Source organism: Collinsella sp. TF11-5AC (assembly GCF_003436775.1).
In the GTDB taxonomy this organism is placed as follows: Bacteria; Actinomycetota; Coriobacteriia; order Coriobacteriales; family Coriobacteriaceae; genus Collinsella.
Genome location: NZ_QSQO01000003.1, coordinates 393 through 58,063 on the forward strand (window position 1 = coordinate 393; position 57,671 = coordinate 58,063).

53 protein-coding genes and 1 riboswitch (1 of these 54 only partly in view) are annotated in these 57,671 nt (G+C 60.1%); of the genes, 11 read left to right on the plus strand and 42 right to left on the minus strand.

The window, feature by feature from the left end:
• Positions 1-409 precede the first annotated feature (409 nt).
• Both DXD16_RS02175 and DXD16_RS02180 read right to left on the minus strand, forming a co-directional pair.
• The gene (locus DXD16_RS02175) at positions 410-1,150 is read right to left on the minus strand and encodes an ATP-binding cassette domain-containing protein (protein WP_117769450.1); all 741 of its coding nucleotides are present in this window, start codon (positions 1,148-1,150) and stop codon (positions 410-412) included.
• 5 nt (positions 1,151-1,155) lie between these two features.
• Positions 1,156-3,378, minus strand: coding sequence for a hypothetical protein (locus tag DXD16_RS02180; protein WP_117734371.1), 2,223 nt, complete (start codon positions 3,376-3,378; stop codon positions 1,156-1,158).
• Between the two features lie 551 nt (positions 3,379-3,929).
• Here DXD16_RS02180 and DXD16_RS02190 point away from each other — a divergent pair.
• The 6 genes from DXD16_RS02190 to DXD16_RS02215 all read left to right on the plus strand — a co-directional run bounded on the left by DXD16_RS02190 (position 3,930) and on the right by DXD16_RS02215 (position 8,539).
• Entirely contained in the window at positions 3,930-4,442 is a 513-nt protein-coding gene (locus tag DXD16_RS02190) for a DUF2975 domain-containing protein (protein WP_006235293.1), read from the plus strand.
• Positions 4,443-4,451: 9 nt separating this feature from the next.
• Positions 4,452-4,703: a helix-turn-helix transcriptional regulator gene (locus tag DXD16_RS02195; protein ID WP_006235292.1), complete on the plus strand. Its 252-nt coding sequence runs from the start codon at positions 4,452-4,454 to the stop codon at positions 4,701-4,703.
• 18 nt (positions 4,704-4,721) lie between these two features.
• Positions 4,722-5,429: a site-specific integrase gene (locus DXD16_RS02200; protein WP_255413229.1), complete on the plus strand. Its 708-nt coding sequence runs from the start codon at positions 4,722-4,724 to the stop codon at positions 5,427-5,429.
• 396 nt (positions 5,430-5,825) lie between these two features.
• On the plus strand, positions 5,826-6,113 hold the full coding sequence (locus DXD16_RS02205) for an ACT domain-containing protein (protein ID WP_006235289.1): 288 nt from the start codon (positions 5,826-5,828) through the stop codon (positions 6,111-6,113).
• A gap of 77 nt (positions 6,114-6,190) precedes the next feature.
• The gene (locus DXD16_RS02210) at positions 6,191-7,609 is read left to right on the plus strand and encodes a citrate synthase (protein ID WP_117564192.1); all 1,419 of its coding nucleotides are present in this window, start codon (positions 6,191-6,193) and stop codon (positions 7,607-7,609) included.
• A gap of 87 nt (positions 7,610-7,696) precedes the next feature.
• Complete coding sequence (locus tag DXD16_RS02215) at positions 7,697-8,539, plus strand: Cof-type HAD-IIB family hydrolase (protein WP_117654992.1); 843 nt, start codon at positions 7,697-7,699, stop codon at positions 8,537-8,539.
• 118 nt (positions 8,540-8,657) lie between these two features.
• On the opposite strand, the gene DXD16_RS02220 is transcribed toward DXD16_RS02215, so the two are convergent.
• The 4 genes from DXD16_RS02220 to DXD16_RS02240 form a co-directional block, all read right to left on the minus strand.
• Positions 8,658-9,452, minus strand: a complete 795-nt coding sequence (locus tag DXD16_RS02220; protein WP_006235286.1) for a Cof-type HAD-IIB family hydrolase — start codon at positions 9,450-9,452, stop codon at positions 8,658-8,660.
• Positions 9,453-9,650: 198 nt separating this feature from the next.
• The gene (locus DXD16_RS02225; protein WP_117654993.1) at positions 9,651-11,471 is read right to left on the minus strand and encodes an adenine deaminase; all 1,821 of its coding nucleotides are present in this window, start codon (positions 11,469-11,471) and stop codon (positions 9,651-9,653) included.
• A 354-nt stretch (positions 11,472-11,825) separates the two neighbouring features.
• Positions 11,826-13,037, minus strand: coding sequence for a tyrosine--tRNA ligase (gene tyrS / locus DXD16_RS02235; RefSeq protein ID WP_117654995.1), 1,212 nt, complete (start codon positions 13,035-13,037; stop codon positions 11,826-11,828).
• 97 nt (positions 13,038-13,134) lie between these two features.
• Entirely contained in the window at positions 13,135-15,111 is a 1,977-nt protein-coding gene (locus DXD16_RS02240; protein WP_158551506.1) for a U32 family peptidase, read from the minus strand.
• Between the two features lie 162 nt (positions 15,112-15,273).
• Here DXD16_RS02240 and DXD16_RS02245 point away from each other — a divergent pair, with 162 nt between their 5' ends.
• A complete protein-coding gene (locus DXD16_RS02245; RefSeq protein ID WP_117654997.1) occupies positions 15,274-17,490 on the plus strand; it encodes a transglycosylase domain-containing protein in 2,217 nt (738 codons plus the stop codon).
• A gap of 184 nt (positions 17,491-17,674) precedes the next feature.
• Here DXD16_RS02245 and DXD16_RS02250 read toward each other — a convergent pair whose 3' ends face one another.
• The 23 genes from DXD16_RS02250 to yqeB all read right to left on the minus strand — a co-directional run bounded on the left by DXD16_RS02250 (position 17,675) and on the right by yqeB (position 32,319).
• A complete protein-coding gene (locus DXD16_RS02250) occupies positions 17,675-18,112 on the minus strand; it encodes an arginine repressor (protein WP_006235280.1) in 438 nt (145 codons plus the stop codon).
• Between the two features lie 132 nt (positions 18,113-18,244).
• On the minus strand, positions 18,245-19,243 hold the full coding sequence (locus DXD16_RS02255; protein WP_147326440.1) for a glycosyltransferase: 999 nt from the start codon (positions 19,241-19,243) through the stop codon (positions 18,245-18,247).
• Between the two features lie 203 nt (positions 19,244-19,446).
• Entirely contained in the window at positions 19,447-20,271 is an 825-nt protein-coding gene (gene truA, locus DXD16_RS02260; protein ID WP_117654999.1) for a tRNA pseudouridine(38-40) synthase TruA, read from the minus strand.
• Between the two features lie 91 nt (positions 20,272-20,362).
• The gene (gene rplQ, locus DXD16_RS02265; RefSeq protein WP_089573564.1) at positions 20,363-20,845 is read right to left on the minus strand and encodes a 50S ribosomal protein L17; all 483 of its coding nucleotides are present in this window, start codon (positions 20,843-20,845) and stop codon (positions 20,363-20,365) included.
• Positions 20,846-20,875: 30 nt separating this feature from the next.
• Positions 20,876-21,817, minus strand: coding sequence for a DNA-directed RNA polymerase subunit alpha (locus tag DXD16_RS02270; protein WP_006235276.1), 942 nt, complete (start codon positions 21,815-21,817; stop codon positions 20,876-20,878).
• 32 nt (positions 21,818-21,849) lie between these two features.
• Entirely contained in the window at positions 21,850-22,446 is a 597-nt protein-coding gene (gene rpsD, locus DXD16_RS02275) for a 30S ribosomal protein S4 (protein ID WP_006235275.1), read from the minus strand.
• A 19-nt stretch (positions 22,447-22,465) separates the two neighbouring features.
• Entirely contained in the window at positions 22,466-22,870 is a 405-nt protein-coding gene (gene rpsK / locus DXD16_RS02280) for a 30S ribosomal protein S11 (protein ID WP_006235274.1), read from the minus strand.
• A 14-nt stretch (positions 22,871-22,884) separates the two neighbouring features.
• Entirely contained in the window at positions 22,885-23,259 is a 375-nt protein-coding gene (gene rpsM, locus DXD16_RS02285) for a 30S ribosomal protein S13 (protein WP_022094275.1), read from the minus strand.
• Positions 23,260-23,273: 14 nt separating this feature from the next.
• The gene (rpmJ, locus tag DXD16_RS02290) at positions 23,274-23,387 is read right to left on the minus strand and encodes a 50S ribosomal protein L36 (RefSeq protein WP_006363204.1); all 114 of its coding nucleotides are present in this window, start codon (positions 23,385-23,387) and stop codon (positions 23,274-23,276) included.
• A gap of 150 nt (positions 23,388-23,537) precedes the next feature.
• Positions 23,538-23,756, minus strand: coding sequence for a translation initiation factor IF-1 (gene infA, locus DXD16_RS02295; RefSeq protein ID WP_035137443.1), 219 nt, complete (start codon positions 23,754-23,756; stop codon positions 23,538-23,540).
• A 148-nt stretch (positions 23,757-23,904) separates the two neighbouring features.
• Positions 23,905-24,693, minus strand: a complete 789-nt coding sequence (gene map, locus DXD16_RS02300) for a type I methionyl aminopeptidase (protein WP_006235270.1) — start codon at positions 24,691-24,693, stop codon at positions 23,905-23,907.
• Positions 24,690-25,316, minus strand: coding sequence for an adenylate kinase (locus DXD16_RS02305; protein ID WP_055252238.1), 627 nt, complete (start codon positions 25,314-25,316; stop codon positions 24,690-24,692). The genes map and DXD16_RS02305 overlap by 4 nt, the downstream gene beginning before the upstream one ends.
• 18 nt (positions 25,317-25,334) lie before the next feature.
• Positions 25,335-26,621, minus strand: coding sequence for a preprotein translocase subunit SecY (gene secY, locus DXD16_RS02310; protein WP_117655000.1), 1,287 nt, complete (start codon positions 26,619-26,621; stop codon positions 25,335-25,337).
• Positions 26,615-27,064: a 50S ribosomal protein L15 gene (gene rplO, locus DXD16_RS02315; protein WP_006235267.1), complete on the minus strand. Its 450-nt coding sequence runs from the start codon at positions 27,062-27,064 to the stop codon at positions 26,615-26,617. Before rplO ends, secY begins: the two co-directional genes overlap by 7 nt.
• Before the next feature lie 3 nt (positions 27,065-27,067).
• Positions 27,068-27,250: a 50S ribosomal protein L30 gene (gene rpmD, locus DXD16_RS02320; protein ID WP_006235266.1), complete on the minus strand. Its 183-nt coding sequence runs from the start codon at positions 27,248-27,250 to the stop codon at positions 27,068-27,070.
• Positions 27,251-27,252: 2 nt separating this feature from the next.
• A complete protein-coding gene (gene rpsE / locus DXD16_RS02325; RefSeq protein WP_055252236.1) occupies positions 27,253-27,777 on the minus strand; it encodes a 30S ribosomal protein S5 in 525 nt (174 codons plus the stop codon).
• A gap of 14 nt (positions 27,778-27,791) precedes the next feature.
• Positions 27,792-28,160: a 50S ribosomal protein L18 gene (rplR, locus tag DXD16_RS02330; RefSeq protein WP_006235264.1), complete on the minus strand. Its 369-nt coding sequence runs from the start codon at positions 28,158-28,160 to the stop codon at positions 27,792-27,794.
• A gap of 75 nt (positions 28,161-28,235) precedes the next feature.
• The gene (rplF, locus tag DXD16_RS02335; protein WP_117564182.1) at positions 28,236-28,772 is read right to left on the minus strand and encodes a 50S ribosomal protein L6; all 537 of its coding nucleotides are present in this window, start codon (positions 28,770-28,772) and stop codon (positions 28,236-28,238) included.
• A gap of 33 nt (positions 28,773-28,805) precedes the next feature.
• Positions 28,806-29,204 carry a 30S ribosomal protein S8 gene (gene rpsH / locus DXD16_RS02340; RefSeq protein ID WP_006235262.1) on the minus strand — a complete coding sequence of 133 codons (399 nt, stop codon included), beginning with the start codon at positions 29,202-29,204 and terminating at the stop codon, positions 28,806-28,808.
• 119 nt (positions 29,205-29,323) lie between these two features.
• Positions 29,324-29,509, minus strand: a complete 186-nt coding sequence (locus DXD16_RS02345) for a type Z 30S ribosomal protein S14 (protein ID WP_022094280.1) — start codon at positions 29,507-29,509, stop codon at positions 29,324-29,326.
• Positions 29,510-29,588: 79 nt separating this feature from the next.
• Entirely contained in the window at positions 29,589-30,146 is a 558-nt protein-coding gene (gene rplE, locus DXD16_RS02350) for a 50S ribosomal protein L5 (protein WP_006235260.1), read from the minus strand.
• A gap of 325 nt (positions 30,147-30,471) precedes the next feature.
• A complete protein-coding gene (locus DXD16_RS02355) occupies positions 30,472-31,515 on the minus strand; it encodes an XdhC family protein (RefSeq protein ID WP_117655001.1) in 1,044 nt (347 codons plus the stop codon).
• Positions 31,516-31,524: 9 nt separating this feature from the next.
• Positions 31,525-32,319, minus strand: coding sequence for a selenium-dependent molybdenum cofactor biosynthesis protein YqeB (gene yqeB / locus DXD16_RS02360; protein ID WP_117655002.1), 795 nt, complete (start codon positions 32,317-32,319; stop codon positions 31,525-31,527).
• A gap of 102 nt (positions 32,320-32,421) precedes the next feature.
• On the opposite strand from yqeB, the gene yqeC reads away from it, so the two are divergent.
• Complete coding sequence (gene yqeC / locus DXD16_RS02365) at positions 32,422-33,159, plus strand: selenium cofactor biosynthesis protein YqeC (RefSeq protein WP_117655003.1); 738 nt, start codon at positions 32,422-32,424, stop codon at positions 33,157-33,159.
• A 79-nt stretch (positions 33,160-33,238) separates the two neighbouring features.
• On the opposite strand, the gene hydA is transcribed toward yqeC, so the two are convergent.
• From hydA to dpaL, 5 genes are all read right to left on the minus strand, one after another.
• Positions 33,239-34,606: a dihydropyrimidinase gene (hydA, locus tag DXD16_RS02370; RefSeq protein ID WP_117655004.1), complete on the minus strand. Its 1,368-nt coding sequence runs from the start codon at positions 34,604-34,606 to the stop codon at positions 33,239-33,241.
• 9 nt (positions 34,607-34,615) lie between these two features.
• Entirely contained in the window at positions 34,616-35,230 is a 615-nt protein-coding gene (locus DXD16_RS02375; RefSeq protein ID WP_117655005.1) for a nucleotidyltransferase family protein, read from the minus strand.
• A 150-nt stretch (positions 35,231-35,380) separates the two neighbouring features.
• Positions 35,381-36,583, minus strand: coding sequence for a knotted carbamoyltransferase YgeW (ygeW, locus tag DXD16_RS02380; protein ID WP_055252229.1), 1,203 nt, complete (start codon positions 36,581-36,583; stop codon positions 35,381-35,383).
• Between the two features lie 201 nt (positions 36,584-36,784).
• Positions 36,785-38,170, minus strand: a complete 1,386-nt coding sequence (locus DXD16_RS02385; RefSeq protein WP_117655006.1) for a YgeY family selenium metabolism-linked hydrolase — start codon at positions 38,168-38,170, stop codon at positions 36,785-36,787.
• Between the two features lie 237 nt (positions 38,171-38,407).
• Positions 38,408-39,622, minus strand: a complete 1,215-nt coding sequence (gene dpaL, locus DXD16_RS02390) for a diaminopropionate ammonia-lyase (RefSeq protein ID WP_055252227.1) — start codon at positions 39,620-39,622, stop codon at positions 38,408-38,410.
• Between the two features lie 277 nt (positions 39,623-39,899).
• Here dpaL and DXD16_RS02395 point away from each other — a divergent pair, with 277 nt between their 5' ends.
• Positions 39,900-40,553 carry a transcriptional regulator gene (locus DXD16_RS02395; RefSeq protein WP_117583047.1) on the plus strand — a complete coding sequence of 218 codons (654 nt, stop codon included), beginning with the start codon at positions 39,900-39,902 and terminating at the stop codon, positions 40,551-40,553.
• A gap of 123 nt (positions 40,554-40,676) precedes the next feature.
• The gene (locus DXD16_RS02400; protein WP_117655007.1) at positions 40,677-41,663 is read left to right on the plus strand and encodes a hypothetical protein; all 987 of its coding nucleotides are present in this window, start codon (positions 40,677-40,679) and stop codon (positions 41,661-41,663) included.
• A gap of 37 nt (positions 41,664-41,700) precedes the next feature.
• Here DXD16_RS02400 and DXD16_RS02405 read toward each other — a convergent pair whose 3' ends face one another.
• Complete coding sequence (locus DXD16_RS02405) at positions 41,701-43,023, minus strand: ATP-binding protein (RefSeq protein WP_117655008.1); 1,323 nt, start codon at positions 43,021-43,023, stop codon at positions 41,701-41,703.
• Between the two features lie 268 nt (positions 43,024-43,291).
• Positions 43,292-43,382: riboswitch (SAM riboswitch) on the plus strand.
• Positions 43,383-43,390: 8 nt separating this feature from the next.
• On the opposite strand from DXD16_RS02405, the gene DXD16_RS02410 reads away from it, so the two are divergent.
• Positions 43,391-43,813, plus strand: a complete 423-nt coding sequence (locus tag DXD16_RS02410) for a hypothetical protein (protein WP_117655009.1) — start codon at positions 43,391-43,393, stop codon at positions 43,811-43,813.
• A gap of 66 nt (positions 43,814-43,879) precedes the next feature.
• Here the strand turns inward: DXD16_RS02410 and DXD16_RS02415 are convergent, their stop codons facing one another.
• From DXD16_RS02415 to DXD16_RS02445, 7 genes are all read right to left on the minus strand, one after another.
• On the minus strand, positions 43,880-46,003 hold the full coding sequence (locus DXD16_RS02415) for a DUF262 domain-containing protein (RefSeq protein ID WP_117655010.1): 2,124 nt from the start codon (positions 46,001-46,003) through the stop codon (positions 43,880-43,882).
• Positions 46,004-46,550: 547 nt separating this feature from the next.
• Positions 46,551-47,255 carry a hypothetical protein gene (locus DXD16_RS02420; protein ID WP_117655011.1) on the minus strand — a complete coding sequence of 235 codons (705 nt, stop codon included), beginning with the start codon at positions 47,253-47,255 and terminating at the stop codon, positions 46,551-46,553.
• The gene (locus DXD16_RS02425) at positions 47,252-48,631 is read right to left on the minus strand and encodes an ISL3 family transposase (protein ID WP_117655012.1); all 1,380 of its coding nucleotides are present in this window, start codon (positions 48,629-48,631) and stop codon (positions 47,252-47,254) included. The genes DXD16_RS02420 and DXD16_RS02425 overlap by 4 nt, the downstream gene beginning before the upstream one ends.
• Positions 48,632-52,057 carry a DEAD/DEAH box helicase family protein gene (locus DXD16_RS02430; protein WP_117655013.1) on the minus strand — a complete coding sequence of 1,142 codons (3,426 nt, stop codon included), beginning with the start codon at positions 52,055-52,057 and terminating at the stop codon, positions 48,632-48,634.
• 2 nt (positions 52,058-52,059) lie between these two features.
• Positions 52,060-53,370 carry a restriction endonuclease subunit S gene (locus DXD16_RS02435; RefSeq protein WP_117655014.1) on the minus strand — a complete coding sequence of 437 codons (1,311 nt, stop codon included), beginning with the start codon at positions 53,368-53,370 and terminating at the stop codon, positions 52,060-52,062.
• Positions 53,367-55,442: a class I SAM-dependent DNA methyltransferase gene (locus DXD16_RS02440; RefSeq protein ID WP_117655015.1), complete on the minus strand. Its 2,076-nt coding sequence runs from the start codon at positions 55,440-55,442 to the stop codon at positions 53,367-53,369. Before DXD16_RS02440 ends, DXD16_RS02435 begins: the two co-directional genes overlap by 4 nt.
• 218 nt (positions 55,443-55,660) lie before the next feature.
• Positions 55,661-57,671 carry the 3' portion of a hypothetical protein gene (locus DXD16_RS02445; protein ID WP_117655016.1) on the minus strand. 476 nt of this gene lie beyond the right edge of the window, so the window shows 2,011 of its 2,487 coding nt (coding positions 477-2,487); the start codon falls outside the window, past its right edge — the gene reads right to left on this strand; the stop codon is at positions 55,661-55,663.

Consider the following 57,671-nt stretch of genomic DNA (forward strand, 5'->3'; position numbering starts at 1 on the left):
CGGCAAGGGCGGCGTTCGCGTATCTTGCAAGCTCCGCGTCATTTTGCTGCTCTGGAGATAGGTCTGTGCCGCTGGCCCGGGGCGCGCGCGTATTGAATGCGTCGACAAAGCCCTGCATGCCCTGTTTCATAAAGAAGGGCCCGTAGATGGGTGAATTGAACGCAATGGGGACGGAGAAGGCTGCAGCGAGAACGAGCGTACAAATCCATGCGGCCTTGTCTCTTAGGATCAGTTTGAGAAGAAGTCGACAGTACATTTGGAAGCACCTACGTTCCTCAAAGAATCGTTAGATTAAAAGTAACAGACCGGATGAAGATACGTGCGACGGGGGCGAGGCGAATGGCTGAGCGGTATCGATATGCAGGTTCAACGGTATCACATTGGCCACATAGATTTTTAACTTGCATTTCTACCCGCCCTTTTCGTAGAGTCGCCGATACGTGCTTAGCGCACCCTCGGCGCGTCCGGCAGGCTTTGCGAAATGGGATCCAGGAGACTTCGGCGCAGCATCATCTTGCGGAATGCTTCTAATGAGCCTCCCATCCTTCAAAAACAGAATCTCATCGCACAGCCTATCGACCGAATCCAAGATGTGGGATGACATGATGATGCACGTACCAGAATCGGCCAGCTTCCTGAGAATCTCGGAATGCAAGTCCACCCTGCTGGGGTCGAGCGCGTTCATGGGCTCATCTAATAGAAGGTACCGCGCGCCCGTCGCATACGCAATCGCCAGGGTAAGCTGCTGCTTCATGCCCTGGCTCAGAGTGCGGATCCTCATCTTCGCGAACTCGCCTATCTGCGTTTGTTCCACTATCTCTTCGATATCGCGAGCATGCGGCCACATATCGCAAACCATCTTGAGGTGATCTTCCGCACGCAATCCGGGATACAGCAGCGTCCCCTCACCAGGTGCATAGAAGATCATAGAACGGACCTCTCTCGCACCCGTACCCTGCACCTCATCCAGAACGATGCTCCCGTCCACGCGAGGACCCGGCAAACCTGCCATCGCACGCAGCAACGTCGTCTTTCCATGCCCGTTCGGAGCGACGAGACCGTAGACCGTACCCGGGGCAAACTCAGCGTTCACCGAATCTACGAGCACCTTCTTTCCATAAGAGATCGTCAGCGTTTGAAGGTCAATCATCGAGATCATCCCCTTTCGATCTTTGGAACACTCAGGCGCACCATCAACGGAGATACGGCGCCCAAGACCACCAGCAGAGCGCCCGATGCGCCGACGACCTCTCCAAAAGGCATCGCGTTCGTCCCTCGCCCAAGGAACCCAATCGTCCCCACCTGGGAAGCGGGATCAAACGAGGCGAATGGAGCCAGCAGCGCGACGCCCATGCCCACGCTTTCAACATGAGCGCTCAACGAACCCAACACCAAGAGAACCGCGCAAACCATTCCGGTGACAACGGGGTTGCGGCTAATCGCTGCTGTCAACGCAGCGACGACGGAAATCACGCCGTATGCCATGACCAGCAACGGAATACTGCACAACACCGCCTCCCCCACCATGGACGTTGTCGAAGCTCCCGCCCGAATGAGAGCGACGGGATACTCCGATCCACCCGCACCGTTCTTAATCACGGACACAACGACAGCGGGAACCATCGACACCAAAAGCAGCACCAAGCCAAGCAGGAGAGCCAGCGCAACAGCCGTCAGAAAACGCACATGCGCTGTTGCGGGAATCTGGAGAACCAGAAGGGAACGACACTGCAGGTGGGTGCACGCGAGCGATGTGACAACCACGGGCAACAGCAAAAATAAGGAGGGAAGCGCTGCCTGGAGATACGAAAGGAGGATTAATGGGGGCATCTTCGTACTTAACTCGTAAACCTTGGGGTCCGGCAAGCTCGCGATCGACTCAAGCAGAAGGGCGCGCGCCTCCGCACGAGAAGGAGTCTCCGGCTCGATTCCGATCGATTGCAGGAGAGTCGCATCTGCCGCGCCCAGCTCACCTCGAGCGCGCTCGTACGTCGCAAGGCTTCGAAACCCCTCCGCAGGCATAGGCGCGTACACGAAACCCGAAAGAGCATCCCGCATGTCTTCCAGGGCCGCTTTGCCCTCGACGTCCATATTCGCAGCGTTCTGCTCTAGATACCGATCTATTGAACGGAGCTCCCCATCCCTATACCGAACAGCGGAAACGTTATCAGCGTCAGGAAACATCTCGACCAGAGCCGGGGCCAGCATCGTCGTCGACATTGCAATCGCGCATACGGCGAGGGTAGGAGAACGCAGGAGCAGTTTCCCCATCGTTCTTACGTATGCAACGGCGGAGGCACAAGCGCTCGAACGAGTTGCCGTTCTCGATGCAGTGAAGGAACCTCTCTCAAGACAAATCGGGGATATCGGGCACGCGCAGCCGCTCTTTCCAGCAACGCAAAGCAGGCTAATTGCCAGCACCTCGATCCCGATTGCGCATACGAGGGCAATCGCGCCACGCTCGAAGCAAAGTCCAGGCAGATTCACTATCTGCGTTGTCGGGTACGGGCTATAGGCGCCGACGGTCAACTCAGTGTTCGCATACGTAAGGGGATTCAACAGGGCGAACTCACGTAAAGCGATGGATCTTCCGTAATACCCGGGAACCATCGTCACCCCCATCAGGGCACATACGAACACGATTCCAAGCGTAGGGTTATTGGCAATCTTCACGGCAAGGTGAACGACAAGCGAGATGAACGCTGCCACCAAGAATTGCAAGATGGCCGTCTGCGCGAACACCAGCCAAGCCGGTTTGATAACCGGAGTCGCATATTGAATGTAGCCTATCGGATAGAACGGCGAGCCCGGGCCATTCTTCACAAGCGCGGCGATTATCCCTGGAAGATTGATGGCGAGGACGGCAAGCATTGCAAAAACACTCGCCCATACGCTCGATGCAACAAGTCTACCCAGCTCGCCCATCGGCGCCTGGATGATGAGCTTTTCACGTTTGTTAAGACGCGCGGCAAGGAACGAGACGGCAACGGCCGTTGCGACCCATAGCAAGTACTCCTTCGATCCGTCATAATAGGTGTACTCTCCATCCGATATCTGCAGAAACGGAAGTAGGGGAGAGAGCGGTGCCAAGATAAGACGTCCCGCGGCAAGAGGGTACAGAAGCGCGGGCATGCTTGATGAAGAGGTGTAGACACCGTCCTCCCCCGCATTCACAAGCGCATCCGCATAGGATGCTGACAATTCCTGCTCAACACGGGTTATTCCCGACTCGAGGTATTCGACCCGTCCGTCGATGCCAGCCGCGCTCCTGAAGACGGGCAGAGCACAAAGAACCATCAACGCAACAACGACAACACAGAGCGACCTGGAGGAGAGAAGCGACCTAAAGATCGCCTTCGAGATTTTGAGCATATTCATCGCCAACCTTAACCTCATCCAGTCGGAACAGAGGGGCCGAACAAAATGCTCGGCCCTTCCTCGCATCTAGTAGGTGCTATAGACAAATTGCCATTTATCAGTTGTGCCAAGAACACCACAGGAGCACATTGCAGCGAGGCGGGATCCCTATGATGCGCGGATCGGCGATAGCCATTTCGGTAGGAGATCGTCTTGTAAGAGATGTTGAACATCGAGATGCTGTGCCCGCTTACGCCGCGAGGACAGCTGTAGCTCCAGTAGGTATCGACGACGTCGTCCGTATACCCGAGGGGCTCAACGAGGGCACACTGGCTGCTCTCCTGGGAAGGAGGCATCGGGGTATCCGCAAAAGCGGGGGCTCCCGGCAGCAACAGACAAAGAGCGAGGCCGAGGAAAACCAAGAGCTTACACGACTTAACAGTACTGAACATAATCCTCTCCAATCTAGAGGGGTTTCGGTTGCAGTATGCTGTGATTACTTGCCGGCAAAGTCAATTTAACATAAACTGTTAAAAAGTAACCTGAGTTTTTTAAATTCTTCGGAGGTTATTATGAGTTCCGACAATCGCACTCCCCGGCTTCATTCCTTCCGCATCGCATGTGCGATAGCCTCTGCGACCCTTTGCGCCACCGCCATCGCACAAGTGGCGTTCTCCTTAAAGCCAGCAATCGAAGTGCTCGACAACCCTGTAATTGCAGACTCCCCCGCGTATCCAGCCCTTGCGATCTCGACATTGGTCCCTGCCGTCATCGGTATCGCTACGACCATCCTCAGCGCCGTTCTCGTGTGGACGATCAAGAGCGGAGACCCCTTCAAGAAAGGGTCTGCGACATGCTTGAAGGTGCTCGGCATTCTCTTCGTTGTTCAAGCTGCCACCAGCCTCTACGCCGGCTCACTCAAAACCTCCGTTTCGATGTTTGGCGGCGAGGGGGCCGTCGGCGCCCAAGAGATCGCTTCATCATTCGATTGGACCTCTCTGGTTCTCGGCATCGTCCTGTTCATGCTTTCCCAGCTCTTCTTGTACGCCCGAGAGCTGTACCTCGACTCCGACGAGATTGCGTAAGGAAACGCCATGCCCGTAATTGTTCGCCTCGACAAGATCATGGCCGAGCGAAAGATTTCCTCGAACGAACTTGCCGAAAGGATTGGAACCACGCCCGTGAACCTGTCCCGTATTAAAAAAGGGCATATTCGCGGCATTCGCTTCAACACACTCGAGCAGCTATGCCTCGCCCTTCGTTGCCAACCCGGAGACCTTCTCGAAGTCATGAGCGAAGAGGATGCCCGAAAGGAGTTCGGACTCGATTGGTCCGCCGAGGATTAGAGGGCGGTCGTACTCGCCCTGCACACGGGGATGCGAATCGGCGAGGTCTGCGGCCTTCGGTGGTGCGATGTGGATTTCGAGACGGGCCTGATCTCGATCAGACACTCGGTGGCGTACGCGAAGGGAATGGGTTCGTTCATCAAGGACACCAAGACCCATGACGCCAGGGGTATCCCCATCGACCCGGTCGGCCTACTCCCCATCCTGAAGGAGACCCACGAGATCGACTGCGGAAAGCTGCGCTTGCGCGGCCTTACCGGGGCGGTCGAGATCGGGGGCTGCTACATCCTGTCGGAGCCGGGCGCGACCTTCGCGACGACAAGCTATATCCGCAGGGCGTTCAAGACGTTCTCGGAGACCAACGGCCTCATGGGCACCGACGACGAGCTGATCACGTTCCACGGCCTTCGCCACACGTTCGCAACGCAGTGGATCCGCCAAGGCGGCGATATCAAGGCGCTCCAATCGATCCTCGGCCACAAGGACGCCATGGCGACGCTCAACGTCTACGCCGACATCGAGCCCATCTCCAAAATCCATAACATGCTGCGCGCCACGCCGTGCCTTTGGCGCGGGCACCTCGGGCCGAGGGTCGATCCGGGTCCCATGTTCCAACAGAGGATCCAGGAGTCCATCGAGACGCTCCAGGCGTTCGGCTACGGCATCACCGAGCCGGACGACCGAAATATCGCCATACGCGACGTGAAGACGAACAGTTGGCTCTAGCTCACCGAGTACGCGGCAGTGCTGGGCCCATCCCAACTGAGGTCACGGTGGTCCGATAGGGGCGCCGCCCGCGGCATGCGCCGCGGAGCGGTATCCCCTACCGAAGGGCGGGGATGCCCTCCGCTTCCAGTTCGGAATCAGCCGTCGGAGGCGTTCGGCTGACTGCGGGAACGGCCTGTCCGCTCAATGTGTTCGGCTGAGATCGGAAATCAACCCAACACGAGCCGGACACGCGCCAGACGGCTCTTCCCCATGCGGCCTTCCCCCTTACGCTCATGTTGCAGGCATGTAACGCCGCAGCGAGCGCGCCTTTTTTGCGCCAGACAGGTACAATGATGAACACTGTACCGTAGCGGAGCGCCCCGCGCGCGCCGCGACCACGCGAAAGGGTTTCCCATGGCCGAGATCTCGTCCTCCCGTATCGTCATCACCGTCCTTGGCAAGAACCGCCCCGGCATCGTCGCCGGCGTCACCCGTGTCCTGGGCGAGGCCAACGTCGACATCCGCGACATTACGCAGTCCATTATCGAGGACATCTTCACCATGACCATGCTGGCCGACACCGCTGAGTCCAAGCTCGATTTCGCCGAGCTGCAGAAGGCCCTGGCCGAGGCCGGCGAGCTTTCGGGCGTCAACGTGTCCATCCAGCGCGAGGACGTCTTTAACTTTATGTACCGCCTGTAGCGAACAAGCCGCTCGGGGCAGCTTGACGTCATATCGTCCAAGCGCGCCGCCCCAAAGCGGACCGGAGAGGAGCGCACATGGCCTACGACGCCAAGAAAATCTACTACCGCTTCGACGATCACCTGAGCCGCCTGGTTCTGGATTACGAGGCGAGCCGCCAGATTTCGTCTGAGAGCGAAAACCTCTACCACGGCCTGCCGACCGACCCTTATGACGAGGGCCTGTTTGTCGAGCACAATGTCAAGCGCGGCCTGCGCAATGCCGACGGCTCGGGCGTGGTCGCGGGTCTCACTCGTATCTCGGATGTGCACGGCTACAACAAGGTCGACGGAAAGGTCGTGCCCGATCAGGGCAAGCTCACGCTTCGCGGCTACAGCATCGAGGATCTGGTCAACAATGCCCAGGCCGAGAATCGCTATGGCTACGAGGAAGTCGCCTATCTGCTTATCACGGGTTCGCTGCCCAACAAGGAAGAGCTCGACGGCTTTTGCGAGCGCCTGGGCGCCTTTAGACATCTGAGCGACGAGTACGTTAAAGAGTTCCCTATGACCACGGTATCGTCGAGCATCATGAACGTGCTCCAGCGCGCCGTACTGCTGCTCTACGCCTTCGATGCCGAGCCGGACGTGATCACGCCCGAGCACGAAATCGACGTCGCCATTTCCATGCTCGCACGTCTCCCGCGCATCGCCGCCTTCGCACACATGGCCTCGGTCGCCAAGCTTCGCGGCTCCGAGGTTCACGTGCCGCACCCTACGCCCGGTCTCTCCACCGCCGAGACCATCCTACAGGTCCTGCGCGGCGGCATGGCGTTCACCCGCGATGAGGCGATGCTGCTCGACGTTATGCTCATGCTGCATGCCGAGCACGGCGGCGGCAACAACTCCACCTTCGCTTGCCGCGTGCTGTCGTCTTCGGCCACCGACCCGTATTCCGCCTACGCCGCGGCTATCGGCTCGCTCAAGGGCCCGCGCCACGGTGGTGCCAATGCCAAGGTCGTGTCTATGCACGAGGACATCCGCGCGCATGTCTCCAACTGGGAGGACGAGGACGAAGTCGCGGCCTACCTGGGCAAGATCCTCGACAAGCAGGCCTTCGACGGCACGGGCCTCATCTACGGCATGGGCCACGCCGTCTATACGCTCAGCGACCCGCGCGCCGAGGTCTGCCGTCGTTACGCGCGCTCGCTGGCAGCCAAGAAGGACTTGGGCGAAGAGTTCGCGCTCATCGAGCGCATCGAGCGCCTGGCACCCCAGGTCATGCGCGACCACGGCATGACCAAGCCCATCTGCGCCAACATCGACCTGTACACGGGCTTTATCTACAAGATGCTCGGCGTGCCCGAAACGCTCTTTACGCCGCTATTCGCCGTCGCCCGCATGGCCGGCTGGTCGGCACACCGCATGGAAGAGCTCTTCTGCGCGCACCGTATCATCCGCCCCGCCTATCGTCCGATGATCGAGCCGCTGGAGTACAAGCCGCTCGCCGACCGCTAGGACGCGGACCGTTATAGAACTCGAGCGTGGCCAGGGCATCACCGCCCTCGGCCACGCTTTTTATGCCAGTAGAAAGGGCTGCATCAAATGATTGTGTTTTCCGATATGGACGGAACGCTGCTGACGAGCGATAAGCAAATGAGCGATGCCACCTGGGCGATGCTCGACGAGCTCGCACGTCGTGGCATCGAGTTTGTTCCCTGCACGGGACGTCCACTGTCGGGCATCTTTGAGCCCATTCTCGCCCATCCCGCCGTGCATTACGCGGTCTGTGCCAACGGCGCCAGCGTCTGGCAGCTCGACGAGGATACGCCCACCGACGCCTCGCGCGCCACGTGCATCTTGAGCCGTCCGCTCGACCGTGGCATTGCCCACCGCATCCATCGCATTGCCGCCGGCCACGATGTGACCTTCGATATCTTCGCGGATGGGCAGTGCTTCCTCCCCCGCTCGCTATACGGGCGTCTGGATGAGTTCTGTGGCGGCGACCCCCACATCGCGGCTTCGCTCAAGCGCACACGAACGCCGATCGACATGAATATCGACAGCAAGATCGACGAGGTCGAGACGCTCGAACGCATCGCTATGTACTGGCACGACCCGGCCGATCGCGACGCCATCGCGGCGGCGCTCGACACGCTCGGAGGCATTGAGGTCACGCGTTCGTACGCCATGAATATCGAGGTTATGGGCGAAGGCGCCACCAAGGGAACGGCCCTCACGTGGCTGTGTGAGCATCTGGACGAGCGTCTCGCCGACGCCTGGGCGTTCGGCGACAACATCAACGACATCCCCATGCTGCAGGCAGCGGGCCATGGCATGGCCATGATCAACGCCGAGCCCGAAGATCGCGAGGCCGCCGACGCCATCACCGAATACGACAACGACCACGACGGCGTCGCCCGCACCATCATGGCCGCCCTCGCCTAGTCATTGGTCAGTCATTGGGGACGTTCTTAAACGACTAGTCACTGGGGACACTCTTCGCAAAAAGCTGCAAGGACCGTCCCCCACTGTCGGCAGAAAAGGAACGTCCCCATCTGCCGGATTAGGAGAGACTCTCCAGCACGCGACGGAGCTCCTGCTGGACGGCGTGGTCGCGGTTACAACCCACCACGCGATCGGCCACCGCCTTAAGCGCGGGGCGCGCGTTTTCCATCGCGCAGCCCGTGCCGACAAAGCGAATGATCTCGTAGTCGTTCATCGAGTCGCCAAACGCCATGACCTCGTCGCGACCAATGCCGTAATGCTCCGCGAGCTGCGCGATACCCGAGGCCTTCGACACACCGGGCTGCATGGCATCGATCCACGCGTTGCCCGAAGGCGCAAAAGTAAAGAGCTGACCAAGTTCGCGCTGTAGCACGTACGCACTGTCCATAACCGCACTGTCGTCGCAAAAGATACTCGCTTTGATGATATTTACGCTGGGATCGGGCAGCTCCCAAATACGCTCGGCATTGGGAAGGTCCTTATCGACCTCACGCACGAACTTGCACTCGTCATCGAGCAGGAAGGACTTGGTTCGGTCAAAGAGCGCAAGATGCAGATTGGGAAACGTCCTGACGGCTTGGGCGAGCCTTCGAATCGCCAGGTGGGAATACACCTCACGGTCTACCATCTTACCGTCGGCGTAGACTTGGGCGCCGTTAGCGGCGACAAAGTCCATCTTGTCGCGAACGGGCGCAAAGAACTCGCACAGGCGATCGTAGCGACGACCTGACGATGCGGCGAAATGCACGCCATGCTCGTGTAGCGCCAGAATCAGTTCGTAGGTCTCGGGAGGCACCTGGCCGTTTTCGTCAAGCAGTGTGCCGTCCATATCGGATGCAATCAGTTTAAACATAGAAAAGCTCCCTTCGGGCTTGTTGGAATCGAACGTGTATCCGATTCCAACGTACCCAAAGGGAGCTCAAATAAGACTCCGCGGGCGTAAACGTTACAAGGACCTGGCAAATAGCTCACACATGCCAGAGGTCTCACGGTCGCGGCGTCAGGCGACACGCCACCCCGACGGCTAGTCGTTTAAGAACGTCCCCGATGACTAGTCGGCGTAGGTGAAGGTCGTGACGTCGAACATGCCCTCGGGGCGGATGCGGAGCGTCGGGATTACCGGCAGGGGCAGGAAAATGATGCCCATGATGGGGTCGAGCGGCGGCTCGATACCCATGGCGCGCGCCTTGACCATAAAGTCGTCGTGCTGCGCGGCGACATCCTCGGCCGTGCCCTCGCTCATAAGGCCACCGAGCGCCAGCGGAATGCGCGCCACGACCTCGCCGTTGCGCACCAGCACGTGGCCGCCCTGGCCCACGGCCTCAACGGCAGCCATCATATCCGCCGCGTTGTCGCCCACCACGCACACGTTGTGCGAGTCGTGGCCAATCGTGGAGGCAATGGCGCCACCCGTGATGGTAAAGCCGCGCACCCAGCCGCGACCGATATGCTTGCCAACCAAGCCCAGACCCGCGGGGCCGTCACCGTCGGCGCCCTCGGCCTGCAGCGACACGCCGCGGCCGTGGCGCTCGATCAGCATAATGCGGCGCAGACCCTCGGCACTCTCGGGGCGAGCCATACCTGTGATAGCCATACCCGGGATGACATCGATAACGGCCTCGCCCGGCTTAAAGGCATAGTCAAACACGTCGAGCGAAAGCTTCGGCAGCTTAACGGAGGCGCGCAGCTCATCGGCAAGGGCCGCAACCTCGGCCATCTCGGGTGCGATCTCGCCCACAAAGGTGCCATCCTGCGCCACCAGAGCACCGGCGGCATATACGCGATGCGGAGCCGTAGCAAACGTCAGGTCATTGAGTACCAGCAGGTCGGCACGCTTGCCCGGGGCAATCGCACCACGCAACTCGTGTGGGTCGCGGCAGCCGTGGTCCAGGCCAAATGCCTCAGCCGTAGAAAGGGACGCCATGGAGATGGCGACCACCGGGTCGATGCCGGCCTCGATAGCCACGCGACAGGCATTGTCGATCATACCGGTCGAAAGCGCGTCGGAAGGAGCACGGTCGTCGGTCGCAAAGCAGCAGCGACGGGCGCGGGCGGGGTTCTCCAGCAGCATCGGCGACAAGTTGGCCAGGTCGTGGCTGCACGTGCCCTCGCGCAGCATCACATACATGCCGCGGGACAGCTTATCGAGCGCCTCCTCGGGAATCGTCGACTCGTGGTCGGCGATAATACCCGCTGCGGCATAGGCGTTGAGGTCTTTGCCGGCAACAAGTGGCGCATGGCCGTCGACCTGCTTGGACGGCGTCTGGTTGGCAGCATCGATGCGAGCACAGGTCTCAGGATCGGCCATAAAGACACCCGGCAGGTTCATCATCTCGCCCAGGCCAAAAACGTCGCCCGGATGCTCGGCAAAAAACGCCTGCATGTCAGCGGCGGTAATCACAGCGCCCGCTTGCTCATCGGGCAGCGCGGGCACGCACGAAGGCATCATGTACTTGATGGAGATGGGTGTACGGCGGCCGTCCTCGATCATAAAGCGCAGACCGTCCAGGCCCGCCACGTTGGCAATCTCGTGGCTGTCGGCAATGGCGGTGGTGGTACCGCGCGTCGCCGCCATGCGCGCATACTCGGCGGGGCGGATGTTCGAGGACTCAATGTGCAGATGTCCGTCGATAAAACCGGGGGCGAGATAGCGACCCTGGCAGTCGATAACCTCGGCAGCCTCATAGGTACCGGCGGCATCGTCGCGCCCGTTGTAGAGCACGCCGACGATTACGCCGTCCTTGACGGCAACGCTACCGGGCGCCACGCGCTGACCGTACACGTCGACAATCTGCGCATTGGCAAACAGCGTGTCGACGGGCACGCGGCCCTCGGCAGCGTCGATCACAGACCTCATGACCTCAACGGACATACATACTCCTTTAACCGTAGAAATAACTGCGGGGCGGACGGGCCTTCACCGCAGCAAGCCAATAGCCATTGTATGCCCAAACGATGGGTCGGGAATACACCCCCCTCCGCTTAACGGCACACGCCACCCCGCGCAATGAGAAGGAGTGTCCCCCTACGACTACTCATTTATGTCTGTCCCCAATGAGTACCCCGATGTTCTGGCAACGACAGCGAAAACCCGCCAGAGCGAGCAAGGTGCCTTGAAACGAGGCGGCATTGACCTTCTGGTCATGCCGCCGAAGTTGAAAGACAGATTGCCGCTCTGGCGGGTTTGCAGCGTCAACCGGTTACGCGGTTTGGTAAAACCGCGTAACTAAACCAGCTTGAAGCCCTTGCGCTTGCCCACGGAGAGGGTGTCGCCCAGTTTGAGGGCGCTCGGATCGATGTTGTAGCTCTTGGGAGCCACAGCCTTGCCGTTGACCTTGACGCCGCCGCCGTCGATGTCGCGGCGGGCCTGACCGGCGCTGGCCGAAAGGCCCAGGTCCTTGAGCAGGCCGGCGAGGTAAATCTGGCCCTCGTCGTTGACGGTCAGTTCAACGTGCTTCTCGGGGAAGTCGGCAAGCTGGCCCTCCTTGAACACACGGTCGAACTCGGCCTGTGCCTCGTCGCCGGCGCCGGCGCCGTGGTAGGTGTCGCACAGGTCGCGGCCCAATGCGCGCTTGAGCTCGTAGGGGTCGGCAGAACCATCGGCCAAGGCGGCGTCGATCTTGTCGACCTCGGCCGGGGCGAGCGAGCTGGCCAGACGATAGTACTTGCCGATCATCTCGTCGGGGATGGACATGGTCTTGCCGAACATATCCTTGGGAGCATCGGTCAGGCCGATGTAGTTACCGTAGGACTTGGACATCTTACGGACGCCGTCGGTGCCCTCGAGCAGCGGCATGGTGAGCGCGATCTGCGGTTCCATGCCCATCTTCTCCATGAGCTCGCGGCCGGCGAGCAGGTTAAAGAGCTGGTCGGTGCCGCCCATCTCGACGTCGGCCTTGATCTGCACGGAGTCGAAGGCCTGCATCACAGGGTACAGGAACTCGTGCAGGGCAATCGGCGTCTGGGACTGGTAGCGCTTGGTAAAGTCGTCGCGCTCGAGGATGCGGGCGACGGTGAACTTGGAGCACACCTGCAGCAGGCCGGCCAGGTCCATCGAAAGGATCCAGTCGCCGTTGTGCACGATGGTGGTCATCTCGGGGTCCAGGATCTTCATGGCCTGGCTCACGTAGGTCTCGGCGTTGGCCTCGATCTGCTCCTGCGAAAGCTGCGGGCGGGTGGAGTTCTTGCCCGAGGGGTCGCCGATCAGCGCAGTGCCGTTGCCGATGATAAGGGTGACGTTGTGGCCCAGGTCCTGGAACTGACGCATCTTGCGCAGGGGCACGGCATGGCCCAGGTGCAGGTCGGGGCTGGTGGGATCGACGCCGAGCTTGATGTTGAGGGGCTCGCCCTTCTCAAGCTTCTTGCGAAGGTCGGCCTCGGGGACGATCTGCGCTGCACCCGAGGTGATGATACGCATTTGCTCGTCAACAGACAGCATTGGGTATCCTCCTTTTGCTATAGCACCCTCACCGGATACGGCGGTGCTGGAAGTTCATAAACCCACTAATAATAACCAAAACAGCGCGACGCGGCACCTACGACAGGAAAATCCTCGTCCTGCCGCACGCGTCGATAACGACCGGCAAACGCGTGCCGTCACGTTCGACCAAAAAGCGCGCCTGCTGACGGCGCGAGCAGTCACGGCAACGGACCTGCCCCGTTGCATCCGTGGCGCAGGCGCCCTCGGCAGTCAGCAAGCAGTGCTCGCACACCATGAGCTCGGGACGGTCGGCATCGACAGGCCCCAAGACACCGGGGCAAGCGGCAAGTTCGGCAACACGCTCCGCATCATTGCCGAGCAACTCGGCCGACAAGCACACCCGCCCCGCACCGAGTCCGCGCAGCCAGGTAAGCGTGGCCCGATTGGCACAGAACACCGGCGCCGCCACGTCAAACGTTGTGCCCAGCTCGCGGGCCATCGCCACTTGTCCCAGATTGCGGCAGACGACGCGCCCGGCACGCTGCATAAGCGCCCGAGTCCGCTCGGCGTCGCCCGCGCGGCACACTTCGTCGAGCACCACCGTTGTATCGGACAGATCTCGCTCATCGCGCGGACCCACATCCATCAGCTCCCAGGCAAAGACCATACGAGCAAAATCCTCGCGCTTTGCCGGCCCCGCCGACCCCGCCAACTCCGTCGACGCACCGCCATCCACCGCAGCGCCCTCAAAGGGCAGCACCTCAACGGCACGCGCAACGGGCGCAATCGCATCCGCCTCGGCCCGCATGCGCTCCAACACCGCCGCCGTCTGATCCAACACGCCGGCGCTGCGAATCAGATAGACCTCGCAGCCCGCGTCCACCTTACGTTTGCAATGCACGACGATGCGCTCCCCCGCAGCGGCATCCACGGGGCAAGGCACCTGTGGCCAGCGCTTGGGCACATCGGGACGCGCGTCGGCACCCGGGTAAAATCGGATTTCGAGCGTATCGCCCGCCGCCACGGCGGCATCAAGCTCAACCGTCACCTCTTCGTGACCCACCGCCACCAAGTGGCCCACGCGCACGCCCTGGTTGATCGCGCGCTCAAAGCTCATGAGCTCGGCACCCGAACGACCCCGCAGGTAAGCATCGGTAAACCCACGGTTAAACGACCTTCCCAGCTCGCGTTCAAGCTCTTCCACGGCACCGGAGTCCCACGCGCCGTCGCACAGCATATCGAGTGCCCGACGCCACACCCTCACCACGTTGAATACGTAATCGGGATTCTTCATGCGTCCCTCGATCTTGAGCGATGCCACGCCGGCGGCAACAAGCTCGGGCAGGTGCGCGATACCCAGATAGTCACGCGGACAAAGCAGGCGGTCTCCCTCGACGGCAACAACACTCTGCCCCGCCTCGTCCACTAGGTCGTACGCCAGACGGCACGGCTGCGTGCAGTCGCCGCGCATCGCCGAGCGCCCACGCCGCAAGGCTGAGAACTCGCACGCCCCCGAATAGCCGATGCAAATCGCACCGTGGCAGAATACCTCGATGGGCACGCCCGTGGCACAGAGCGCCGCAATCTCGTCGACCGTCAGCTCGCGTGCCGTCGTCACGCGCTCGACCCCCAGCTCATCGGCGGCAAGCCGCACGGCACCCTCGCTATGAGCGCCCGCTTGCGTGGACAGGTGAATCTCGACCCCGGGAATCGCCGCGCGCAGCGCGCAGGCCAACCCGGCATCGGCGACAATCAGAGCATCGGCGCCCAGCTCCAGTGCATGAGCTCCCAACGCCACCGCGTCGGACAACTCATCGTCAAACACGAACACGTTGAGCGTTACGTACACACGCACGCCATGGGCATGCGCCACGGCGCAGCCGCGCGCAAACTCGTTATCCGTAAAGCCATGGGCGCTCACACGGGCGTTAAAGCCGCCCAACCCCGCATAGATGGCATCGGCACCCGCGGCGATGGCCGCAAGCATCTGGTCGAGTCCGCCCGCCGGCGCCAGCAGCTCGGGCAGCGCCGCACCGGCAGCATCCAATCCAGTCTCGTATTGTCCGCTCGGCCCCATCGTCCGAATCGCCATCGACAAACTCCTTACCAAGGTATGCATTCACTCTGAAAAATGCCGTCTTCCAGCATACACGAGGCCTCGCGCGCCCCGTTTGGTTTATCGTGTAATAACTTATGTCCATCCTGCCCCGACGGCACATCCACCGTCCGGCACGACATACCTGGAGGTCAATATATGGGTCCTCGCCAACGACAGGGACGCAGCCGTTCAAAGACGCATGCTCTGCCCATAATCCTGCTCTCGTTTTTGGGCTTTCTGCTGATTGCGGGCGTGGCATTTGGCATCGGCATGGTCGGCAACGTCAACCGCTGGCTGTCCGATCTGCCCGACTACACCGACGCCAACGCGTATCTGGTGAGCGAGCCCACCGAGATCGTCGACTGCAACGGCAACAAGATCGCGAGCTTCTACACGCAAAACCGCAAGTCTATCACCAAGGACGAGGTCTCCCCCTACGTGCTGCAGGGCACCGTTGACGTCGAGGACGAGCGCTTCTACGAGCACGGCGGTATCGACCTGTGGGGTATCGCGCGTGCTGCGGTGGCAACCCTCGGCGGCGGGCACGAAGGCGCCTCGACGATCACCCAGCAGCTTGTGCGCAACACCATCCTGCAGGAGGAGCAATTCGACTCGACCATTGAGCGTAAGGTGCGCGAGGCCTACATCGCCATCAAGATGGAGGACATGTACTCCAAAGACGAGATCCTCATGATGTACCTCAACACCATCTATTACGGCCACGGCGCCTACGGCATCGAGGCCGCAGCCGAGACCTATCTGTCCAAGAGCGCCGCCGACCTCACCCTGAGCGAGGCCGCGCTACTCATCGGCCTTCCCAACTCGCCTTCGCAGTACGACCCCACGGTCAATCCCGATCTGGCACTGTCTCGCCGCAACAAGGTTCTCGACAACATGCTGCGCCTGGGCCACATCACCCAGGAGGAGCACGATGCCGCACAGGCCGAGCCCATCACCCTCAACGTGACCGAAATCTCGGGCAGCGGCGTCGACGTTTACTCGCAGCCCTACTTTGTCTCCTACGTCAAGCAGCTGCTGGAGCAGGAGTTCTCGACCGACGTGCTCTTTAAGGGCGGCCTGACCGTCAAGACCACCATCGACCCCACGATGCAGCAGGTGGCAGAGAATGCCGTCCGCGAGCAGCTCGACACGCTCTCGCTTGACGGCCTGGACATGGGCATGGTCGTCGTCGACCCCAAGACCGGCTACATCAAGTGCATGGTGGGCGGCTACGACTACAACGCCGACGAGAACCACGTAAACCATGCCACGGCCAAGCGTCCCGTCGGCTCCACCTTTAAGGCCTTTACGCTGGCAACTGCCATCCAAAACGGCATGAACCCCAACGTCACCCTCAACTGCAACTCGCCGCTCAAGGCCAAGGGCACCACGACCGAGGTCCAAAATTACGCCAACCAGAGCTACGGCAACATCACGCTTAAGCAGGCGACGGCATACTCCTCCAACACCGGCTACATCCAGGTGGCGGAAGCCGTCGGCAACAGCAAGATCATCTCGCTCGTCAAAAAGCTCGGCATCGACCCCGCCAAGGACAACATCGAGGACGTTCCCGTCATGACGCTCGGCACCGGCTCGATCTCGCCACTCGAGATGGCCGCCGCCTACGCGACGTTTGCCAACGGCGGCTACTATCGCCAGCCGATCGCCATCACCGAGATTGATTCTCGTACCGGTTCGGTGCTGCACCAGCACACCGACAATCCCTCACAGGTGCTTACCGAGGGCGAGGCCGCCGCGGTCACCGATGTTCTGTCCGGCGTCATGAAGGGCAGCGGTACGGGTGCTGCCGGCGCCCTGAGTGTCAACCAGCCCTATGCCGGCAAGACGGGCACCACCGACAACACCACCAACCTTTGGTTCTGCGGCTATACCCCGCAGCTGGCGTGCGCCCTGTGGACCGGCTATTCCGCGGGCGAGATCCCCATCCAAAAGTACGGCACGGACCTGCTGGGCGACAGCACCAACCTGCCTGTCTTTAAGCGGTTTATGAACACCGTTCTGACCGGTACCGAGCGCGAGGAGTTTGCGACCGGAACGGCGCCCACCTACAAGAACAACAGCGTCTGGAAGTTCTACGGCACCAACAACACCAAGAAGTCGGAGAACGACGACAAGGACGAGGACGAAGAGGAAGAGGAAACCACCACAACAACTACCACGACGACCACGACCACCGAGACCACGGGCGGCGACACCACCGGCGGCACCGGTACGACCGGTGGCTCGACGGGCGGCTCCACTGGTGGCTCGACGGGCGGCTCCACTGGTGGCTCGACCGGCGGCGATGGCGGCACGCCTACGCCTACGCCCACTCCCGACCCCTCGCCCACGCCTGACGATACGGTCGGCTAAGAAGTACGCGACTAAAGCCAACAAGGCCCCGAGCAGCTTATTGAACTGCTCGGGGCCTTTTAGTTTGAAGCGACCTGGTGGGCGGTCTTTATACCGGCAAACAAAAAGGGGTACCGACCAACGTCGATGCCCCTTACAAGCCACTATGTCAGCGCACACAATGCCGAGCGCACGACCCGCACGCCTACTTGCGAGAATTGCTCAGCTTATTGATCAGCGCCTCGAGGCGCTCGCCGTCCTCGGCCGTCTGGGCAATAACCAAAATCGTATCGTTGCCGGCAAGCGAGCCAAGCACATCGGGCAACTCTGCCGCATCAACGGCGGCGGCGATGCCGGAAGCCGTGCCAGGCTGAGCCTTGATCATAACCAGATTATCGGTACGCAGAACGCCCGTTACGAGCTCGGAAACCATACGCTGCAGGTGCAAGTCCTCTGCCAGAACATAGATGCCCTCAGGGAGCTTACGCAGCCCCATGTCGGCAATATCGCGAGAGACAGTCGCCTGCGTGCAATCAAAGCCCATAGCACGGAGCTCATCAACCAGCACGCGCTGCGTGCGGACATCCTTATTGCGCACAATATCTCTAATGGCATCCTGGCGCCCATTGCGTTTTTTAGCCATACAAACCCTCTCTCCAAAAGATGGCGGGGACAATCAATCAGTGATTGAATAGTTTAACGCTATTTGAAGGCTTTTGTGTATAAGAACGCATTTCGAAACAATTCTATGCAAGTTTGTTTCGTAATGAGCCGTTTAGGCGGTTTTTGCGCCCGTCCGGTTAAGAAAAGCTACCAGATGCGTACACATCACGCAGCGCGCGGGCTTGGCGCTAGCGATCGGCCCAAACAACAGACCCAGTCCCCGATGGTTGTCCTTGAGCGCGGCGACCATCTGACGGGTTCGAGGCGCCTCGAGCATATCACGCATGCGGGCGGAACGCTCGATTGACGACACCCCATGCGGGCTCAGACACAAATTCTCGATGCAGGCGACCAGTCCGACAAAGTAGAACTTTTGGCTTGCCAGCTTGAGCCGACCACCGCTATCTGCTTCCGAGAGTGAGTCCGCAAGCTCGTCGAGCGCTCGGGTGTCATCGGATACCCTGGCATACATGGTGGGATCAAAGGCATCTGTAAGCTTAGGCGCTACCGCGTGGAAACAAGCGTCGCCGCATCCGGAGACACGCTGCGCCAGCGAGAGCGCGCATGCCATAAACCCAACTGTGCGAAACGCCTTGTCGCACAAAAGGCATGCCTCAAACAGCGGACGGCTATACATCACGCCAGAGACTTGAGCAACCAAGCCGCCTAAAATCAACTGAGGCAGCCCGGCCACCATCGATGATTTGCTATCAATGGAAATATGAGTAGCATCCAAGACGCGCGAATGGCGCTCTCGATGTGCATCATAGCGGTCGAGCGACACCGTGGGGAACACTATGTCTGCCGCAGTATCGCACGCGATATCGACCATCTTGGAAAGGGATTGCGGAGCAAACCACTCATCGGCGTTCATGGCGATGATTTGAGAGCCGCGCGAGGCAGCAAAACCGGCACGAAGACACGCGCCGCGCGTCGCGTCCTCGACGTCAATCAAATCAATATGGATGTCCCTGTCGGCAGCAACTTGAAGCGAATGGCGCACACCGGGCGCAGCATCGCGGCAGACAACGACAATCTGCAAATCGTAGAGGTCTTGGTTCTGGATACTCTCGAGCGCACGCATCGCATAGCTGGGCGAACCTTCTACCACAAGGATCACCGAAAGTCGCGGATGCGAGCCACGTCGAACCAAATTATCCGTCCTCTCGACAGCAATGAATCAAACCGTGGTTCATGGTACACCCCGGCAATAAAAGCAATGAGACACCGGTTGCATTGCACGCCAAGAACAGATGTTGCACACGCGCAGCCCACAGATGACAGGTGTCGACGCACGACACGTCGAGCCCTCCCCTAGTCGAGCACGACAAGCTCGGCGGGATCGTAATCCACGCCCATAAACGTAAGGCCGCAGGCAGGAGCCGTGGGGCCCGCAGCGGTGCGGTCGCAAGCATCGATAACCTCGCGCATCCACCCGGGTTCACGGCGATGCATGCCAATCTCGACAAGCGTGCCCACGATCGTACGGACCATCGAATGCAGAAACGCATTGCCCTCGATGGTGAACGTCAGGATGTCCTCGCCAAACGCAACCTCATGGCCAAATTCGGCACGCATCACGCAGCGATGCGTGGGCTTGCCAACGGCCGAAGCAACCTTGCAAAAGCTTTTAAAGTCCTGCTCGCCCAGCAGTGCGGGGCAGGCAGCAGACATAGCCTCAACATCCAAGGGATAGCGATGCCACCACACGGCACCGCGGGACAGCACGGGGCGCGCATCTCGATCGGCAATACGGTACGTATACGTACGGGTGCGCGCGTCAAAACGCGCAGAAAAGCCTTTACGGGCCTTGTAGACCTCGTTTATGGCGATATCTTTGGGCAGAAGGGCATCCATAGCCCGCAGCCACCTACGGCGCGTACAAGCGAGCTCAGCGTCCGTTACGGGCACGCTGATGTACTGAGCCACGGCATGCACGCCGGCATCGGTACGCCCCGCACACGTCAGATCGATCGGGCGGCGAAGCAGCGTCTCGATGGCTCGACGTAGCTCACCCGCAACCGTCGTCTGTCCCGGCTGCTCGGCAAATCCGCTATACGACGAGCCATCATAGGCCACGCGAAATACGAGCGTGGCGTCAAGCTCGGAAATCGAATTGAAATCAGACGGCGCAGTCATGGGCGCTCCCAACAAACAAGCAACGGTATCGCGACAAAAAAGAGGGGTACGCGAACGTACCCCTCGAATATAGCCTATGCAGACGGAATGTCTACTCAGCGGTCTCCTCAGCAGGAGCCTCCTCGGCAGCGGTCTCCTCGACAGCCTCGACCTTCTTGGGAGCAGCGGCCTTCTTGGGGGCCGGAGCAGCCTTTTTGGCCTTAGGCGTGCAAGGCTCGGTGACGAGCTCCATGATAACGATGGGAGCGTTGTCGCCCTTACGGTTACCGAGCTTCATGATGCGGGTGTAACCGCCGTTGCGGTCCTGCCACATGCCCTGAGCAGCCTTGTCGAAAATCTCGGCAACGAGCTGCTTATCGCCGAGCTTGGCGATAGCCAGACGACGAGAGTGCAGGTCGCCCTTCTTGGCCCAAGTGATGATCGGATCGACGACCGAACGCAGCGCCTTAGCGCGGGTCTCGGTGGTCTTGATGCGGTCGTTCTCGAAGAGGGCCTTAGCAAGGCTCTTCTTCATGGCCTTGGTGTGGCTCGCATCGGTGCCGAGCTTAAGGCCCTTCTTAACGTTGTGACGCATGGTCTAGTTTCTCCTCAAATATGCGAAGCATTAAGCCTTCAGGCTCAGGCCCATGGACTCAAGCTTGTCCTTCACTTCCTCGATCGACTTAACACCGAAATTACGGATGTTGAGCAGATCGTTCTCCGAGAACTCAACGAGCTGACGGACCGAGTGAATGCTGGCGCGCTTAAGGCAGTTGTAGGAACGGACGGAAAGGTCCAGATCCTCGATCTGCTTGTCCAGCTCGGCGTTGTCGTTGGTGACCTCGGGAGCGAAGATCGAAGCCTCCTCCTCGACCTCGGGGGTCTCGGCAAGGTTCATAAAGGCGGCCATATGCTGGTTGATGATATTGGCAGCCTGGACCACGGCGTCGCGCGGGGCGATGGAGCCGTTGGTCTCGATCTCGAGGACAAGGCGGTCGTAGTCGGTATGCTGACCGACACGGCAAGCCTCAACGAGCTTGGCGCAACGGGAAACCGGCGAGTACAGCGAGTCGACATGGATCACACCGATGGGATCGTTGTCGCGCTTGTTGGCCTCGCCAGAAACATAGCCGCGGCCATAGCCGATGCGCATGCTCATGGTGAGATGGCCACCCTCGGTGAGCGTAGCGATGTGCTGCTCGGGGTTGACCAGCTCAAACTCGGACGGAATAAAGAAGTCCGCACCGGTGACCTCGCAGGGGCCGTCAACCGAGATGGTGGCAGTCGCCTCGTCGGTCGTGCCGAGAGCCCTGAAGACAAGACCCTTGACATTCAGGACGATGTCGGTGACATCCTCGACCATGTTAGGGATGGTCATGAACTCGTGCTGCGCACCATCGATCTGAATAGCCTCGACGGCGGCACCCTCGAGCGAGGACAGAAGAACGCGACGAAGGGAGTTACCCAGCGTATCGCCGTAGCCACGCTCGAGCGGCTCGACGGAGACACGAGCAGACGTCTCGTTGATCTCTTCGACCTGAACCTGAGGCCTAATGAATTCTGACATGTATTACCTCCAGCCTCAGCAGCCCGGATGGACTACTTAGAGTAGAGCTCGACGATGAGCTGCTCGTTGATATCACCGCTGATCTGCTCACGCGTCGGCAGAGCGAGCACGTTACCAGACAGCTTCTCGATATCGACCTCGAGCCAGCCAGGGACCTCAAAGCGCTCGGAGGAAATCAGAGCCTCCTTGATGGGGAGGAGGTCACGGAACTTCTCGCCGACTGCGACGACGTCGCCGGCCTTGACGCGGTAGGACGGAATATCCACGCGCTTGCCGTTCACGGTGAAGTGACCGTGACGGACGGACTGACGAGCCTCTTTGCGGGTGCGGGCGAAGCCAAGACGGAAGACGACGTTGTCAAGGCGAGACTCAAGGATGATCATGAGGTTCTCACCGGTGACGCCGTTCATCTTACGGGCCTTGTTGAAGTAGCCGTGGAACTGCTTCTCCAGAACGCCATAGATGAACTTGACCTTCTGCTTCTCGCGCAGCTGCATGCCGTACTCAGATTCCTTGCGACGGCGCTTGGGCTGACGGATAGATTCCTTCTTGCTGCTGTAACCGAGCTCAGCGGGATCGATCCCGAGCTGACGGCAGCGCTTAAGAACAGGAGTCCTGTCGATTGCCATATTGATACGATCCTTTCAGTTACACGCGGCGACGCTTCTTGGGGCGGCAGCCGTTGTGCGGAATGGGGGTCTTGTCCTGGATGCTCGAGACCTCGAGGCCAGCAGCCTGGAGGGAGCGGATGGCGGTCTCACGACCGGAGCCGGGGCCCTTGACGAAGACGGAAACCTTCTTCATACCGTGCTCCATGGCCTGCTTGGCAGCAGCCTCGGCAGCCATCTGGGCAGCGAACGGCGTGGACTTACGGGAGCCCTTGAAGCCCACCTGGCCAGCCGACTTCCAGGAAATGACGTTGCCCTGGGGATCGGTGATCGAAACGATCGTGTTGTTGAACGTAGAACGGATGTGAGCCTGGCCCACGGAAATGTTCTTACGGTCCGCGCGCTTCAGACGGGCAGCGCGAACGTTCTTCTTAGCAGTAGCCATCTATCTAGCGCTCCTTATTTCTTCTTCTTAGCACCGATCTGACGCTTCGGGCCCTTGCGGGTACGAGCGTTAGTGTGGGTGCGCTGGCCGCGGACCGGGAGGCCCTTGCGGTGACGAAGGCCGCGGTTGCAGCCGATGTCCATAAGGCGCTTGACGTTCTGGTTGCGCTCACGGCGGAGGTCGCCCTCAACCATGATCTGGTTCTTATCGATATAATCACGGATGGCGTTAACCTCATCCTCGGTGAGGTCCTTAACGCGCGTATCCACGTTAACGTTGCACTCGACGCAGATCTTCGTCGCAGTGGTGCGGCCGATGCCGTAAATGTAGGTCAGACCGATCTCAACGCGCTTCTCACGCGGGAGGTCGACACCATTAATACGGGCCAACGTAGTCTCCTCTCTTAACCCTGACGCTGCTTATGACGGGGGTTCTCGCAAATGACGAGGACCTTGCCATGGCGCCTAATGATTTTGCACTTATCGCACATCTTCTTGACCGAAGGACGTACCTTCATCGTTCTTCCTTTCGGTAGCGCTCAAACTACTTCCCTACTATCTACTCGCCCAGCCGCAGGCGTTTAAAACTATGGCTGGTCTTCACACACAATCCGACCGTAGGTTGAGCTAAGCCTGCAGTCGGAAATGGAGTGCGCGTATGCGTGCCGCTATTTGTAGCGATAGGTGATGCGGCCGCGGGTCAGGTCGTACGGGGAAAGCTCCACGACAACCCTGTCACCGGGGAGAATACGGATGTAATTCATTCGGATCTTGCCAGAAATGTTGCACAGAACCGAATGACCGTTCTCGAGCTCGACCTTAAACATGGCATTGGGCAGCGGTTCCTTTACCGTACCCTCGAGCTCAATTGCGTCTTCCTTCTTCACAAGCAATCATCTTTCTCTAGAAAACGACAGCGATTGAGTATTCTACAATACGCATGCACGTATCGTAATATCTTCGTAATGGCTCCACAACTAAGCGGAACTTGTTACTTTACAGAAATGTAGATGCCGACGTATTTGAACTGGACCCCTACATTTCACCGCCCTGCAAGGAACACCAAGCACCTTGGGCATCCGTGGTGAGAATCACCGGGCCGTCATTGGTAATGGCGACGGTGTTCTCGTAGTGCGCGGCGGGCAGGTGGTCGTTGGTCGTGACGATCCAACCGTCGGAGCCCGTGCTCACATGGTTGGAACCCATCGTAACCATCGGCTCGATGGCAATGACCATGCCGGCCTGGAGGCGAACGCCCCTCCCCTTCTTTCCATAGTTAGGAACGTTGGGGTCCTCGTGCATCACGCGGCCAATGCCATGGCCCACATAGTCACGAAGCACGCCGTAACCGTGAGACTCGGCGAGGGACTGAACGGCGTAACCAACATCCCCGATATGGTTACCGGGAACAGCCTGCTCGATGGCAGCCTTAAGGCAATCGCGCGTGACCTCGCACAGGGCCTTGGCCTCGGGCGTGGGTGTGCCGACAAAAAACGTCCAAGCGTTATCGCCAACCCAACCGTCAACGACAGCTCCCGTATCGATGGAGATGATATCGCCATCGCGCAGGATCATGTCGGGGTTGGGAATACCGTGGACCACGGCATCGTTAATCGATGCGCAAATGGTACCGGGGAACCCGCCGTAACCCTTAAAGGCCGGGGTGCCGCCATGCATACGGATAATCTGCTCCGCGAGCTGATCGAGCTCAAAGGTCGAAACACCAGGGCGCACCATGGCTCCAACGTGGCGGAGCGCCATCTTAGATAGCGCTCCTGCCTTCTTCATCTGCTCGATTTGCGTTGCAGACTTAATCTTGATCATAGACCGAGAGCCTCTTTGACATCCCCGTACACGGTCTCGCGAGCCTGGTCACCGTTGACCGACTTGAGCAGACCCTGGCCACGATAGTAGTCGACGAGCGGGCTCGTGGACTTCTCGTAGACGTCGAGACGGTTCTTGATGGTCTCGGGCTTGTCGTCGTCGCGCTGATACATCTCGCCGGCGCACTTGGGGCAGGTGGCATCGGCAGCAGTGCCGGTGTAACCGCAGGCGCGGCAGGTGCGACGCGAAGACAGACGATCGATGATGACCTCGGGGGCCACATCGACCAGAAGGGCGCAATCGATCTCGCGACCCATGGCGGAGAGCTCGGAATCGAGCGTCACAGCCTGGGCGGTGTTGCGCGGGAAGCCGTCGAGAATGAAGCCCTGCTGGGCGTCATCGGCGGCAAGGCGCTCCTTGACAAGGTCGATCACGAGCTGGTCGGGAACGAGCTCGCCAGCGTCCATGTACTTCTTAGCCTGAATACCAAGCTCGGTGCCGCCCTTGACGGCAGCACGCAGCAGGTCGCCCGTGGAAATGTGGGCGACGCCAAACTCGGCGACGAGCTCCTGTGCGACGGTGCCCTTACCGGCACCCGGAGCTCCGAGCAATACGAGGTTCATGAGCAATCCTCCTCTAGCCTATTTAAAGAATCCATCGTAATCATACATCTTGATCTGGCCTTCGAGCTTATCGACCGTGTCGAGCACGACGCCGACCATGATGAGGATGGACGTTCCGCCAAAAGCCTGGATTAGATGGTTACCCGTGAAGGAGAAGATGATCGAAGGCACGATGGCGATGAGCGCCAAAAAGACAGCGCTGGGAAGCGTGATCTTGTTGAGCGCGTTCTTGATGTAGGCCGCGGTAGCCCTACCCGGACGCACGCCCGGAATAAAGCCGCCCTGCTTCTTAAGGTTGTCGGCCGTGTCATCGGGATTGAACACCATGGAGATGTAGAAGTACGCGAAGAACACGATGAGGACAACGTTAAGCACCCAGTTGAGCCAACCGGTCGAAAGCGCGGAGGCAACTGCCTGAATCCAGCCGATGCCGGGGAAGAACACGGCAATCTGAGCCGGGAAGTACAGCAGCGCCGAAGCGAAGATGATCGGCACGACACCCGCGGTGTTGACCTTGATGGGCAGGTAGGTGGTCTGGCCACCCATCATGCGACGGCCAACGACGCGTTTGGCGTAGGAGACCGGGATGCGGCGCTGGCCGCGCTCAAGGAAAACAATCAGCGGAATAACCAGCAGGATGATGGCGCAGATGATCACCATGGTGATGATGCCACCGGCATTGCCCTCGGTGCTGGAGAAGATCGCCTGCGGCAGACCGGCCATGATGTTCGCAAAGATGATCAGCGACATGCCATTGCCGATACCGCGCTGGGTGATGAGCTCACCAATCCACATAATCAGCATGGCGCCCGCGGTGAGCGTGCCGACGATCATGAGGTCGAAGATGATCTCGGGAGCGCCGGCGCCATTGAAGCTGATGCCGAAGCTCTTAAAGAGGAAGAGGTAACCCACGGAGTTGAGGATTGCCAGAGCCAGGGTGAGGTAACGCGAATACTGCGTAATCTTGGTCTGACCGACCTCGCCCTCGCGGGCAAGCTCATGCAGGGAAGGCACAACGGCCTGGAGCATCTGGAGGATGATCGAGCTGGTGATGTAAGGCATGATGCCCAGCGAAAACACCGACACATAGCTCAACGCGCCGCCAGAGAAAAGATTCAGGAGGGCCATAGCACCTGCGGCGACCGAATTGTTATCGGTCGAGAAAAGGCCCAGCATCCCCTGGAAGGGAATGCCGGGCACAGGAACGTGCGCACCAATGCGGTACACGACGAGCATAGCTATGGTAAAAAGAATCTTTTCGCGCAATTCTTTGATGCGGAAAGCATTCTTAAGACCATTTAGCACGGCAGCTCGACCTTTCCGCCGGCGGCCTCGATCTTGGCCTGCGCAGAAGCGCTGACCTTGTCGACCTTGACCGTGAACTTCTTGGTGAGCTCACCATTGCCGAGCACCTTGACGGGCTCGAACTCGCTCTTGGTGATGCGAGCGGCCTTAAGAGCGGCACCGTCGATTACAGCGCCGTCCTCGAACTTACGCTCGAGACGCTCAACGTTAACAGCGGTGTACTCGATACGACGGGGGTTGCGGAAGCCCGGAAGCTTGGGCAGGCGCATAGCCAGCGGAGTCTGGCCGCCCTCGAAGCCGGCACCCTTGGTGCCGCCAGAGCGAGAGCCCTGGCCCTTCTGACCGCGGCCAGAAGTGGTGCCGTGACCCGAAGAATTGCCACGGCCGACGCGCTTGCGGTTCTTGGTGGAACCGGGCGCGGGAGTAAGATCGTGAAGCTGCATTTGCTACTCCTCTACAATCTCGACAAGGTGCTTGACCTTGAAGATCATGCCGCGGACGGACTCGTTGTCAGCAATCTCGCGAACCTCGCGGATCCTGTGGAGACCGAGGGCACGGACAGTACGGACCTGGTCCTGCTTGCAACCGTTGGTGCTGCGGACCTGCTTGATCTTGATGGTGTCAGCCATGCTTAGTTCTCCTTACCGACGAACATCTCGGAGACCGTCAGGCCACGGCGAGCCGCGACGTCCTCAGGGCTGGAGAGCTCCTTGAGGCCCTCGACGGCAGCCTTGATGATGTTGAGGCCGTTGTCGGTACCGAGGGACTTGGACAGGACGTTCTTGATGCCAGCAAGCTCGAAGAGGGGACGCACAGCGCCGCCGGCGATAACGCCGGTACCCTCGACAGCGGGCTTGATGATGATGCGGCCGGCACCAAAGTGGCCGAGAACCTCGTGCGGGATGGTGCCCTGCTCGGTCACCGGCACGTGGAACATGTTCTTCTTGGCATCGAGAGACGCCTTGGAGATGGCCAGGGGCACCTCAGCGGACTTGCCCATGCCAACGCCGACGTTGCCCTTGCCGTCGCCAACGACGACGAGAGCGACGAGGCTCATGCGACGACCACCCTTGACGGTCTTCGACACGCGGTTGATGTAAACGACGCGCTCCTCGAACTCGGAGGCCTCGCGCTGCTGCTTCTGATTACGAGCCATGTGCTACATACCTCCTAGAACTCGAGACCGGCGGCACGAGCACCGTCGGCGAGGGCCTTGACGCGGCCATGGTAGATACGGCCACCGCGATCGAAGGCGACCTTGGTGATGCCGGCCTCGATGGCACGCTTGCCAACGAGCTGACCGACCTTCTCCGCAGCCTCCTTGTTCGAGGTGTGGGTGCCCTTGAACTCGGCCTCGAGGGTCGAGGCAGAGACGAGCGTCAGGCTGGAGCCCTTGCTGTCGTCGATGATCTGGGCATAGATGTTGGCGTTAGTACGGGTCACGCGAAGACGCGGACGCTCGGAAGTACCCGAGACCTTGCCGCGAACACGACGCTGACGACGCTTGAGGCCTTCCAGCTTCGCCTTATGCTTGTTCATACGTAAACTCCTAAAAAGGTTGATCTTGCCAGCACCTGACGGGGTGCTGGTCTTATGCGAGTGAGTCGGTTACGACTACTTGGCGGCCTTACCCAGCTTGCGGCGGATGTGCTCGCCAACGTAGTGGATACCCTTGCCCTTGTAAGGCTCGGGAGGACGATGGCCGCGGATCTCAGCGGCGATCTGACCGACCTGCTGCTTGTTGATACCCTTGACGTTCACGTGGGTGTTGTCGGGAACCTCGAAGGTGATGCCCTCGGGAGCCTCGACGATCACGGGGTGCGAGAAGCCCAGGGAGAACTCGAGGTTCTTGCCCTTCTGCTGCACGCGGTAACCGACGCCGGCGAGCTCGAGCTTCTTCTCGAAGCCCTCGGAAACGCCAACAACCATGTTGTGGATGAGGGCACGGGTGAGGCCGTGGCGGGCACGGGTCTCACGCTCGTCGTCGGGACGGGAAACGGTGAGGACGTTGTCCTCGATGTTGATAGCGAGCTTCTCAAAGACATCGAGCTCGAGCTGGCCCTTGGGGCCCTTGACGACAACGTTGTTGCCGTTGACTGCCACTTCGACTCCGGCGGGAATCTGGACAGGCTTATTACCGATACGAGACACGGTGATCTCCTTTCCTTCTACCTACCGAGCGAATTACCAGACGTAAGCGATGATCTCGCCGCCGACGTTGTGCTTGCGAGCATCGCGGTCGGTCATGACGCCATGGCTGGTGGAAATAATGGCGGTACCAAGGCCACCGCGGACGCGGGGCATGTCGGCAACGCCGGTGTACTTACGCAGGCCCGGCTTGGAAATGCGGCGGATGCCGTTGATGACCTTAGCCTTCTTGGGACCATACTTAAGCGTGATGTGCAGAGTCTTCTGGGGAACGGTGTCCTCGACATCGTAGCCCTCGATGTAGCCCTCCTCGTGCAGAACACGAGCGATCTCGACGAGCTTCTTGCTGCTCGGCATGGAGACCGTGGCCTTGTTCACAGAGTTAGCGTTACGGATGCGCGTAAGCATATCTGCGATCGGGTCTGTAAGGTTCATACAGATTCTCCTTCGTTCTTGATGAACACGTGCTCTTGGTTCTTCGCCGCCCTTAACGGCAAAGCCTAACTAGCGCGTTTTCCCTGTTCCAAACGGATGCTTGAAACGCTGGTAGTGACTTACCAGCTGGCCTTCTTAACGCCGGGAAGCTCGCCCTTGAGTGCAAGCTCGCGGAAGCAGACACGGCACAGGCCGAACTTGCGGTACACAGAGTGCGGACGGCCGCAGCGCTGGCAGCGCGTGTACTCACGAGTAGAGAACTTCTGCTTGCGATTGCACTTGACGATCATCGATGTCTTAGCCACTTATATCCTCCTCACATAGAGTATTGTTCGCCCCAAGCGCCGCCCCCTTCTGGGAACGGCGCTCATAGGGCAGGTGAACCTATTTCTTGAACGGGAAACCGAAGGCGTCCAGAAGGGCCTTGGCCTCCTCATCGGTATTGGCGGTGGTCACGAAAGTGATGTCCATACCACGCTGGTGATCGACGGAGTCGAAGTCAATCTCGGGGAAGATGAGCTGCTCGGTGACGCCCATGGAGAAGTTACCACGGCCGTCGAAGCTCTTGGCGGAGATGCCGCGGAAGTCGCGGATACGGGGGATTGCGACAGAGGTCAGACGATCGAAGAACTCCCACATACGGTCGCCACGCAGGGTAACCTTGCAGCCGATCGGCATACCAGCGCGCAGGCGGAAGGTAGCGATGGACTTGCGGGCACGGGTGATCATCGGCTGCTGGCCGGTGATGGCGCGCAGGTCGCGCACGGCACCGTCGATGGCCTTGGAATCGGTAGCGGCCTCGCCGACACCCATGTTCACGACGATCTTCTCAAACTTGGGAATCATCATGACGTTCTCGTACTGGAACTTGTCCTGAAGCTGCTGCTTGACCTCGTTGTTGTACTTGGTCTTCAGACGCGGCACATACTTCTCTTCTGCCATTGTTCACTCCTTCTTGGGGTTTTAAGCACGGGGCGTGGCCACGATGGGTTGTCCTCGTGCCTCCTGGCTGCATCCGCGCCGCTCATGGCATTACGCGGTTTGGACTCGACACAGCAGGAGCCGACAAAACAATCGGTACTATACGCGCATCGGGAGCGTTTTTCCAGAAAAACCTCGTCTGCCTGCACAACTCCACAACTCCCCCGCACAAACCGATCCGCATGCGACGGAGGAAAATGGCAGTTGCGGTGAAATAGGGACTGTTTGACGGCTTAACTGGCTTAAACAGCCCGCATTTCACCGCAACTTATTGATGGGGATGCGACTAGCGCTTGCGGGGGACGAGTTTGGTGCGGCGCAGGTGGATCATCTCGGCGGCGATAGAGATGGCGATCTCCTCGGGGTCCTCGGCCTGAATGGCAACGCCGATCGGCAGGTGCAGCTCGTCGATCTGGTCCTGCGTAAAGCCCTCCTGCTCCAGGCGGGCGCGCACAAAGGCCGTCTTGCGGCGCGAGCCCAGGCAGCCCAGGTAGGCGGGCTTGGCGCGCATGGCCTGGATTACCACGTCGATATCGGACTTGTGGCCTGCTGTGGCCACAACCACCAAGTCGCGCGGACCGATGGGGCACAGCTCGCTCAGGTTCTTGTAGTCGACCAGACGACGGTCGTAGACACCGGGCACCCATTCGGGGGTCAGCGTGCCGGGGCGGTCGTCGCAGGCCACGACGGCAAAACCCGCCGCCGTGAGCACCCGCGCCGTCGCAGCGCCCACGTGGCCGCAGCCAAAGATATAGGTCAGGCCCTCGGGGCAGAGCGTCTCGACGTGCGCCACGGGAATCTCGGAGGCCGCGTTGGTGTAGCTGACCTTACTCCCCTCCTCCACCAGCGAAAGCCCGGGGCAGCCCGCAATGGTGCGGCGCGATTCCTCGCCATGGTACTCGGCCACATCGCCCTCGAGCGCGCTCGCGACAAACGGCTCAAAGTCGATGACGAAGTCGCCGATGCGTCGATAGGCCAAGACGTCGGCAATTTCCTGGAACAACGGTACCTGGGTCGCATCCAGATGCAGGTAGCACAAGCAGATGGCTCCGCCGCAGATCATGCCGGTATCGGAGTTCTCGCCGCCCATAGTGTAGCGGACCAGACGCGACTGTCCCGCGCTCAGGAGCTCGCGCGCCTCATCCAGCGCAAAGAGTTCAATCTTGCCACCGCCGATAGTGCCCGCCTGGCTGCCATCGGCAAAGACGGCCATCCAGGCGCCCACGCCGCGCGGCGACGACCCCGCTGTGCCGGCCACTACCACCAGTTCGCACGTCTCACCAGCACGCAAGGCGGCAAGCGCCGCATTCACAACATCGAGCTTTTCCATTGCCGCCTTCTATCCTCTAAAGACACCGGTGAGCATAGCGAGTGCCTCGAGCACGCCGCCGCCGACCGACGTCGCTTTGTCCGAAATGTAGTTGATATAGCTGGCATCGCCGCGTGGATCGACATCGGCGCATTTAAAGCCCTCAGTCACCTGCACGCCGTTCGCCAAAAGCCCGCGCAGACAGCCATCGATCTGCGTGCACATGGGCGTATCGCCCGCGTAGCCAATCACGTCTCCGGCGCTCACGATGTCGCCGATTGCGCGGTCGGACCGAAACACGCCGGCGGCGGGGCTGTGGATAACACGTTCCTTGCCATAGCCGGCGATAATGCCCGGCACGCCCGTGTTGGGCTGGGGCGAACCTTGGGTAATGACACGGCCCAGGAAATGCCCACGCATGGTCTCGACCACGGCGTCGCAGTCAACCGGCGCGGTAAAGCCCGGCCCCACGGCGATGACGGCAGGCGCCATGTCGCGCGTGGTGCCCAAGTTGCGCTTAGCCAAAATCGCGTCGACCACAGCAGCGGGTTTAAGCTCATCGAGCATCTTGGCCTGAGGGTCCACCACAACGGCGACGTCTCCAGCCTCGGTAATCTCAAGCGCCTCAGCCGGCGTCTGTGCCAAGCGAGCGCGAATGCCTTCGACCTCGACCTCGCCCAGGTGAATGGCCTCGCAAAAACAGATTGTGCGGCGGATGCACGTGGGAACCGCGATATCGGCCATAACGACCGAAACGCCGGCGCGCACCAAGCGAGCGGCGACGCCCGTGGCGATATCGCCGGCGCCGCGAACATAAACGAGCATTCCCGGGGCACCTCCCTGTGCTACGGTTTGAGCAGAGCAAAAGCGGTTCGGCCGCTACTCTGATGATTATTTATTATCACAGTATTATACGGCGGTGAACCGATGGAAACGACGAGCGGAAACCTTGCCTCCGCGCTCAAGATCGAGCCGGGCATTACCGCAATTATCGGCAGCGGTGGCAAGTCGACCTTGCTAAAGACGCTGGGTCTCGAGCTCATGCGCGCTGGCGGTCGCGTGCTCCTCTGCACCACCACGCACATGTTTCCCGTCGCCGGCGTGCCGTGGGACGGGTCAAACCGTCGCCTGGATGCCGCGCCTTGGAAGCCGGGTGCCGCGCATGCCCCCGGCTGCACCTGCAAGGTATGCGCTGGCATGAGCCGCGGAAGCATCTGCCAGGCGGGTGTTTTGGACCCGGAGACAGGCAAGCTCTCCGCCCCCGCCGAGCCGCCCAACGAGCTGGCGCAGCGCTTTGACTATGTGTTGGCCGAGGCAGATGGCAGCAAGCGACTCCCGCTCAAGGCGCATGCCGCCTGGGAGCCGGTAATTCCCGCCGCCACGGCAAACGTTGTCTGGGTCGTCGGCGCCTCGGGGCTGGGCAAGCCCGTCGCCGAGGTTGTCCACCGCCCCGAGCTCTTCTGCGAGCGCTGCGGCTGCGAGCCTACCGACATCGCCACGCCCGAGCGCGTCGCCCAGGTGCTCAATGCCGAGATGCAGGCGCTGGGACTCAGCACCGCACGCGTCATGCTCAACCAAGCCGACACGCTTGCCGACCCAACAATGGCAGATCGCTTCGAGGCAGCCCTCAACCGCCCCCTCATCGCCACCAGCCTCCAGGGGTAGCAAATTTGGGACGGGGCTCTTTTTGCTACCCCGTCCCAAAAAATCATCTCCCAAATTAGCTACCCCGGCGGTCTTCCCGTTAGCGGGGCACGTAGCGGCCGGGTTGGGCTCCGGTGGGCTCGCCGTCGCGTGCCGCCAGCACGCCGTTCACAAACACGGCCTTGGCGCGGCCATGTGCCTCAAAGCCCTCGAGCGGCGTGTAGTCCACGGCCTGATGCTGCGTCGCGGCGCTGATCGTCCAACGCGCGCACGGATCCCACACGCACACGTCGGCATCGGCGCCCTCGGCAAGACAGCCCTTGCGCGGATACATGCCAAAAACGCGCGCCGGATTCTCGCTCATCAAGCGGCACAGATCCTCGGGACCCAGCTGTCCCTCAAAGCTCGTGGCAATCGCAACGGGACGATGCTCCACGCCGGGCCCGCCGTTGGGAATCGCGCGGAAATCGTCGCGTCCTCGGTCCTTTTGCCCGTGCAGGTTAAAGCTGCAATGATCGGTCGCAATAGTATCGATCTCGCCAGCCACAAGCGCCTCGCGCAGCGCGGCACGGTCACCGGCATGGCGCAGCGGCGGGCTCATCACGTACTTGGCGCCCGCAAAGCCGTCCTCGCCCTGCTCCAGATAGCAGGTGTCGTCGAGTATCAGATACTGAGGGCATGTCTCGACATAGATGTTCTTCTGCCCGCGCGCTTTGGCAGCGCGAATGGCCTCGAGCCCCAGCTTGGTCGAAAGGTGCACCACGTTGACCGGAGCGTCCCCGGCCAAGTGCGCCAGATACAGCAGGCGGCTCACGGCCTCGGCCTCACACACGTCCGGACGGCTGAGCGCATGGCCCTCGGGCCCGTGGATACCCTGCTCAAACACGCGCTTCTGCAGCGCGTTGACCAACGTGCCGTTCTCGCAATGCACGCACAGGATACCGCCCACGCGCTTGAGCTCCTCCAGCACCTCGAGCGTCTCGGCATCGTCCAGGCGCAGATGGTCGTAGGCAAAGTAGGTCTTAAACGACGACACGCCCGCCTCGCGCATGGCCGAAAGATCGGCGCGGTTGCGCTCATTCCACTCGGCAAGCGCCATATGGAAGGCATAGTTGGCGGTGCAGGTGCCGTCGGCGCGATGATGCCACTCGACCAAGGCATCGGGCATGGTCACGCCGCGATCGGCCGTCGCGTAGTCCACAATGGTCGTCGTGCCGCCGCAGGCAGCCGCGCGCGTGCCGGTCTCAAAGCTATCGGCTGTCCAATCCATGCCGGTCCAGCACTGCATGTGCGTGTGCCCATCGATAAAGCCCGGGAACACCCAGCAGCCCGCAGCATCCTCGACGGTATCGCCCTCGGCCGGCTCAATCGCCGCGGCAATCCGTACGATCTTATCGCCATCCATGGCAAGATCGGCGCGGCGAAGCCCCTGGGGCGTCACGAGTGCGCCGTTTTTGATGATGATCATAATTGCTCCTTATTGATTGATGCAGTTGGCCACGCGATCAAAATACGAGCAGGCGGCGATATGCTCCGTTATGCGTCGCTGTCCCTTGACGGTATCGACGTCCCACAGCTCGTAGGCACGCGCCTCGACCAGCACCACGTCGGTACGGTCCTTGAGAATCGAACCGCCGCCGTCCTTACCCTCAAGACACATAAGTGCATCGAACAGTTCCGCCGGAAAGAGCACCGGGCTCGAAGGCTCACCGTTGCACGCAAGACGCACCGGATACTTGCGGCCACGCTCATCAAACGCGCGAACCATGGCCTCAAAAGAATCCGAACTCACGAGCGGCTGGTCGCCCGGCAAAAAGAGGCAGCCTTTCCAGTTGCGATCGACCCCCCACGAAAGGCCCGCACGGACGCTTTCGCTCCTGAGCTTGCCATCGTGCAGCACATACGGGCAATGCTTGTCCTCGCAAATCTGGGCGACCTCGGGCCAACGCGTCGAAACCACAACGTCAAAGCCCCGGGGAACCGAATCGATGGTCCGGGCAATCAGCGGCTCGCCATAGATATCGGCAAGCATCTTGTTAGAGCCAAACCGCTTGCCCTCGCCCGAAGCCATAATCACGCAACCAAGTTTCATGGTGATACCTCCCCTGAAACCATCGTACCCATAACTCGCGCCGCGGGCATCCACATCGAAGGCGCTTATCCCGCACGCCCGCGATGCAAAAAAGGGGCACCCCGCCGGTTGGCAGAGCGCCCCCTTTACATGGCTTACCTCAACCCGGCTTTAGGCCTGGAACCAACGGGCGGTGTTGCGCTCGTCGAGGGCCTTGAGGGTAGCGGCGGGATCGGCAACCTTCTGCAGGAACATCATGGCTGCGATAGCGTACGGCTTGTAGCTGGCCTCCTTGTACATGCCCACGCGGTGCATGTCGAAGACGTCGGCGTTGACCTCGCCGTGCTCGCAGGAGACACCGGAGATGTCGGCAGGCAGCGGGTGCATAAAGATGGTGTCCTGACCGTTGGCAGTCTTCTCCATGAGCTCGGTCGTGGAGCACCAGTCCTGATGGGTGGCGTTCTGGGCGAGCAGCTCCTTCTCGAGCGCGGCGATGCCGGCGTCGTCGCCCTCGGCGTACAGGTTGGTGCGCTTCTCCATGGCGGCAAACGGAGCCCAGCTCTTGGGAATCACGATGTCGGCGCCCTCGAAGGCCTCGGCCATGGTGTTGACCTGCTTAAAGGTGGTGCCGGACTCGGCGGCATAGCCCTTTGCGCGCTCGACGACCTCGGGCATGAGGTCGTAGCCCTCGGGGTGAGCCAGGGTGACGTCCATGCCAAAGCGGGGCAGCAGGCTGATCAGCGACTGCGGGCAGGACAGCGGCTTGCCGTAAGAGGGCGAATAGGCCCAGGTGACGGCAACCTTCTTGCCCTTGAGGTTCTCAAGGCCGCCAAACTCGTTGATGAGGTAGAGCATGTCGGCAGAGGACTGCGTGGGGTGATCGGAGTCGGACTGCAAGGAGATGAGCGTGGGACGGTGATCCAGAACGCCGTCCTCGTAGGCCTGCTGGACAGACTCGGAGACCTCGGCCATGTAGGCGTCGCCCTTGCCGATGTACATGTCATCGCGGATGCCGATGACGTCGGCCATGAAGGAGATCATAGTAGCGGTCTCGCGGACGGTCTCGCCGTGAGCGATCTGGGACTTCTTCTCGTCCAGGTCCTGCAGCTCAAGGCCGAGCAGGTTGGCGGCCTTAGAGAAGGAGAAACGCGTACGGGTGGAGTTGTCGCGGAACAGGGAGACGGCCAGGCCCGAGTCGAAGATCTTGGACGAAACGTTGTTCTCACGCAGCTCGCGCAGGGCGTCGGCGACGATGTAGAGCGCCTTGAGCTCATCGGTGGTCTTGTCCCAGGTGTGCAGGAAATCGCTGCCGTACATGCCCTTAAAATCGAGGCCGTTCAGCTGCTCGACGAGCTCGGTAAACTTGGCGTCCATGTAAATATCCTTTCCAAAGATGAAACGATTGCAATGAGTAGATGTGCTCCGGCATGCGCGTGTGGCTAGAACATGCAGAGCGCTATGACGAGGACCCGCTACCGTTGAGGAAGCATGGGAGATAACGACTGCGGGCCCCAAGTCAACAGGAGGTGCCGGGGGCATAGGCTGTCCCCGGCTCAACAAAATCGAGGAATGGGACTAGTCGATCTTGTTGTTGGTCAGACCAGCGCGGAACACGGTGGCGTCGCCGTCGGCCTTGCTGGGATCGTAGAGGTTCAGAGCGGCAACATACATGGCGGCAGCGGTGACCAGGTCGTCCTTGTAGGTGACCTCGTTGGGAGCGTGAGCCTGAGACTCGGCACCCGGGCCAAAGCCCACGCAGGGGATGCCGTAGCGGCCCTGGATGGAAACGCAGTTCGTGGAGAAGGTCCACTTGTCGCACAGCGGACGACCGGTGCGCTTGTCCATGCTGGGCTCGCAGCCGATGCGCTCGTCACCGAACATGGCCTTGTGGGCGTCGACGAGGGCCTTGACGTGCGGAGCGGTCTCCTTGTTGATCCACGTGGGGAAGTAAGCCTCGGTCTCGTAGACCTCGCCGGTCCAGGACGGACGGTCGTACATGTACATGGAGACCTTCACGTCGTCGCCGTACTTCTTGGCGGCCGGCAGGTTGCGGATCTCGTCCAGGCAAGACTCCCAGGTCTCACCGGCGGTCATACGACGGTCGATGGAGATGGCGCAGGAATCGGCCACGGCGCAGCGGCTGGGGCTGGTGTAGAAGATCTGGCTGACGGTGCAGGTGCCGCGGCCCAGGAAGCGGGCATCCTCGTAGTGCTCGGGGTTGTACTTGGGATCGAGCATCTTGACGAGGCCCTTGATGTCGGTCGACTCGTCGCAACCGTTGTTGTTGAGGGCGCGGACGTCGGCGATGATGTCGGCCATCTTGTAAATGGCGTTATCGCCGCGGTCGGGAGCGGAGCCGTGGCAGGAGGTGCCGTGAACGTCGACGCGGATCTCCATGCGGCCGCGGTGACCGCGATAGATGCCGCCGTCGGTGGGCTCGGTGGAAATGACGAACTCGGGCTTAATGCCGTCCTTGTTGTAGATGTACTGCCAGCACATGCCGTCGCAGTCCTCTTCCTGGACGGTGCCGACGACCATGATCTTGTAGCCCTCGGGGATGAGGCCCATGTCCTTCATCATCTTGGCAGCGTAGGTAGCAGAAGCCATGCCACCCTCCTGATCGGAGCCGCCGCGGCCGTAGATGATCTCGTCGGTCTCGTAGCCCTCATAGGGATCGGCATCCCAGTTCTCGATGTTGCCGATGCCGACAGTGTCGATGTGGGAATCGATGGCGATGATCTTGTCGCCCTCGCCCATAAAGCCCATGACGTTACCCAAGCCATCGACCTTGACCTCGTCATAGCCAAGGCTCTCCATCTCGGCCTTGATGCAAGCGACAACCTCGCCCTCCTCGCAGGACTCAGAGGGGTGCGAGATCATGGCGCGCAGGAAGCGAGTCATATCAGCACGATGGGACTCCGCAGTAGCCTTAATGGCATCAAAATCGAGTTCTTTAGTCATAACAGTCAACCTTTCTACAAGGGTTTACCTACAGGTAGATATTTCAGATAGATCACTTGTGCCAAGCAGCGTGAGGTCGAGCACCCCACAAGCAAGTAACCATAGGAGGCGGACGGAGGACTTTGCTCCGTCGCGAGTTCCGCACGAGCCGGAGAGCACTTAATGTGCTCTCCGTGCGAGCAGGACTGTCCGAGCAGGGAGTAAAGTCCTCCGGCTGCCTCCGGACAGGTCAGTCTGCTAGCAGGTCGGATACTCGCCCTCCCAGACGATGCGACGGTACTGATCCGGATCGGTGTCGCCCTCGGTGGAGAAGCAGAGCACGGAGCTCGTCTTGTCCAGGCCGATGAGCTCCTTGAGCTCGGCGTACTCGGGGTCGAGCATGAGGGTCTCGACCAGACCGGTGGTCACAGCGCCGGACTCGCCAGAGATGACGCGCGGGTCGCCCTTCTCGGGAGCGCCCAGAGTGCGCATGCCGCGAGCGGTGACCCAGTCGGGGCAGGACACGAAGGCGGTGGTGTGGTTGCGCAGGATATCCCAGCCCAGGATGTTGGGCTCGCCGCAGCACAGGCCGGCCATGATGGAGGGCATGTCGCCGTCCACGATGCGCGGATCGCCGTCGCCGGCGGCAGCGCCCTTGTACAGGCAGGCGGCAGGCGCGCACTCGACCACGACGAAGGTGGGCGGGTTATCGGGATACAGGTTGGTGAAGTAGCCCACCACGGCGCCGGCGAGCGAGCCCACGCCAGCCTGGACAAAGACGTGCGTCGGGCGGTTGATGGCCATCTCGCGCAGCTGCTCGGCAGCCTCGGAAGCCATGGTGCCGTAGCCCTCCATGATCCAGGACGGGATCTTCTCGTAGCCCTCCCAGGCGGTATCCTGAACGATGACGCCGCGCTCGCAGGCGTCGGCCTCGGCGGCGGCCATGCGCACGCACTCGTCGTAGTTGACCTCTTCGATGGTCACCGTGGCGCCCTCGGCGGCGATGTTATCAAAGCGGGGCTTGGTGGAACCCTTGGGCATGTGCACGACGGCCTTCTGGCCCAGCTTGTTGGCAGCCCATGCCACGCCGCGGCCATGGTTGCCGTCGGTGGCAGTAAAGAAGGTGGCCTGGCCAAAGTCCTTGGCAAGCTGATCGGAGGTCAGGTAATCGAAGGTGCACTCGGCAACGTCCTTGCCGGTCTCGTCGGCAATGTAGTTGGCCATGGCAAACGAACCGCCCAGGACCTTAAAGGCGTTGAGGCCAAAGCGATAGCTCTCGTCCTTAACGCACAGGTTGGAAAGGCCCAGGCGCGCAGCCTGACCATCCAGGCGGGCAAGCGGAGTGACGGTGTACTGAGGGAACGACTGGTGGAAGGCGCGGGCCTTCTTCACGTGGTCGAGGCTCATGATTCCCAAGTGCTTGTCATCGCTCTTGGGCATCGTGTTGCCCGCCCACTGGATCTTATCGGCCATACGGTGAACTCCTTAAGTCCTCTCTTGCCGGCCCCCGCATACGCGTTTCAGCCCATTCCCATTCATGCGACTGAACTTTTATGTGGATGCCAAACAAAAAGTTTGTTAGCACTGTTCTATCACACTTTTTGATTGGTAAACCTAACAAATTGTTTGTTGCCGTAATCGGTACCTTTTCGCCGACGAACGGTCACATAACGCAGCGACGCTTTCGTTATTTGCGAACAAGTGTGGTTTATGGCAAAGTGTGCCCAAACTAATTTTTAGGAAGGCACCCATGACCCCCGCACAGATTGAGTTTTATAAGCGCCTTGCACACGGCCTGGCGCTCCAATTTGGCCCCAACTGCGAAGTCGTCGTCCACGATCTGGAGACCGAGGACGTGGACCACTCCATCGTAGTGATCGAAAACGGCCACGTCAGCGGGCGCAAACTGGGTGACGGCCCCAGCCATATTGTGTTTGAGTCCATGCACGAGGGCACCACCGACGTGCACGACCGCGAGCCATACCTCACCAAAACCACCGACGGCAAGCTGCTCAAGTCCTCGACCATCTTTATCCGCAACGACGAGGGCAAGCCCGTCGGCATTTTGGGCATTAACTTTGACATTACGCTTATGAAGGCTTTTGAGCGTTCGCTCGACGCCTTTACCGGCACCGGCGGCACGGGCTACACCGAGCCCGAGCCCATTACCAAGAACATCGGCGACCTGCTCGAGGACCTGCTGCACGAGTGCGAGCAGTTTGTGGGCAAGCCCGCGGCGCTCATGACCAAAGACGAGCGCATTCGTGCCATTGGCTACCTCGACCGTCGCGGCGCCTTCCTCATTTCCAAGTCGAGCGAGCGCGCCTGCGAGTTCTTTGGCATCTCCAAGTACAGCTTCTATAGCTACCTCAATGAGGCCAAGGCGGCGGCCGACGACAAGTAGGCACTCGCCCAGATTGCCCCTCCCCTTTTGGGCGCGAGTTCTGGAGAGCATGAATCCAAGACCGAGCCGCTTGGAAAGTTCCATATAATCGATGTCATTAGTATTTCGAAAGGGTGGAACAGAATGGCGTTGAGCAAGGCATCATGCACCGGTCGCGGATTGATTCCGGCAATTGGTGGACATGTGCACCGCATGTTCGATGAGGGTGAAGACGACCTGTTTTCGCTGAGCCTTGACGACGTGATGGATGATCGCCCGTGGACCGCCGACGAACTCATGGGCGGTGGGGTTCGCCCGTCAAGCCCCAATTCCGCACTTGCGCCTAAGCCCGCATCTGCGCCGACTCCTGCGCAGCCGCCTGTTTCGACGCCCGCGTCTACGCCCGCACCCATTTCGGCGCCCACGCCCACTCCCCGCCCCGCAAGCGACCCGTCCGAGACGGCGGCATTTCTCGCTGCGGCGACGCGGAACAAATCGGCCGACAGCACCGTTATGTACAGCGCCCAGCAGTTGCCTGTTCCTGCGGCACGCAAGTCTCCGGTCACAAGGCTCGATGAGCCCGTTGCCCATCAGGTTGCCTACGATTCCTGGGCTGCAGCCGATCTGGATGAGACCTCTACCGGCATGCCGGCGCTCGACGTTCCAGTTAACCCGCTTTTTGCCGCCAACACGAGCGCCGCGGACTATGAGGGCGGTGCGGCATATTCCGATTATTCCGATGGCTATGCTGGCACCGATCGCATCGAGACCGAGGATTATGGCACCGCATCGAGCGATTATCTCAACGATCCGTACGCTGCCACGCCTGCACCGGAATATGACCCGGAGGCCGCGTCCGCGCCGGCGTATACCAAAAGCACGGGCGAAGAGCGCTTCGCCGATTATTACGCCGAGGAAAAGGCACTGCATTTCTCGGAATTTCCGCAGGCAGTCAAGGTTGCCTTTATCGCCATTGTCATTGCCCTGCTCGGCGTCATTGCGTTTGAGGGATTCCGTCTGTTCTCCGGCCCCACCCAAGCGGAGTCGGAGACCCAGCAAAAAGAGAACGATGACGAGTACCTGGACATCAACACCCTCAAGGGCGACCCCAACGACGGAGACGACGAGTAGCGAGGGTTAAGGGAGGGCCGGAAGAGCCGGCGGCATGTTACGGCTCCAAAAGCCCTGCCATAAAGATGGGCAGATACAGCACGTCACCATCGCGGTGAAGATTACATTCCGCAAGTACCAGGGCGCGATCGATTCCGTAGCCCTTCGTCGCGAGCGCGTTGTCGAGCGCCGCATGGGACTTAAAGCTCTTGCCCGACTTGACCTCGATGGCAAGGACCTCCCCATCGAGCGTCTCCTCCACAAAATCGAGCTCGCCGACTTTTTTAGACGTAAAGTAGCGCAATCTGAATCCGTGGGCTTTGAGCTCTTGGGCAACGAAGCCCTCAAACGCCGCCCCCATGTTCATGCCAAAGGCGTCTTCCGCCTCCCCATCAAAAACTCCTTGGGCGACCCTTTTGGAATACGACGACATGAGCATTCCGGTGTCCAAGTAAAACAGCTTGAACAGATTTCGTTGCTCCCCCAATAAAAGGGGTGCCACGGGCGCCGCTACGTTATACACGGGAAGCGCGACACCCGCCTCCGATAGCCAGAGAAAATGATCTGTCACCTGCGAAAAACGTTTGACACCGTTAATCGATGACAGTTTGAATCGCTTGTTTTTGGAGCCGGCCTCGCTGGGAATCAGATCATAGATATCGCGAATAACCAAGCGTAGCTCAGGCGGAGCGTACTTTGCGATGTCATCGCGATACAGGGCGTGAAGATCGCGATGGATGTTTCGAACCTCGTCGACATTGCGCGTCGCCAAGAAGGAATTGACCGCGTCGGGCATGCCCCCCACCACCACATACTGATGGAACAGATTGAGCAAGCGGTCATACAGATAGCCGGGGAGCTCCTTTTCGTCCTTTAGACAACCCCTGAGCATGTCAAACGCTCCGGCAGCAACGCCGCTTGCCCAGCAGAACTCCTCAAAGTCGAGCGGGTACATCTGGACCTGCTCGACATACCCCACCGGCAGGGAATCGATGCCCTCGAGCTCAACGCCAAGGAGCGATCCGGTAAGGATGTATCGAAAGTCGCCGCGCTGGACCAGGTATTTGATAAACGTCACTACGTTGGGGCATCGCTGCACCTCGTCGATAACCACAACGGTCTTGTTCGCAACCATCGGCTGCGTTGCAGCAATAGACATGCGCATAAGCAGGTCATCCGCGCTTTTTGCCGCCAAAAACGAATCGCGCACGGACGCGTCGGCGATAAGGTCGAACGTCACGACATTTTCGAACGATTCGCTTGCAAAGACGTTGACCAAATATGACTTTCCCACCTGTCGGGCGCCCTTGACCAAAAGAGCCTTGTTAGGCGACGAGGCAAGCCAAGATTCAAACTGTGCTTTCGCTTTTCTCTGCAGCATAAGCGTACCCCTTATTACGTGCTGTTTTAGCACTAGGATACACTTTTCCGTGGTTGCTAGGTGCTCATTTCGACACTTTTTCGAGGTTTTAAAGTGTGTATCACGACACTTTTCCGTACTTTTACACGGGATATTTCGACATTTTTTCGAATTTAAGCCTAACAGCAGCCGGCGAAATCAAGCGCCGCCCGCGCGTCATTTCGCAAGCGCGCTTGATTTGTGTCCGCGCGCGCTGATAGACTCCACCGTGCCTGCAAGGAGCGGGCACGTTTTATCCAGAGTCGGGGTAGAGAGTTGGCTCCACGATCCCGACGCCAACCGGCCAAGAGGCACGGTGGCCCTGCCAACATCGATGAAAGGAGTCCGTATGGACAATTTCTCCGTGCGCAGTGAGCGCAACTTCCACAACCTGGTAGCCAAGCCAAAACGAATGCATCTTCTGGACGAGCCGAGCGGCTATGCCTCGGCCATGGTCAAGAGCAGTCTCTCCCATCAGATGCGCTTTACGGTGCAGGCGCTCGAGGAAGAGCTCTGCGTTGCCGGAGACCCTCACGTGCTGCAGATCAAGTTGCTCGGAAATGACTCGCGTGAGCCGTCCAGCTGGAAGCTCTTCGCCGACGGCGCGTGCGTTGCAGACGGATCGGGCGCCTTTGCCCGCGAGTGCTTCTGCGAGGGCGCCGAGGTGTTCCTGGACCTGTGCCGCGACGCCGTCGACGCCGCTGAACTGCGCCAGTGGAGCCAGAGGGAGTACGAGCTGTTGAGTGCGGCGCGTGGGATTGCGGGAGTTTAGGTGGGCAGATAAGCCATCGGCAATTCCGAGATAGCAAGGGCCGAGAATTAGATTCCCGGCCCTTGCCTAGCACTGCTTTATAAGATCGAGCACCGCGGGAATGTCATCGGCATTCCGAAGTGCGACATAGGTCGGTAGACCCGGGCCAAATCCGCCCTGTGAGCGCTTGTCCTGACACAGGCCCTCTGGATCCGTCAGATCGTCAACGCTCTTTGCCAGGCCAACGGCAATCCAGCCACCATTGCTGGTCCTGCCTTCTAGCACGGCGTGCAATTTTCGCTTGCCCGACCTGAAGCCCACATAGTACTTGGCTATATAGGACTCCCACGAAGGGTTACCACTCAGAACGGACTCGCACACCTCATCGAAAAGCCTCTGGTTGAGTCCGCCTTCGGCAAAAGTTGGGTGATTCTCCTGCAGAGTCCAGACAGGAGCCTCGTCAGACTCCCCGCGAGAGGGGCGATACTTGTCAACGACATCTGCCGGAAGATCGGGGTACTTCCATATCTCGCACGCCTCTTTCGCCAGCTCGTCCGCACGCTGCCTAATCTCCTCCTCGCCCCATTTTTCATGCGAGGCGATCGACTTGTTCAGGTGGAGCGGACTGCACTTAAGCCCCACGCCCGGAAGATTGAGCTTGTCCGAGAACGACCGGTTTGAGTACTCCTGGTTGTAGCCCGTCAGCGTTAGATTTCCCAAGTTGTTGCACAGCCTGTCGTGGATGTCTTCCCAGTTCTCGCCAAGCGATTCCTTCCAGCCGTGCTCATCATCGATCGTCTGGGGCATGACGTGCTCGATCTGGTAATCGTCAGCCGAGATGGACTCCTTCGGGTGGTGCCAGTTCTCCATGCGTTCCAGGTAATAGCGCTTTTTGGAGAAGCGATTGTAGCAGTCACGCGTCTTAAACTCCTCGACAAAATGCTCGTCTGTCGGAAAGTACGCAGTCATACCGCTGCTATGGATAAGAAGCATCGCCGTAACATACTCCTCTATATCGTCCTGTTGCTCAAGGTTGCGATACATGCCGGCAAAGAAATTATTTAGGCCCGTGGTAAGCCTGCCGCAAACCGCTCGCCTGAACAGGAACGACTCGATAGTCTCGCAGATGCGAAGGAACGCGTTGCGGTCTAGCCTATTTCTCTCGTAAACCGAGTAGAGCAGCATCAAAAGAGGCCTGATCTGTCTCACATCAAGGCTTACGATTCTGCTGAACACCCGACGTAGGTCAGCGTCCTTTTCTTTGTCTTGGAACAGGCTGGCATACCTTTGCGCATACTCGCGCAACTCCTTGAGCAGACTCTCGGTGTCTCCGTCGTAGTCATCGGTAAAATACCGTTTGAACTCGTAATAAGCCTCATTCTCCTTTGGCTGCCTATTGGGAACCTTGAGCCACAGCCAGTACCAAATGAAGGCGTTAAACTCGCTCTCGCCCCCTTTTCCAAACAGACGCTCAATGGGATGCCAGTAGCCCTCGTAGAGCTTGGTCTGTTCGTCGTTAGGAAGCGACATAAGAACATAGTTGCGTATGAGATCGATGGGCATGAGGGGCTTGCCCTTGGAGTTCATGGACTCAAATATGAGCTGGGCATTATCGACGCCAGCGGTGAGCTTTGTGTCGATGACCTGCACGCGGTTTAGCCCCGCCCAAAGCCTTGCAGGGTCGAATGATTTCCCGCGCATCTTTTCGCGGAAGAACACATGGTTCTCGACGATCCGATCCGATTTTTCATCTGGCATGGGAAACCCAGACACGATGGAAAACAGCGTCTCTTTATCGTCCTGCGAGAGCACTAGCTTGTAGCGCGCCAGACCGTTGTAGTCATCATCGTTAAAGAGGTAGTTCTTCCGCAGCGCTGAGATCTTGAGATCGCCAAGGAAGCCGGCCTTGTCGGGATTATCCTCCAGATATTCAGCCAAGGCAGCGATCATCAACGAAAACGTCGTCATGCGCTGCTGTCCGTCAATCAGAAGCACGCGCGAAATGCTCGTGGCAGAGCTCTCGGACTCGGGGATATAGAGCATCGACCCCACGAAGTGCGATACGCCATCACGACCCGCTCGCATGACGTCATCCCAAAGCACCTCGCACTCTTTTACACTCCACGAGTAAACTCGCTGGTACACGGGAATGACGAACTGCATCTTCGCCACGCCCATAAGGTCGAGCAGATTTGCCTCGGTTGCTTTCATTTGCGCTTGCTCCCCTTTTCTTGTTTACGCCGTTTGCAGTCAGTCCTCCACTGAGCGGAGGGCGCTAAAGACGAGAGCATCGAAGCACTGAAGCAACCGGGATGCTCATATCGTTAGATTCTACAACGAAAGCAAACACTTACGCCGTCATGGTGGCGCGCGATCGCTGCACGCCACTCCCCAAAATCATACGATGTCAAAAGACTGACACTTGTGTATGCCTTTTGACATTGCCACAGTCTTACGGGCTTCTTGTCTCATATGCCAAGAGCGGATATCTAGATCGCTGCCTCTCCCGCCCAAAGGGGCTCGACAAGAACTGATCGAAGGGCAAATCAGACATCGAGCAAGTCGCCGACCTGCACTCAGCCTCGACAAGTGGCATCGAACACAAGCTCACCGGCATAAAGCTTGCGTTAAAAACAAAAGGGCATGTAACATAAATGGTTGGAAGTTAGTAAATTACCGGTTGGCAAAGTAAGAACCGGGCTATCAAGTTCCAACCATTTATTTTACAAATGGTATTAGCACAACTCCAACCACATATTTAACGAACGGGCCGTTGGATTAGCGATCTAAAATCCGTCACGCCTCTGCGGTCTATCCCCGACTTGATGGTCCTTTCGCAATCCCGCTCGGGATCTTCTTCGAGGAAAGACACAACGCCCTTGGCCATGAGGGAGACGAGGCCTTCGAGCTTGATGACGCAATCGTATGCGCACCCCTTCAGGTTCTCCGTACCCGCCCCGGTATGGCCATAGCTCGCGACGATCCCATGAGCGTCGCCGTGAACGCATACCCCGATAACCTTATAAGGACTATAATCCTCCCCTCTGCCTTCGATGACTGATGATCCCGCATGGATAACGGCGCAACGCAGTTGATAGAGGTCTGAAGCTGTGAATATACCTCGCGCCTCTATAACGTCGAACTCCTCGCTTATCTCACTTTGACTCTTCTCGTCTTTTCGCTCTGCCGCCATCTTTTCGCCGGTATTGGGAAGCTCCAGGTATTTAACGCACCAGTCGATGTATCGCATGCCGACGGCTTTTGCGCAGACGTCCGGTATGGTCACGACGAGGTTCAGTGCCGCGAGGAGAAGCCCCGCATCGAAGGCCTTCTCGCATTCCTCCACGAGCCTGCTTGGTGTGCGATGGATTACGGTCGGAAAGCCGTATTCGTTGGCATCGCATTTCAGGCCGCCTGAAGGCCTTGGCTCCCAGGCTGCAATTTCGTCGAGCCTCGAATTCACAGCATCTCTCCCGTCGTTGCGTCGACCTCCACTCCCGACCTCGGGTCTATGAACTCATCGACGGCCTCGTCCTCGCGGTCGGGCTCGGTCACGAAGAGCGGACCGGGTGCATCGATGCGAGGGCCGATCGTGAGCCCGTTGCTCGCGATGATGCGGTCGAGGTTCTGCCTGCGGTAGAGGGTCCTTGCCCGGAGCGTCTCGAACGAGTATCCGCGCCCTCTCATGTCCGTCTCGTTTATGAGCCGGTTCGCGCACTCGGTGTAGCCGTTCGAGATACGGCTGGGGCATTCCCAGTAGTTGAAGATGAACTCGCGGTGATTCTGAACGGTCCGAGCAAGGGCTCTGAACGGATCGAACTCCCTGCCATCGGGAATTTCCCGAATCCAGGCGTCGAACGCCGCCTCAGCCTCCTCGCGTGAGGACGGATGGTCGTCGTAAATGCCGAAGAAGTCCTCCTTGAGGTCGTACGCGGTCATCAGCGTCGAGTAGGAGGAGTCTTCCCGTAGCGCCCTTAGGGCCGACGCCTCGTAGAGGCTGAGGTCGCGCGTCCGCTTCCTAAGGACGTAGGCGAGGCCCTTCTCTAGCTCAAGGCGACCCTTCCTGTCGAGAGCTCCCTGGAGGCCCTTGCGGACCGCGTCCAAGGCCTCGTTGGCTCCCTTCACGACATGGAAGTGGCCGATGACCCATGTCGCGTTCGGGGTGTATTTGGCTATGCTCCTCCAGAACGGCCGGTACATGTCGCTCGAAACCCATCGTACGCGCTCGAGGCCCTCCAACGAGGAGAAATAGGCGTCGAGGTCGGACTGCGTCCTGCCGGGCACCATGTCGAAGACCGTCCTGTGCTCGAGATCAGTGATCACGGTCACCATGCCGACCCTCTTGAGGTTCTTCTCGTCTATGCCCAGGAACGCCGGCACTTTGAAGCGAAGCCTCGAGGCGTTCTCGCGGACGTAGTCCTCGAAGACGCTCTTCACGGTGACGTGCGAGAGCGGGTACTCCTCGGCGACCTCGCGGAAGGTGAGCCTGAGCGAGCGTTGGGCGATGTCGGCGTATGCCGCCTCCGTCATCCGGTGACTCTCGTCGATCCCGCCTATCGCCGGGCGCCACACGTAGCCGCACTCCGGGCATCGCATCCGCGGGAACCCTATCTCGAGCCTCGTCGGGATGCCCAGGTGTGGCGTCGACACAACGCCGACGGTCCTCGCGCCGTGGCTGTGCAGCGTCCCGCCGCACTCGGGACACGATGCGGGGACGGGCCCGCGGTATCTCAGGTCGAACTGCTGGAGCCTCCTACCGCAATCGACCTTGGTCGCGCTGCCGATGAGCTCGCAGTCCCGGACACCAAGCAGCTCCTCGACGTAGCCTGCCACGCCCATCTACTTTCCCCTCGAGAGGTAGGAGGCGAGCTCGGCGATGTCGTAGCGCTTCCCCTGCGAGATGAGGTCGTACACCTGGTCGGCCAGGGGCTCGATCGCCTGCGGGTCGTCGAGCGCCTGCTCGGCGAGGTCTCCAAGCTCGTTGCTCATCATCGACATGAGGGCCCTGATGACGATGTTGCGCAGGCGCCCGTCCGCGAGGACGGCCTCCTTCGTGTTGCTCGTGTTCGTGATCTGCGTGTTGGTCACGGGGTCTGCCGCCACGGCATCGGAGACCGCGTTGACGGCTCGGGCCTTCACGAGGGGGTCACCTTCGTCGCCCCACGTGCGGTTCAGCCTCTCCACGATCCTCGCCATAGTGTCGCGCTTGGGCGCGGTGCCTGAGCCGCCAGCGCCCATCGGCATGAGCTCGCCGCCTTCGACCCCCTCGGGGACCTTCTGGGCCGATATGCGGAAGTCCCGAAGCACGAGGCCGCGCACGTCGACGTCGTCGAGCGAGGTGCCCGCGATCCTGTGGCCGAGCAGCTTTGCGAAGCTGTAGAACACCTCGAGGTCGGGGTCGCCGAAGTCGAGCGCCTGGGACAGGAACGTGTAGGCGGAGCAGTACTTGGAGAGCTTCTTCCTGAAGGTCATCAGCTCCGCGACGCGTCCCGCCGCCTCGTCCGCGCTCCTCTTGGCCCTCTCCGTCCCCTCGGCCTCGCCGGCCGCCTCCGCCCGGTTGGCGCACTCCAGCCAAGTCTCGTAGGAGTCCCTGGCCGCCGCGAACCTCTCGCGGAAGATCTCGGCGGGCCCGGAGACGGCGGAATAGAGGGCGGTCCTGTAGGCATCGCTCTCCTCACCGGCTGCGAGGCCCTTGGACCTGTAGAGCGCCTCCTTGAACCCCTCGACGTCTCGCGTCGCGTACACGTCGGCCGCGTCGAGGGCGTCCTTCAGGTCGTAGACGATGTTCGGGTCCTGGGCCGTGCTCATCGTCGCGCCCTTGTCGTAGGTCTTGAAGGCGGCGAGAACCGTCTCGGGGTCGTTCACGAAGTCGACGACGAAGACCCCGTCCTTGCCGGAGCACGTCCTGTTGACGCGCGAGTAGGTCTGCACGATCTCGATGGCGTTGCCGAGCGGCTTGTCGACGTAGAGGGCGACTAGCTTCTTCTGGTCGAACCCGGTCTGGAACTTGTTGGCCACGATGAGCAGCCTGCTCTCAGGGCGGTCGAACGCCCTCTCGACCGGGCCCTGCCCGGTCGGGTTCATGTTGGCCTCGGTGTACTCGTATCCGCGCTCGATGAGGGCGAACGGGTTGTCCTCGAGGTACTCGTCCTCGGGCAGGACGCACCTGTCGCCCAGGACCTTCTGGGAGAAGGCGACGAGCGGCTCGCCGGGCACCTTGAAGCGCAGCTTCGGCTCGACCTTGGCGGGGTCGAGGTCCGGACGGGCGCGGAGGTACGCCTCTATCGCGTACTTGTAGCGCACGACCTCGGGACGCCCGGAGGTGACGATCATGGCCTTGGCCTCGCCGTTCAGGAGCGGAGCCACGTTGTCGACGAAGTGGTCGATGATCCACTTGGCCTTCTCCATGACGTTCGTCGGGTGGAGCGAGCGCCACTTGGCGATCTTCCTCCTGGCGCGGCGCTCGTCGACGAGTCTGCCGTCGGCGTCCTCGGACTCGTCCTCGATCCTCGTGAGGGTGCGCAGGGGCACGTATCCCGAGAGCGGGTCGATGATGTAGCCCTCCTCGATCGCCTGCCGCATCGGGTAGAGGTGGAAGCTGCCCATGACCGGATTGCCGTCCTCGTCCTCCTCGCCCGTGGGCGTGCCGAACAGGGTCTTTGTCTCGGCCTTTGGGGTCGCTGTGAACGCGAGGAAAGAGACGTTCGGCGGCATGAGGTTGCTCGCCTGCATCTGGGCGAAGTAGGCATCCATGACCGACCCGCCGTCGTCCGAGTCCTCATCGAAGTCGAGCATCCTCTCGAACTTCAGCTTGTCCGCCGCCGCGTTGAAGGCGGTCTTGAGGGACGCCGCCGAGCTGCCCTCCTGAGAGCTGTGCGCCTCGTCGACGATCACCGCGAATCCGGAGCCGTCAAGCTCGGGCAGCGCCGCGATGTCCGGCCACGCGTAAAGGAACGTCTGGATGGTGACCACGACGATCTCCCTCTTCTGCCGAAGGGCCTCGACGAGCTGGGAGCTCTTGGAGCCGTCGGCGACGGCGCTGCCCCTCTCGTCGCGGCCGACCATGACGACCTGACCGGTCACCTTGGAGAGCTGGGAGATGGTCTTCTTTATGTTCTGGTCAAGCGACAGCCTGTCGGTGACCACCACGACGCTGGAGAACATCTTCTCTCCGTCCGCGCGGCGGAGCCTCGCGAGGTCGTGCGCGGCCCAGGAGATGGTCTCGGTCTTGCCGGAGCCGGCCGAGTGCTCGATGAGGTAGCGGCGTCCCGCCCCATGCTCCCGCGCGTCGGCCAGGACCTTCCTCTCTGCGTCAAACTGGTGGTAGCGCGGGAAGATCTGGGTCGCCGTCTTGCGCCAGCGGCCCGTCGCGTCCTGCCTGTCCTCGATCTCCTCGAAGACGAAGCGGTCGAAGATGGACAGCCAGTTGTCTCGCTGGAGGATGGTGTCCCAGAGGTAGTGGGTCCTGTACTCGCCCTCGGGCGCGTCCGGGTTGCCGGCCCCGCCGTCGCGGCCCAGGTTGAACGGGAGGAAGCGGGGCTTCGCCGACCTGCTCGGGAAGGGGCCGAGGTTCGTGCACATCCAGACCTCGTCCTCGGAGACTGCGAAGTGGACCACGGCGCCCCTCTTGTACATGAGCAGCGAGTTCTTCCTGCCGCCGTCGGGCTCTATGGGCCTGCGCTCGTCGACGTACTCGTCGATGGCGTCACGCACGGTCTGGGTGAGCTCGGTCTTGACCTCGCCGGTGGCGACGGGGATGCCGTTGACGAACAGAGCGAAGTCGAGAGACTTGCTCCCGGCGGTCTGGTAGTGAACCTGGTGCATGAAGCGCAGGATGTTGGCGTCGTAGCGCTCCCTCGCCCCGGGCACGCGCTCGTCGTCCGGGTAGCCAGCCATGCACTCGATGGTCTGGTAACCGGCCACCTGGAATCCCTTGCGTAGCGTGAGAACGGTACCGTTTCTCTCCAGGCTCTTCACGAGCGCGCGGCGCAGCTGGTCCTCCCACCTCGCGCCCTTCTCTCGGCGCATCTTGTCGAGCTTCTCCGGCGCGGTGGCCTCGAGCCAGGCGACGAAGTCGTCGAACACGAGTGCGTCGTTCGGGTCGAACCCCGTATCGTCAGGTGAGAGGGCCCAGCCCGCGCCGCCGAGGGCAGCGACCTTTCGGGAGATGTAGCGCTCGAAGGCATCCTCCTGGTGAATCTTGCGGCGGCCGCTGTACTCGACGTCGCGGCGCTCATATGCACTGTCTATGTCGACTCTTGTCATGGCTATGCCTCCGTGCAGTCGATCTTGCCGGTGACGGCGTGGTGGATGACGGACTTGCGGTACTCGCCGAGCTTCTCGATGAGCTGCTCCTGGCGTGAGATTGCCTCGTCGATGGCCACGCAGCGCTCGTCGAGGTAGGCCGCTATCCTTTTTTGCTCTTCTAAAGGTGGTAAAGGAACGACGAAGTTGTTAAATGCGTTGGTTTGTAGTCGCATGCGCCCCTTGTCAGCAACTCCATTTGCTGAACCGAAAAACACCCGATTGAGGTAGCACATCTGGAAGAGGTAGAGGTAGTAACTCGGGTTGCTTACCGCAAGGTCACGGGCTGAAAACACTCGGTAGTCAGGACTTGTCACTCCTTCATAGCGAGATATATCCACCCAACCTGTTAAGAGGTCCATGTGGTTCATCGCAAAATCGCCAGGATGTACGAGTTGATAATGTGAGTATGTTTCAGCAAATTGCCCTTTTCCTGTGCTGAAATCTTTGGGCCTAATTCCATCTTGTGTAATCGACAGAACTGTCAATCCTTCAACCCCGGCAATTCGTTTTGTAATTTGAAATAGAGCTTTGAGCTTGGAGGTCTGCCAATTAGAGGGAATTTGATCTACCCACTTAATGTCGCTGTCTTTCATCTCTGCGGTTGGGTCGAGGCCCTTTGTCACAGCATGCGCGATGAGGGACTTCTTGTACTCCTTGAGCCTCTCTATGACCTTTTGGCGCTTCTTCACGTCATCGTCGATGGCCGCGCAGCGCTCGTCGAGGTAGGAGACGATACGGCGTTGGACATCACAAGGCGGGACTGTGACGTAGGTCTCGTGCAGGTTGCCTTGGTTAACGTGAAAAACTTTCACATCGATCAAGTCGCGCCGAATCTGCCAGCGCCACATGTCGGTAGAGAAAAGATATGCAAGGTACTTATTCTCAACCTCGTCAACCGGAGAGAGGAGCAGGGTATCGCCTCCGGGATTAACCGGCCGCTCAGAATCGTTGTATATGCAGTCTCCGCACCCGGCAAGGTCCTCTGATGTGCAGGCGAAGATAAAGGAACCTTTCTCGGAATATTTCAGCCCTTTTGGAACCATGCCCGTAGGGACGTGCTTTATGAGCTCTTCGTGGATACCGAATCTATTGTTTAACTTCGAATGCACTTGGGCGTAATTGACGACGGGAGCTCCTTCGTCAACTAAGTCAGCCCTAGTGACGGTCATTCCCTTGCTGCTCATAAAAAGCCTCGGCAACGGCACCATGTTCCAGCCGTCCGGCACCTCACCGAACCACTCAGCACTGTTTATCTCCCTTCTCGTCCTCATGCCAGGAACCCCCTCATGAGCGAGCCGAGGCCGTCCTCGAGCTCGAGAATCTCCTTCGCGATGACCTCGGGGGCACGGGGGCTCTCGTACTTGTAGAAGTACCTGTTGAACGAGATCGACGTGCCGACCACGCCCACCCCACCGTCGCCAAGCGGGTTGGCCGTGAGACCCGTCTTGTTGTCGAACTTGGGCTCGTCCCTTACCGACCCGTCCACCACGGCGTCGGGAGCGTAGGGCAGCACCTCGCTCGCCATGTAGTCGTCGATTTCCATGCCGATTGGAATGTTTTCCGTGTCCTTGAGCTCGGGGTCGAACACCGGGTTGCCCTTCGCATCGACCGCCGGCTCCGCGGAGGGGTCTTGCCGACCGAACACCTTGACGAGTGCCTCGACGAGCTTCGTCTTCTGTGGCTTGGGCTTCTCGATCGCTTTGTGAAGCTTCTCGGTCGCAGCCAGGACCTCGCTGTATGTGAGCGAGGCGCCCTCGTTCTTCTCAACCCAGGAGCGAATGGCGGCGCGGCTCGCGTCCGACAGCTTCTCCATGGGCTTGCTGAGGGTAAAGAGGGCATCCAGCCCATCGGCCGAGGGCTCAATGACAACGCGCAGCGGGCGCTGCGTGGTCACCTTGCGGTACATGAAGTCCTCGACGGGAACGATGACCGACCTGCCGTGGTCGTGCCCGTCTACGTAGGTGCGCACGATCCACGCAGCCTGGTCCTCGCCGACCTCGTAGCGCTTGTTCCCCTGGCTCTTGCGCAGGGCGGTCTTCTCCTCCGAGGCGTCGATGAGCTGCACGTACCCCTTGCGGTTCTCCGGCTTGTGGTTGTTGAGCACCCAGATGTAGGTTGCGATGCCCGTGCGGTAGAAGATCTCGGTCGGCAGCTTCACGATGCAGTCAACGAGGTCCTCGCTGAACAGCCAGCGGCGGATGCCCGATGGCCCGCTGCCGGCATCCCCGTTGAACAGCGGGGAACCCGAGAGCACGATGGCCGCCTTGCCGCCGCCTTCCTCGGGCGGCGCCATCTTCGCCGCGACGTTCTGCATGAAGAGCATGCTGCCGTCGTCAATGTCGGGCTTGCCGGCGCCGAACCTGCCCTCGAAGCCGCGTCCCATCTCCTCGAGGACGACGTCCTTCTCCTTCTTCCACTCCTTGCCGTAGGGCGGGTTCGTGAGCTGGTAGTTGAAGGTGCGTCCCTCGAACCTGTCGTCGTCGAGGGTGTCGCCGAGCATGATGCCGGCCGACAGGTCGGTCATCTGGTCGAGCACGTCTCCCGAGCCCCCGGCGATGTTGCGCAGCATAAGGGCTGCCTTGCCCATGGCCCATGTCGCGTCCTCGAGCTCCTGGCCGTAGGGGACGATCTTGGTTGGGCTGCTGAAGTGCCCTTTGTCGTGCCACTCGTCGAGCTGGTCGAGCGCGTCGCAGATGAAGCCGCAGGTGCCGCAGCTGCCGTCGTAGAGCGTGCGGATGTCGCCGTTGTCGGCGTTGAGCAGCGTGTCCTCGTTTGCGAAGAGCAGCGCGGTTGCGAGGCGGGCGACGTCCTTGGGCGTCATGAAGTCCTCGGCGTCCTGCGAGATCTCCTCGCCGTATCGCTGGATGAGGTGCTCGTAGATGTCGGTCATCATGCGGTCGGAGACCGTCTCGGGCCCGAGGTCGAAGCCCGAGAAGCGTGTGCACACCTCGTAGAGCATGCCCTTCTCGTCGAGCTTCTCGCAGGTCTGCCGCATCTCGAAGCGCTGCAGGACCTCGCGGGCGTTCGCGGAGAAGCCGTTGATGTAGGCCATGAGGGCGTCGCAGGTCTTCGTCGCCCCGAGGTTGGAGAGTGTGAAGCTCGTGACGTTGTAGAAGCAGTGGCCGGAGAGGGCGCAGTACTTCGGGTCGTCGTCGTCCCAGACCCCCTTGGCGGCCTGTCTGCTCACGGCCGCCCGCGTCGGCTCGAGGGCGCACTCGAAGCGCCTCAGCACGGCGAATGGGAGGATAAGCTTGTTGTAGTCGGCGGGGCGAATGACATCACGCACGTAGTTCGCGATGCTCCATATCTCGTTCACGTAGTCGAACGCGGTCTTATCGGCCATGGTTGGACCTCTCTGCGAAAAATAGAATTCCAACCATGTATTTTACAACCGAAAGCCATGATTTGAGCTTTCGGCCAACCAATAGTTTAACAAATCTGGTAAGTGGTATCACCAATCACTGATTTATTGACCCAACCAGTAATTTTACATACCCAAACAAAATAAACCCCGGCGACTCATATCAGAGGCCATTCCCGGGGCATCAATATGCAGTGTACCTATTCATCACCCGATGCCGGCAAGCTGTTGAGCGGCTCACCCTCACCGGCGGTGCCAAGGCGCCTCTGCATCTTCTCGATCTGCTTAAGGGTCGAAGTCAAATACCCAAGACCCTTCTTCAGTTGCTTAAGCAACTTGCCATCCTTGCGATTTCCCTTTCCGTTCTCCTTCTCGACATCTTCTTCAATGCCAGCGATGCCGCGCTGCACGGCCTCGGCTGCTTTCCGCACCAAAATGGCCCCCTCATGCGGGCAGCGGTCAGTAGCCACATCAAGAAAAGCAAGGAGCCTCGAACATTCGACGAGCACGAACTGCGCGTAGTCCTCCCCCATCGATGCCGCCAAGGCAACGCCGCCGGAACCCAATAGACCAAGCGCGGCACCGCCGCCCGTAATCAAAGCAGTGCCACCGGCCATGCCCATGCCGCCGGCGGCCAAGGCCCCACCGCCAGCTGCAGCAAGGCTCGCATTGACAAGCGCAGCCCCGTGAAGGCCGGCAAATGAGCCTCCGAAGATACCGACAGCAATATCCGGAGCGAGTACCGCGGCCGCCCCTCCTGCGCCTACGGCCGCCGCCACGACAATGACGCCGCCCACCAAGAACTTTGGCAATGTACCTGAAAGCTCGCGGAAGCGTGTCCCGCAACGTTTCTCGAGAGAACGTATGGCGTCCAAATCAACCGCGTCTTGTCTCCTGGGAAATTCGTGTTTAACCCAAGATCCACTCTCCTTCAAACCTTTGTATTCCTTTTTCTCTTCATCTCCCATCTGGGAATAGGGGCGAAACTCAACCAACTCCTGTGCAACAAGCAAGGCACGCACTTTACCGCCTCGCCGCCGCGAAACTGTCTCAAGGGCTCCGTACGCATCTTCCTCGCTCAAAAAGTAGCCGTCTGCATCAATGCCTAGGCCATCCGCGACCGAATCCTGCCACGCGCGGGCCCAGCTCCTCTTTTGCCCTTTGCGCACTTCGTTCTTCTCGTTCCCGCAGTCGTAGTTGATGGCGGCAAGCTTCAGCGAGAAGGCAATCCTCGTCGTTTCTCTATCTAGGCTATAAAAGTGAAATCTATCGAAGATATCCTGGCGGCGCCTGGCGCGCTCAGTCCAAGCCTCGGACATTTCCTCCGCCATATAGCCCCAGTCGGCATGGAGGGCAAACGTAAGGCGTCCAACTCCAACGTAGTTTATTCGCAAGAAGAGCTTCTGGGCGAACACGACCTTGTTCCCCTCGCATTCGATACCCGCCCTGGCCGCCGCCGTCGCTAGATTCACCAAAACGAACGAAGTGCTCGAAACCGTGACCATGCGAGTGAGAACCCTGCTGTTATAGGGCATGAAATGCGAAGCCTTGAGCTTTTGCAAGCCGGAAACCTTGCTCACTTCGCAACGTTCCAGCTCGGCCTTGAGCCTTGAAAGCATGTAGAGACAACGAACGATAACCTCGTTGGCCACGACTGCTGGCACCTGGCTTAAAGCTTGATCGAGCAGGCCGACTTCCGTCCGAAGGTCGAAGCGAATGGGCTTGCCGTCCTCGGTTTTGAACGCCGTTCCGTTAAACAGCTTTGAGATCCATTGCTGAATGCGAATATCCTCGCCCTTATAGGCAATCTGCATGTCTTGAAAAACAGGCAGGGAGGAGAGCTCCTTTAGCAGGGACAGCACGACGCCGGGAATGCCCGTCCCCTTACCGGGGTTTGAACTAGACCCCGCCATGTCGCTCACGAGATGCATCGCCCAGAACAGAGTGCCAAACGCGATCTTCTCTGGAACGTTCCTGCCTACAAGAGGGCAGTCGGGATCGAAGGCGGCGGCAGGCAGGTCAAAGGCGACAAACCGGCCGGCCGTATCGGTACCATAGCCTTTGCAGGTGAATTGCGAGAGGATCGAACACGCAAGGCCAACCAAGCTCGGGTGGTGCGAGAAATCCCGCAGATGATGTTGGAGCCCGCCGCCAAACTCGGCAGTCAGCTTGTCCGTGGCAAGAGGAAACTCTTTCTCTAGAAAGCGAATA

Coding starts and splice junctions, on each gene's coding strand:
- DXD16_RS02225 (WP_117654993.1), bottom strand. CDS start 11,471: ATGTCCGTTGAGGTCATGAGGTCTGTGATCGACGCTGCCGAGGGCCGC.
- DXD16_RS02375 (WP_117655005.1), bottom strand. CDS start 35,230: ATGAAACTTGGTTGCGTGATTATGGCTTCGGGCGAGGGCAAGCGGTTT.
- rpmJ (WP_006363204.1), bottom strand. CDS start 23,387: ATGAAGGTACGTCCTTCGGTCAAGAAGATGTGCGATAAGTGCAAAATC.
- DXD16_RS02395 (WP_117583047.1), top strand. CDS start 39,900: ATGACCCCCGCACAGATTGAGTTTTATAAGCGCCTTGCACACGGCCTG.
- DXD16_RS02405 (WP_117655008.1), bottom strand. CDS start 43,023: ATGCTGCAGAGAAAAGCGAAAGCACAGTTTGAATCTTGGCTTGCCTCG.
- rpmD (WP_006235266.1), bottom strand. CDS start 27,250: ATGGCTGACACCATCAAGATCAAGCAGGTCCGCAGCACCAACGGTTGC.
- ygeW (WP_055252229.1), bottom strand. CDS start 36,583: ATGGACGCCAAGTTTACCGAGCTCGTCGAGCAGCTGAACGGCCTCGAT.
- rpsH (WP_006235262.1), bottom strand. CDS start 29,204: ATGAACCTTACAGACCCGATCGCAGATATGCTTACGCGCATCCGTAAC.
- rpsE (WP_055252236.1), bottom strand. CDS start 27,777: ATGGCTCGTAATCAGAAGCAGCAGCGCGAGGCCTCCGAGTTCGAGGAG.
- rpsD (WP_006235275.1), bottom strand. CDS start 22,446: ATGGCAATCGACAGGACTCCTGTTCTTAAGCGCTGCCGTCAGCTCGGG.
- DXD16_RS02220 (WP_006235286.1), bottom strand. CDS start 9,452: ATGTTTAAACTGATTGCATCCGATATGGACGGCACACTGCTTGACGAA.
- DXD16_RS02410 (WP_117655009.1), top strand. CDS start 43,391: ATGGACAATTTCTCCGTGCGCAGTGAGCGCAACTTCCACAACCTGGTA.
- hydA (WP_117655004.1), bottom strand. CDS start 34,606: ATGATCATCATCAAAAACGGCGCACTCGTGACGCCCCAGGGGCTTCGC.
- DXD16_RS02250 (WP_006235280.1), bottom strand. CDS start 18,112: ATGGCTAAAAAACGCAATGGGCGCCAGGATGCCATTAGAGATATTGTG.
- DXD16_RS02400 (WP_117655007.1), top strand. CDS start 40,677: ATGGCGTTGAGCAAGGCATCATGCACCGGTCGCGGATTGATTCCGGCA.
- DXD16_RS02180 (WP_117734371.1), bottom strand. CDS start 3,378: ATGAATATGCTCAAAATCTCGAAGGCGATCTTTAGGTCGCTTCTCTCC.
- DXD16_RS02440 (WP_117655015.1), bottom strand. CDS start 55,442: ATGGCCGATAAGACCGCGTTCGACTACGTGAACGAGATATGGAGCATC.
- DXD16_RS02175 (WP_117769450.1), bottom strand. CDS start 1,150: ATGATTGACCTTCAAACGCTGACGATCTCTTATGGAAAGAAGGTGCTC.
- DXD16_RS02415 (WP_117655010.1), bottom strand. CDS start 46,003: ATGAAAGCAACCGAGGCAAATCTGCTCGACCTTATGGGCGTGGCGAAG.
- yqeC (WP_117655003.1), top strand. CDS start 32,422: ATGGAAACGACGAGCGGAAACCTTGCCTCCGCGCTCAAGATCGAGCCG.
- DXD16_RS02240 (WP_158551506.1), bottom strand. CDS start 15,111: ATGGCGATTCGGACGATGGGGCCGAGCGGACAATACGAGACTGGATTG.
- rpsK (WP_006235274.1), bottom strand. CDS start 22,870: ATGGCTACTGCTAAGAAGAACGTTCGCGCTGCCCGTCTGAAGCGCGCG.
- DXD16_RS02430 (WP_117655013.1), bottom strand. CDS start 52,057: ATGACAAGAGTCGACATAGACAGTGCATATGAGCGCCGCGACGTCGAG.
- DXD16_RS02355 (WP_117655001.1), bottom strand. CDS start 31,515: ATGGAAAAGCTCGATGTTGTGAATGCGGCGCTTGCCGCCTTGCGTGCT.
- DXD16_RS02195 (WP_006235292.1), top strand. CDS start 4,452: ATGCCCGTAATTGTTCGCCTCGACAAGATCATGGCCGAGCGAAAGATT.
- DXD16_RS02385 (WP_117655006.1), bottom strand. CDS start 38,170: ATGACTAAAGAACTCGATTTTGATGCCATTAAGGCTACTGCGGAGTCC.
- rplQ (WP_089573564.1), bottom strand. CDS start 20,845: ATGCGTCACAACGTTAAGAAGGGCCTTAAGCTCGGCACCGATGCGAGC.
- DXD16_RS02425 (WP_117655012.1), bottom strand. CDS start 48,631: ATGGGCGTGGCAGGCTACGTCGAGGAGCTGCTTGGTGTCCGGGACTGC.
- map (WP_006235270.1), bottom strand. CDS start 24,693: ATGATCAAGATTAAGTCTGCAACGCAAATCGAGCAGATGAAGAAGGCA.
- rplE (WP_006235260.1), bottom strand. CDS start 30,146: ATGGCAGAAGAGAAGTATGTGCCGCGTCTGAAGACCAAGTACAACAAC.
- tyrS (WP_117654995.1), bottom strand. CDS start 13,037: ATGCTGTCTGTTGACGAGCAAATGCGTATCATCACCTCGGGTGCAGCG.
- DXD16_RS02305 (WP_055252238.1), bottom strand. CDS start 25,316: ATGAACCTCGTATTGCTCGGAGCTCCGGGTGCCGGTAAGGGCACCGTC.
- DXD16_RS02205 (WP_006235289.1), top strand. CDS start 5,826: ATGGCCGAGATCTCGTCCTCCCGTATCGTCATCACCGTCCTTGGCAAG.
- DXD16_RS02435 (WP_117655014.1), bottom strand. CDS start 53,370: ATGAGGACGAGAAGGGAGATAAACAGTGCTGAGTGGTTCGGTGAGGTG.
- DXD16_RS02210 (WP_117564192.1), top strand. CDS start 6,191: ATGGCCTACGACGCCAAGAAAATCTACTACCGCTTCGACGATCACCTG.
- truA (WP_117654999.1), bottom strand. CDS start 20,271: ATGACTGCGCCGTCTGATTTCAATTCGATTTCCGAGCTTGACGCCACG.
- rplR (WP_006235264.1), bottom strand. CDS start 28,160: ATGAACAAGCATAAGGCGAAGCTGGAAGGCCTCAAGCGTCGTCAGCGT.
- DXD16_RS02270 (WP_006235276.1), bottom strand. CDS start 21,817: ATGTCAGAATTCATTAGGCCTCAGGTTCAGGTCGAAGAGATCAACGAG.
- dpaL (WP_055252227.1), bottom strand. CDS start 39,622: ATGGCCGATAAGATCCAGTGGGCGGGCAACACGATGCCCAAGAGCGAT.
- DXD16_RS02190 (WP_006235293.1), top strand. CDS start 3,930: ATGAGTTCCGACAATCGCACTCCCCGGCTTCATTCCTTCCGCATCGCA.
- DXD16_RS02215 (WP_117654992.1), top strand. CDS start 7,697: ATGATTGTGTTTTCCGATATGGACGGAACGCTGCTGACGAGCGATAAG.
- DXD16_RS02245 (WP_117654997.1), top strand. CDS start 15,274: ATGGGTCCTCGCCAACGACAGGGACGCAGCCGTTCAAAGACGCATGCT.
- rplO (WP_006235267.1), bottom strand. CDS start 27,064: ATGCAGCTTCACGATCTTACTCCCGCGCCCGGTTCCACCAAGAACCGC.
- yqeB (WP_117655002.1), bottom strand. CDS start 32,319: ATGCTCGTTTATGTTCGCGGCGCCGGCGATATCGCCACGGGCGTCGCC.